We start from the raw sequence: 56,092 nt of genomic DNA on the forward strand, positions 1-56,092 counted from the left end.
CTTCCCACCCCCCCTCGACGCTCGGAGACACGATGACCGACCTTCGCCTGTTCACCTCGGAATCCGTCACGGAAGGTCATCCCGACAAGATCTGCGATCAGATCTCGGACGCCATCCTCGACGACCTGCTGCGCCAGGACCCGGGAGCGAAGGTCGCTGTGGAGACCATGGTCACCACAGGTCTCGTGCACGTGGCGGGGGAGGTGCGCACCGACTCGTACTCGGACATCACGGGAATCGTGCGCGGAGTGATCACCGACATCGGCTATCGCTCCAGCGACACCGGCTTCGATGGCGATTCGTGCGGCGTGTCGATCTCCGTCGGCGAGCAGTCCAGCGACATCCATGCCGGGGTGAGCACGGCTTTGGAGGCACGTGAGGGCTCGGGTGATGTCCGCGACGAACAGGGCGCGGGCGATCAGGGCATCATGTTCGGCTTCGCCACCAACGAGACGGCGCAGCTGATGCCCGCGGCGTCGTGGATCTCGCACCGCATGGCGGAGCGCCTGGCGGCCGTACGTCACGAAGGCGAACTCATCCCGTGGCTGCGCCCGGATGGCAAGACCCAGGTCACCCTCGGCTACGAGGGCTTCACGCCCAAGACCGTGGAGGCGGTCGTGCTCTCCACCCAGCACGGCCCCGAGATCTCGCAGGAGGCGCTCCGCGACCTCGTCAAGCAGCACGTGATCGACCCCGTGCTCGCCGACTCCGGCCTCGACATCTCCGACTACCAGCTCTACTTCAACCCGGCGGGTCCGTTCGTCATCGGCGGCCCGAAGGGTGACGCCGGCCTCACCGGTCGCAAGATCATCGTCGACACCTACGGTGGAGCGTCCCGCCACGGCGGCGGCGCCTTCAGCGGCAAGGACCCGTCGAAGGTCGACCGCTCGGCGGCGTACGCGATGCGCTGGGTGGCCAAGAACGCGGTGGCCGCGGGTCTCGCCGAGCGGCTTGAAGTACAGGTGGCCTACGCGATCGGCAAGGCGGCTCCGGTGGGCCTGTATGTCGAGACGTTCGGCACCGGCGCGGTGGCGGACGATGTGATCACGCGCGCGATCTCGCAGACGTTCGATCTGCGTCCCGCCGCCATCATCGAGGAGCTCGACCTGCTGCGTCCGATCTACCGCCGCACGGCCGCATATGGTCACTTCGGTCGCGAGCTGCCCGCCTTCACGTGGGAGCGTACCGACCGCGTGGACGGCCTGCGTCGCGCCGCAGGCCTCTGAGCGCAGCAGAGATGACCCGGAGCGCTCCGCGCCCGATCGCCCGGGTGCTGATCGATTCGCCGCTTCCCCAGTTGGATCGGCTGTTCGACTATGTCGTTCCGCCGGAGCTGGAGCTGTCCGCGCGGCCCGGCGTCCGTGTGCGAGTGCCGCTGCGCTCCGTGGGTCGGGTGGTCGACGGCTTCATCGTGGAACGGGCTGTGGAAGAGGCGGCCGAGCGCGCGCTGTCAGATCTCGAAGAGGTCGTCTCGGACGCCGTGGTGATGCCGGCGCGGTTGTACACGCTGGCAAGACGCGTGGCCGATCGCGCCGCGGGCTCTGTGAGCGACATCCTGCGGCTCGCGATTCCGAAGCGTCAGGTGCGCGTCGAGAAGGCCTGGCTCGCGCGGCCTGCGCAAGAGGCGGAGACCGCGGCGGAGGCGGAGACCGCGGAGGAGGCGGAGACCGCGGCGGAGGCGGCGACCGCGGCGGAAGAGACAGAGATCCCGGGGGATTCCTCCGGCGTTGCACGCGCTCGCGCGACAGCGACTCTGGCGGCCTTCCCGGGCCTTGCGGAAGCACTGGCTGAGCGCCAGCGGATCGTCGTCGATGCTCCGGCGCGTCCGGAGACGGTGGCGGACGGACAGTCCGTCTCCGCCGGGATGGTGCTGCTGGCCGCTTCGGCGGCCGAGGTGCTCGCCGCCGGGAGCAGCAGCATCCTCGTCGTTCCCGACTACCGCGATCAAGATGCGCTCGAGCTGGCGCTGGCGGAGTTCGTGCCCGCGGAGCTCGTGGTCCGTGTGGATGCTCGCCAGACGGGGCCGGAGCGTTACCGCGCGTTCCTGCGCACCCTGGACGATGCGCCCTGCATCGTGATCGGCAATCGCTCGGCCGTGTACGCGCCGGTTCACGCCGGCCTCGTCGCGATCTGGGATGACGGCGACGCTCTGCTGGATGAGCCGCTAGCTCCCTACGTGCACGCTCGAGACGCCGCGCTGGTGCGGCAGGAGCTCTTCGGCCATGCGCTGCTCTTCATCGGGCACACCCGATCCGCGGATACCGAACGGCTCGTCGGCCTGGGGTACCTGCGCGATATCGCCGCAGCACGCCGATATGCGCCGCGGGTGATCCTGTCCTCCACGACCCAGGGGGAGCGTCCCGGCACCCGCGTGCCGTCAGCCGCCTTTCGTGCTGCCCGCGACGCTCTGGAACACGGACCCGTGCTCGTGCAGGTCGCCCGCCCCGGATACGCGCCGGTGCTCGTGTGCGCAGACTGCCGAACGGCCGCGCGATGCACACACTGCTCCGGTCCGCTGTTCGCCGCGTCCCGCGGCGCCGCGCCCGTCTGTCGCTGGTGCGGTCGCACCGCGCACGGGTGGCGCTGCGGCAACTGCGACTCGGACCGTGTGCGTCTTGCCTCGTCCGGATCTGAGCGCACCGCCGACGACCTGGGTCGTGCCTTTGCCGACACGCGCGTGATCATCGCCGACGGGGATCATCCCGTGGAGCGAGTGGATTCCCGCCCGGCGCTGGTCGTGGCGACGCGGGGCGCCGAGCCACGCGCCGACGGCGGGTACGCCGCCGTGCTGCTGCTGGATGGCGATCGCATGCTGATGGCCGACGACCTGCGCATCACGGAGTCATGTCTGCGCTGGTGGTCCAACGCCGCCGCGCTCGCTGCACCCGGGGCTCCCGTCCACCTTGTCGGGGTGACAGGTGGCGTCGCACGGGCTCTCGCCACGTGGACGCAGTCGGCATTTGCACGGTCGGAGATCGCTGAGCGCGTGCCGCTGCACATGCCGCCCGCATCCCGAGTGGCCGTGATCGAAGGTGACCCCGCCGCCGTGGATGAAGCCCTGCGCGTCCTCCGCGATGATGTGCCCACGCTGGCTCCCGATGCCGTGGTCGGTCCCGTCCGTGCCGATGAAGACGATACGCCGCGCTCGCGCGCGCTGCTGCGTTTCGAGTACGGTGTCGGAACCGCCGTGGCCGCGTCGCTGCGCGGCAGCGTGGTCAGCGCGGCGCTTCGCGGCCGACGCGGTCGGAACCGCGCCATCCGTGCCACCACTCTCCGAGTGCGACTCGACGTCGCCGATCCCCAACTGTGAGGAGCGCCATGCGCATCGTCTTCGCCGGAACGCCTGAGGCGGCCGTGCCCGCCCTTCGTGCTCTGGCCGCATCCGAGCATGAGGTGGTGCTCGTCGTCACGCGTCCCGATGCACTGCTCGGCCGAAAGCGCGTCCTCACGCCGTCACCCGTGGCTGCGGCGGCGGACGACCTGGGACTTCCGGTGCTGAAAGCCGCCCGTCTGGACGCGGATGCCACGGCGGCCATCCTGGCGACGGGTGCCGATCTCGGCGTCATCGTCGCGTACGGCGCTCTGGTGCGCGAGCCGCTGCTGACGGGGCTCGGGGCCGGATGGGTGAACCTGCACTTCTCGCTGCTGCCGAAGTGGCGTGGCGCCGCGCCGGTGCAGCGCGCGCTGATGGCGGGTGAGACCGAGCTGGGCTGGGCGGTCTTCCAGCTCGTCACCGAGCTCGACGCGGGAGCCGTGTATCGCCAGGAGCCGTACACACCCGAGCCCGAGGCTACGGCGGCAGACGTGCTGCGCTCGCTCGCCGAGATCGGTGCGCACGCGCTACCGGAGATCGTCGCCGCGATCGGGGAGGGGGCATCGCCTGTCGCCCAGGAGGGCGATGCGACCTACGCACACAAGCTGACCCTGTCCGACGGCCTGTTGGATCCGACTGAGGGAGCGGACGCGGTCTTCGCGCGGTACCGCGGCGTCACCCCCGAGCCTGGAGCCCACGTCCGCGTGGACGGCGTGACTCTCAAGCTTCCTCGGCTGGCGCTCGTGGAGGCGGACATCGACCTGCCCGCCGGGGCGATCCGAATGGACGCGAAACGGGTGCTTCTGGGTACCGCGGATTGGCCCGTGCAACTGGTGCGTGTGCAGCCCGCAGGCAAGCAGGACATGGCGGCGGGGGACTGGTGGCGCGGTCTGCGCCTCGATGAACTCCGCGTCGATCCGATTCCCGTGGCGACCGACTCTCAGACCGAAGGAACCGCGCAATGACACGCATCTCACCCGCTCGACTCGTCGCATACGACGTCCTTCGCGCCGTCTCCGGCTCCGACGCGTATGCGAACCTGCTCCTGCCCACCGCGATCTCGCGGGCCGGGCTGTCCGGATCGGACGCGGGCCTTGCCACCGAGCTGACGTACGGCACCCTGCGCCGCCAGGGCACCTATGACGCGGTGATCGAGATGGCCGCTGACCGCTCGGCCGACCAGATCAAGCCGGAGGTGCTCGATGCGCTCCGCCTGGCCGTGCACCAGCTCTTCGCCACCCGCGTCGCGACGCATGCGGCCGTGAACGAGTCGGTGGAGCTCGCTCGCTCAGCCGGCGGACCCAAGGCCGCCGGGTTCGCCAACGCCGTCCTGCGGCGCATCTCCGCCGATGACGCCGACGCCTGGATCGCGCGGCTGGAGGATCAGTCGCGAAGCGACGACGAGCGCCTCTCCGTCACGAGCTCTCATCCGGTGTGGATTCTTCGCGCGATGCGTCGTGCGTTGAAGGCGGAGGGTCGTGAAGGCGAGCTTCCCGACCTGCTGGCGGCCGACAACGACTCTCCCTCCGTCACACTTTCCGCACTGCCGGGTCTCGCAGAGATTCCGGCGGATGCCGAATCGACGCCCTATTCGCCGATCGGATTCCGTCACGCGGGCGGAGCGCCCGATCCCGTGGTGCGCGGTTCCGGAGGACGACTGCGCGTCCAGGACGAGGGGTCGCAGCTGGTCGCGCTGGCGCTGGCGGGCCTCGACGTGTCCGGCGCAGGGGAGCGCTGGCTGGATCTCTGTGCCGGTCCCGGGGGAAAGACGGCGCTGCTTGCGGCGCGGGCGCTCGAGCTCGGCGCGTCGCTGGACGCGAACGAGATCTCCCCGGCGCGTGCGGGCCTCGTCCGCCAGGCGATCGCGGGCGTTCCGCTCGATGTGGTCGTGCATGAGGAAGACGGGCGACGCTACGCCGCCGCACACGCCGAGGCCTACGACCGGATTCTCGTGGATGCGCCGTGCACGGGCCTGGGTGCTCTGCGGCGCCGTCCGGAGGCGCGCTGGCGCAAGTCGCCCGCGGACGTGGGGGATCTCGTCCCGCTGCAGACCGAGTTGCTGGACGGCGCTCTTCGCGCCCTGAAGCCGGGCGGTGTGGTCGCCTATGTCACGTGCTCGCCGCACCTCGCGGAGACCGCCGGTGTCGTCGCCGACGTGCAGCGGACATGGGGTGACGCTGTCGAGGAGCTGGACGCCCGCGCCGCGCTGCAGCAGGTTTCGAACGCTCCGCTGGATCTGCCCGCACCCGCCGACGGCTCCGGTCATGCGCAGCTGTGGCCGCACCGTCACGGCACGGACGGCATGTTCCTGGCGCTGCTGCGGCGTCGCGCATGAGCGCTGGACATAATGGGACGGTGACCGACACGCGCATCAACCCCAGCATCCTGGCCGCTGACTTCGTCAACATGCAGGCGGAGCTCGCGCGCATCGCGACCGCGGACTTCGTGCACGTCGACGTCATGGACAACCATTTCGTCCCCAATCTCACCTTCGGCACCCAGATGGTGGAGCGCATTCAGGCGACGAGCCCTGTGCCGCTGGACGTGCATCTCATGATCAGTGACGCCGATCGGTGGGCTCCCGCGTACGCCGAGCTGGGTGCCGCGAGCGTCACATTCCATCTGGAGGCGGCCGGTGCGCCTGTCACCCTCGCACGACGGCTGCGCGACATCGGCTCACGCGCCGGCGTGGCGGTCAAGCCGACCACACCGGTCGAGCCGCTGTTCGACGTGCTCGACGAGTTCGACCAGATCCTGGTGATGACGGTCGATCCGGGTTTCGGCGGCCAGGCGTTCATGGCCGATCAGATGGCGAAACTGGCGAGACTCGCCGACGAGGCGCGCCGCCGCGGATCGCAGGTCTGGCTTCAGGTGGACGGCGGGATCTCCGCGTCCACGATCGAACAAGCCGCCGCCGCGGGTGCCGACACGTTCGTGGCGGGCTCCGCGGTGTTCGGTGCGGATGACCCGGCGGGGGCCATCGCCGCGCTCCGCACCGCCGCGGGGCGTCACACGCACTCCCGCACCCGGTAGCCTGGGAGGGTGAAGAGTTTCGACGACCTGTTCGGTGAACTGACCGCGAAGGCCGAGGCGGGGGAGCCCGGTTCGCGCACGGTGGAGCTTCTGAACGGCGGCGTCCATACCATCGGCAAGAAGATCGTCGAGGAAGCAGCGGAGGCCTGGATGGCCGCCGAATATGAATCCGACGATGACACCGCGCTCGAGATCTCGCAGCTGCTGTACCACGCGCAGGTCCTGATGATCGCCAAGGGGCTCACCCTGGCCGATGTCTACCGCCACCTCTGAACCTCCCCATCTGAAAGCGATTCATGCTTCGCATCGCCGTGCCCAATAAGGGCGCACTGTCCGAGACCGCATCCGCCATGCTCGCCGAGGCCGGCTACGCCGGTCGTCGCGACCCCAAGATCCTCCACCTCATCGACCCCGATAACGAGGTCGAGTTCTTCTTCCTGCGTCCGCGCGATATCGCCACCTACGTCGGATCGGGTGCGCTCGATGTCGGCATCACAGGTCGCGACCTGCTGCTGGATTCCGGCAGTGAGGCGACCGAGATCCAGGAGCTCGGCTTCGCGCGCTCCACTTTCCGCTTCGCCGCACGTCCCGGCCGCTTCACCACGCTGGAGGACCTGAACGGTGTGCGCATCGCCAGCGCCTATGCCGGCCTCGTGCGCTCCTACCTCGCGGAGAAGGGCATCGACGTCACGGTCGTCCCGCTGGACGGCGCTGTCGAATCTGCCGTCGAACTCGGCGTTGCCGATGCGATCGCGGACGTCGTCGAGACCGGAACCACACTGCGAGCCGCGGGCCTGGAGATCTTCGGTCCGGTCATGCTGGAATCCGAGGCGGTCCTCATCTCCTCGGCCGCCGGCGCCGAAGGCGTGGACACGCTGCTGCGGCGCCTGCGCGGCGTGATGATCGCGCGCCGGTACGTGCTGGTCGACTACGATCTGCCCGCCAACCTGGTTGACGAGGCCGTGGCGATCGCACCCGGACGCGAATCCCCGACGATCTCCCCGCTGCAGGATCCCGCCTGGGTGGCCGTGCGCGTCATGGTGCCGCGAAAGGGCATGAACCTCGTGATGGACAAGCTCTACGCGATCGGCGCTCGCGCCATCCTGGTGAGCGCGATCGAGGCGGCGCGACTCTGATGACCGTCACCACACGCGTCATTCCGTGTCTGGACGTCGCTGACGGCAAGGTCGTCAAGGGCGTCAACTTCGAGAATCTCCGCGAGATGGGCGACCCGGTCGAGCTGGCCGCACGCTACTTCGAGCAGGGCGCCGACGAGATCACGTTCCTCGATGTGACGGCGACCGTCGACGAGCGGGCCACCACGTACGACGTGGTGCGCCGCACCGCCGAGCAGGTCTTCATTCCTCTCACGGTCGGCGGCGGCATCCGATCCGCGGAGGACGTGGCTCGTCTGCAGGGAGTGGGTGCCGACAAGATCGGTGTGAATTCCGCGGCGATCGCGCGTCCCGAGTTGCTGAGCGAGATCGCCGACCGTTTCGGTTCGCAGGTGCTGGTCCTGTCACTCGATGTGAAGCGCTCCGCCGCCACCGCGTCAGGTTTCGTCGTCACCACCCACGGCGGCCGCACAGAGACGACGCTGGACGCGCTCGCCTGGGCGCGCGAGGCCATCGAACGCGGTGCGGGCGAGCTGCTCGTCAACTCCATCGATGCTGACGGCACCCGTGAGGGCTTCGACCTCGAGCTGGTTCGCCTGATGCGTGAGCTGTCCTCCGTGCCGGTGATCGCGTCCGGCGGCGCCGGTGCCGTGGAGCACTTCGCGCCCGCCGTGCACGCCGGTGCGGACGCTCTTCTGGCGGCCAGCGTCTTCCACACGGGCGCGATGACCGTCGGCGACGTCAAGGACGCCCTGCGCTCCGAGGGAGTGCTGGTTCGATGAGTGAGCTGTATCCCCAGGTCGCCTTCAACGCGGACGGCCTGGTGCCGGTCATCGTGCAGCAGTACGACTCCCGCGAGGTGCTGATGCTGGCCTGGATGAATGAGACCTCGCTGCAGCTCACGCTGAGCGAGGGTCGCGCCGTCTACTGGTCGCGGTCGCGCAAGGAGCTGTGGCGCAAGGGCGACACTTCCGGGCACACCCAGGCCGTGCACGCCGTGTCCTACGACTGCGACGGCGACACGCTGCTCATGCTCGTCGACCAGACCGGTGCGGCCTGTCACACCGGCTCGCGCACCTGCTTCGACGACCGCTTCCTGCCGCTGACGGCCGGGGCATCGTCGTGATCGAGCGCGCGCGCTCGACCTCTGTACTCGCCATCGTTCTCGGCGGTGCCCTCGGTCTGATCGCCGCCACCCAGACGTGGCTGAACGTGATCGTCGACGATGGCGCGAACCAGGCGCTGGAGGTGACCGGTTCTGCGGCGCTTCCGCTACTGACTCCGCTCAGCCTCGCCGCGATGGCGCTCGGTGTGGTGCTCTCGCTGGCCGGGCGCGTGCTTCGATACGTGTTCGGCGTGATCGCGGTGGTCATCGGAGCAGCACTGCTCGTGCAGACCATTCCGGTCCTCACCGGGGTGCCGCTGTCCGCGGTCGCTCCGGCCATCACGAAGGCGACCGGCATCTCCGGCGACGATGCGGTCTCCGCCCTCGTCGGCTCCGTGTCGCTCACGACCTGGCCCATCGTGGCGATCGTTGCGTGGATCCTGCTCGTCGTGGCAGGCGGATTCGTGCTTCTCACCGCGTCGCGCTGGCGGACGGGAACGTCGCGGTACCGCACCGGAGTCGCGCAGCATCACGGTGACGGACCGCTGGACGCGGTCGACAGCTGGGATGAGCTGAGCCGCGGCGACGACCCCACGTCCTGATTCGCCGCCCCGCTGCGGATTCCTGTTCGCCGGAGCGGAATCGATAGACTGAACCGACCACTCGTTTTCCTGGAGGAGATTTCCATGAGCAACCCCATCGCTGACCCCGGCCACGGACACTCGCCCGCGGCGTGGACCGCAGTGGTGATCATGCTCCTGGCCTTCACCTTGGGAACCATCTTCTTCGCGATGGCCATGCCCGTCGGCGTGTGGGCATCGGCGGGTCTTCTGGTGATCGGACTGATCGTCGGCTGGGCGATGGCCAAGGCCGGTTACGGCGTGAAGGGCCCGAAGTACGTCGCGAAGCAGCACTGATGGTGCTCGCCGACCTGACGGCCGGCTCCGTGGCGGACGCCCGCACGCGTGAGCTGGTCCGCCCGCTCGACCGGGTGCGTCAGGACGCCGCAGACCGTGCGCCGGCCCTCGATGTGCTGACGGTCCTCGCTCCCGCCGACCGGGTGAAGATCATCGCCGAAGTGAAGCGTGCTTCACCGTCGCGCGGACACCTCGCCGAGATCCCCGATCCCGCGCACCAGGCCGCGCTCTACGAGCAGGGTGGCGCGTCCACGATCAGCGTGCTGACCGAGGAACGGAAGTTCCGCGGCAGCCTGGCCGACCTCGAGGCGGTGCGCACACGCGTCACCCTTCCCGTGCTGCGCAAGGACTTCATCGCCACCGACTACCAGGTGTATGAGGCTCGCGCCGCAGGTGCCGACCTCGTGCTGCTGATCGTGGCGGCCCTGGACGACGAGACGCTGCGCCACCTGTACGAGCTGATCCTCTCCCTCGGCATGACGCCGCTGGTGGAGACGCACTCGGCCGAGGAGGTGGAGCGCGCTCTCGCCCTCGGTGCGAAGCTCGTCGGAGTCAACGCGCGCAATCTGTCGACCTTCGAACTTGATCGCGATCTGTTCGGCTCGCTGGTGCATATGTTCCCGGCCGACGTCATCAAGATCGCCGAATCCGCCGTTCTCTCTCCGGAGGACGTGCGCCACTACCGTTCCGCGGGCGCCGACGTGGTGCTCATCGGAGAGGCGCTCGTCACCGGTGACCCGGTGGCGACCCTCACTCAGTACCTTCAAGCCGGCTCGTTCACCGCGTCGGCAGATGGGAGCCAGACGCCGTGAGTCTGCGCGATCAGCACGGTCCGTTCTTCGGAGACTTCGGGGGTCGGTTCATGCCGGAATCCCTGATCGCCGCAATCGATGAGCTCACCGCTGTGTGGGAGTCCGCGATGACGGATGAGACCTTCTGGGCCCAATACCGCGAGTTGCTGACCAACTACGCGGGTCGTCCGTCGCCGATCACCGAGGTGCCGCGTTTCGCGGAGCACGCCGGCGGCGCGCGGATCTTCCTCAAGCGTGAGGACCTCAACCACACCGGATCCCACAAGATCAACAACGTCATCGGCCAGGCGCTGCTCACGCAGCGACTCGGCAAGACGCGCGTGATCGCGGAGACGGGTGCCGGCCAGCACGGTGTCGCGACGGCGACAGCGGCCGCCCTGTTCGGGTTCGACTGCACCATCTACATGGGCGAGGTCGACACCGAGCGCCAGGCGCTGAACGTCGCACGCATGCGCCTGCTGGGAGCCGAGGTCATTCCGGTGACGACCGGATCGCGCACCCTCAAGGACGCGATCAACGAGGCATACCGTGACTGGGTCGCCAGCGTCGAGAACACGAACTACATCTTCGGCACGGCAGCGGGTCCGCACCCGTTCCCCGCACTCGTCCGTGATTTCCAGAAGGTGATCTCCGAGGAGGCCCGCGACCAGCTGCTCACGCAGGTGGGACGACTTCCCGACGCCGTAGTTGCTGCGGTCGGCGGCGGCTCCAACGCGATCGGCATGTTCGACGCGTTCCTTGATGACGAGTCGGTCAAGCTCTACGGTGTCGAGGCAGCCGGTGACGGCGTCGACACGGACAAGCACGCCGCGTCCATCGAGCGCGGCCGTCCCGGCGTCCTTCACGGCGCCCGCACCTTCGTGCTGCAGGACGAGGACGGACAGACGGTGGAGTCCCACTCCATCTCCGCAGGACTCGACTACCCCGGCGTCGGCCCGGAGCACTCGTGGCTGGCATCCATCGGACGTGCCGAGTACATTCCGGCGACCGATGACGAGGCCATGCAGGCGCTGCGCCTGCTCAGCCGCACCGAGGGCATCATCCCCGCCATCGAGTCCGCGCACGCTCTTGCCGGAGCCATCCGGCTCGGCAAGGAGATGGGGCCTGACGCACTGATCGCGGTGTGCCTGTCCGGGCGCGGCGACAAGGACATGGATACGGCGGCGCGGTACTTCGGGCTGTATGACGACGCTGCGGGGGAGCAGGAATGAGCCGCGTCGAAGACGCCATCGCACGTGCCGAGGCCGAGGGGCGCGGTGCGCTCATCGGCTACCTCCCGGTCGGCTTCCCCGATATCGAGACGAGCGTTGAAGCTGCGGTCGCCCTCGCCGAGAACGGCGCGGACATCCTCGAGCTCGGTCCGCCGTACTCGGACCCCGTCATGGACGGCATCGTCATCCAGGAAGCCACCCAGCAGGTGCTGGCGGCCGGCTTCCGGCTGCGGCAGCTGTTCCCGATCATTCGGGCCATCGCCGACCGCGTCGACGTTCCGATCCTCGTGATGACGTACTGGAATCCCGTGCTGCAGTACGGCGTCGACCGGTACGCCGACGATCTGCTGGCCGCCGGTGGTGCCGGTCTCATCACCCCCGACATCACGCCGGAGGCTGCGGGCGAGTGGATTGCCGCGTCGGAGCGCACCGGCCTGGACCGCGTCTTCCTGGCGGCTCCCACCAGCACCGACGAGCGACTTCGGATGGTCATCGAGAAGTCCACCGGCTTCGTCTACACGGTCTCCACGATGGGAACCACGGGGGAGCGCGCCTCGCTGGACTCGGCCGCTCGCACGCTGGTCGCGCGACTGCGTGAGCAGGGCGCTCGTCGCGCCTGTGTCGGCATCGGAATCTCCAACGCGGATCACGTTGCCGGGGTGCTGGAATACGCCGACGGCGCGATCGTGGGCACGGCACTGGTGCGGGCGCTTCGTGACGGCGGAGTCGACGGTCTTGCCGCGGAAGCGCGCGCGCTTTCTGCCGGAACCCACCGCTGACTGACGGGCGAGCACTCTCGGGCATCGTAGAATCGTAACCATGCTGCTTTCCGCCCTGGCCCTGCCCGCGAGCATTCCGAGCCCGGAGATCAATGGCATCCCCACCCCCTGGGGTGTGCCGATCAAGTTCTACGCGTTGTTCATCATCCTGGGCATCATCATCGCGACGTTCGCGGCCAACCGCACGCTGACCAAGCGCGGCGCGGAGCCGTGGGTCATCGTGGACGTGCTGCTGATCACCGTCCCGATCTCGATCATCTTCGCGCGGTTCTTCCACGTCTTCACCCACTTCGGGTTCTACTTCACCGCCGATCGCGAGTGGTGGAACCCGTTCGTGAGAGACGCGATCTGGAACATCTGGGACGGCGGCATCGCCATCTACGGCGCGCTCATCGGCGGCGCCATCGGCGCGTGGCTCGGCTGCAAGTGGACCGGACTGCGGTTCTGGACCTTCGCGGATGCGATCGCGCCGTGGATGCTGCTCGCGCAGGCCATCGGCCGCCTCGGCAACTACTTCAACCACGAGCTGTTCGGTCTTCCCACTGACCTGCCGTGGGGCCTGGAGATCCCGCGTCCGAACTCGGCGATTCCGGTCGGCCTGAGCGAGGACACGCTGTTTCACCCCACATTCTTGTACGAGATCATCTGGAACGTCATCGGCGTCGTGGTTCTGCTCGTGCTGCGCAAGAAGATCGCCATGCAGTGGGGTCGCCTGTTCGCGGTCTACCTGATCTGGTACTCGGCTGGGCGTGTCGTCTGGGAGTCGATCCGCATTGATCCGAGCGACATCATCCTCGGTCTGCGCACGAACGTGTGGTCGGCCATCGTGGGCATCGTGATCGGTCTGATCATCCTGATCGTCCAGTCGCGTCACAAGGGACAGGAACCCTCGCCGTACGCTGTCGGCCGTGGTCCGCAGAATGCTGTAGGCTCGTCCGCAGCCACCCCGGAATACGTCGACGTGAGCGAGCCACCCGCCCAGTCCACTGACGATTCCGAAGCCGCCACGAGCGGAACGCCCGCCGCAACCACGCAGGTTGCCGGCGCCTAATACCCTCCTCGCGGGCCGACGTCGTCCCACGAACCCCTTGAGAGAAACCGGGGACGACGCCATGTCATCGACCCTTCCTGCCGGCCTAGCCGGCTTCCCAGCCCAGCAGGGCCTGTACAACCCGCGCTTCGAGAAGGACGCCTGTGGCCTCGCCATGGTCGCGACCCTTCGCGGCGAGGCGGGCCACGACATCGTGAGCCTCGCTCTGGAGGCGCTGCGCAACCTCGAGCACCGTGGTGCCATCGGTTCCGACGCGGGAACCGGTGACGGCGCGGGCATCCTCACGCAGATGCCGGACGAGTTCTTCCGTGCTGTCGTCGACTTCGAGCTGCCCGCTGTGGGCGAGTACGTCGCCGGTGCCGCGTTCCTGCCACTGGAGGAGGAGCCGCGCCTGGCTCAGAAGTCCGCCATCGAGGACATCGCCCGTTCCGAGGGGCTCGAGGTGTTGGGCTGGCGTGTCGTTCCGACGGCTCCCGAGAACCTCGGCAAGCTCGCCTTCAACGCTCGCCCGCAGGTGGAGCAGCTGTTCCTGTCGCGCCCGGCCATCGGTGGCGCTCCGGCCATGAGCAGCCTGGGACTCGACCGTCTCGCCTACCGTCTTCGCACACGCGCCCGCACCGAGCAGGGCGCGTATTTTGTTTCCCTCAGCTCACGGACCATCGGCTACAAGGGCATGGTCACCACGCTGCAGCTCGAGCCGTTCTACCCGGATCTGCAGGACGAGCGCTTCGCGTCGAAGCTGGCCGTGGTGCACTCCCGTTACTCGACGAACACGTTCCCGTCGTGGCCGCTCGCGCAGCCGCTGCGCATGCTCGCCCACAATGGCGAGATCAACACGGTGGGCGGTAACCGCAACTGGATGCGCGCTCGTCAGTCCCAGCTCGAGTCCGAGCTGCTGGGCGACATGACGCCTCTGCTTCCGGTGTGCACCGACGGCGTGAGCGACTCGGCCTCCTTCGACGAGGTGCTCGAGCTGCTCACCCTGACGGGTCGGAGCCTCCCGCATGCCATCATGATGATGGTCCCGGAGGCGTACGAGAAGCAGTCCGACATCGACCCGAAGCTCCGCGCCTTCTACGAGTACCACGCCATGCAGATGGAGCCGTGGGACGGACCGGCCGCGCTGCTGTTCACCGATGGCACGCAGGTCGGGGCGACGCTGGACCGCAACGGCCTTCGCCCCGGACGGTGGACGGAGACGCGCGACGGCCTGGTCGTGATCGGCTCGGAGACGGGCGTACTGGAGTTCGAGCCGGAGCGCATCAAGCGTCGCGGCCGCCTCCAGCCCGGACGCATGTTCCTCGTCGACACCGAGCAGCGTCGCATCATCAGCGACGACGAGGTCAAGACGGAGCTTGCCAACCTGGAGCCGTGGGAGGAGTGGCTGACCGGTGCCGTGCGCCTGGCCGACCTGCCCGACCGCGAGCACATCGTCCACCCCGTTGCCTCGATCACCCGTCGTCAGCGCACCTTCGGCTACACCGAGGAAGAGGTCACCAAGATCCTCGCCCCGATGGGTCGCACCGGCGCGGAGCCGCTGGGCGCGATGGGATCGGACACCCCGATCGCGGTGCTGAGTGACCGCCCGCGCCCGCTGTTCGACTACTTCACGCAGCAGTTCGCCCAGGTCACCAACCCGCCGCTGGACTCGATTCGCGAGTCGGTGGTGACAAGCCTGCGCATCGGCATCGGTCCGGAGCGGAACCTCCTCTCCTGGGGCCCGGAGCACGCGCAGAGCGTGACGCTCGACTTCCCGGTGATCGACAACGACGAGCTGGCCAAGATCCAGCACATCGCCAAGGCGCTGCCGGGTCGCTCGTCCGCGACCATTCGCGGTCTCTACCACTTCGATGCCGGTCCCGGCACGCTCGCGAAGCGCATCGAGGATATCTACAACGAGGTCGATGCGGCGATCGCGTCGGGAGCCGAGTTTCTGATCCTGTCCGACCGTGACAGCGACAAGGACCTCGTGCCGATCCCGTCGCTGCTGCTCACCAGCGCCGTTCACCACCACCTGATCCGTCGCGAGACGCGCATGCGTGTCGGGCTGATCGTGGAGGCCGGCGACGTTCGCGAGGTCCACCACGTCGCGACCCTCATCGGCTACGGCGCGTCTGCCGTCAACCCGTACCTGGCGATGGAGACCGTGGAGCACCTGGTGCGCACCGGCTTCATCGACGGCGTGACCGAGCACGAGGCGGTTCACAACCTGATTCACGCGCTCGGCAAGGGCGTGCTGAAGATCATGTCGAAGATGGGCATCTCCACCGTCCGCTCCTACGCCGGCGCTCAGGTGTTCGAGGCGATCGGCCTGTCGCAGCAGTTGATCGACGCGTACTTCGTCGGTACCGAATCCAAGCTCGGTGGTGTCGACATCGCCGTGATCGAGGCCGAAAACCAGCAGCGCCACGACTTCGCGTATCCCAAGGACGAAGCAGCGCGCGTGCACGAGCGGCTGTGGACCGGTGGCGAGTACCAGTGGCGCCGCAGCGGCCCGCCCCACCTGTTCAACCCGGACACGGTTTTCCGTCTGCAGCACTCCACGCGTACTCGTCGCTACGACATCTTCCGTGAGTACACGAAGGCGGTCGACGACCAGGCCGCCGAGCTGAAGACGTTGCGTGGCATGTTCGGCCTGCGCTTCGGCGCCCGCACTCCCGTCCCGCTGTCCGAGGTGGAGCCGGTCTCCTCGATCGTGAAGCGATTCTCGACCGGAGCGATGAGCTACGGGTCGATCTCCCGCGAGGCCCACGAGACGCTGGCCATCGCCATGAACAGCATCGGTGGCAAGTCCAACACCGGTGAGGGTGGCGAGGACGTCGAGCGACTGCTCGACCCGAAGCGTCGCAGCGCCATCAAGCAGGTCGCGAGCGGCCGCTTCGGCGTGACGAGCCTCTACCTGACCGAGGCAGACGACATCCAGATCAAGCTGGCGCAGGGCGCCAAGCCCGGCGAGGGTGGACAGCTGCCGCCCGAGAAGGTCTACCCGTGGGTGGCCCGCACGCGTGGCGGCACCCCCGGCGTGGGTCTGATCTCCCCGCCGCCGCACCACGACATCTACTCGATCGAAGACCTCAAGCAGCTGATCTTCGACCTGAAGCGGGCAAACCCGTCGGCGCGGATCCACACCAAGCTGGTGTCGCAGTCCGGCATCGGCGCGGTGGCGGCCGGTGTGGCCAAGGCGCTGTCGGACGTGGTCCTGGTGTCCGGGCACGACGGCGGCACGGGTGCCAGCCCGGTGAACTCGCTGAAGCACGCGGGAACGCCGTGGGAGCTCGGTCTTGCGGAGACGCAGCAGACCCTCATGATCAACGACATGCGCGACCGTGTGGTCGTCCAGGTCGACGGTCAGCTGAAGACCGGGCGCGACGTCATCATCGGCATGCTGCTCGGCGCCGAGGAGTTCGGCTTCGCCACGGCACCGCTGGTGGTCAGCGGCTGCATCATGATGCGCGTGTGCCACCTGGACACCTGCCCCGTCGGCGTCGCCACCCAGAACCCGGTGCTGCGCGAGCGCTTCACCGGCAAGGCCGAGTACGTCGTCAACTTCATGGAGTTCATCGCCGAAGAGGTGCGCGAGTACCTCGCCAAACTCGGCTTCCGCTCCATCGATGAGGCGGTCGGGCACGCCGAGCTCCTCGACGTGGAGAACGCCGTTCGCCACTGGAAGACGCAGGGCCTCAACCTCACGCCGATCCTGACCGGACCGGAGCTGCCCGCGGACGCACCGCGCAAGCACGGCCGCGAGCAGAACCACGAGCTGGAAAAGCACTTCGACGTCGAGCTCATCAACCGCTCGCGTTCCGTGATCGCGGACGGCGGGACGATCACGATCGATCTGCCGATCCGCAACACGGAGCGTGCGGTCGGAACGATGCTCGGACACCAGGTGACGAAGGCGCGCGGACAGTATGGTCTGCCGGCGGATTCGATCACGGTGAACCTGCAGGGTTCGGCCGGCCAGTCGCTGGGCGCATTCCTCCCGTCGGGCATCACGCTCAACCTCTCCGGCGACGCCAACGACTATGTCGGCAAGGGGCTGTCGGGCGGCATCGTCACGGTGCAGCCGCCGGCGGCGGTGCGCTTCGATGCCTCCCGCAACGTCATTGCGGGCAACGTCATCGGCTACGGCGCGACGTCTGGCGAGCTCTACCTCCGCGGCGTCGTGGGGGAGCGGTTCCTGGTTCGCAACTCCGGCGCGACCGCTGTCGTCGAGAGCGTGGGCGACCACGCCCTGGAGTACATGACCGGCGGTCTCGCCGTGATCCTCGGCACCACCGGACGCAACTTCGGCGCAGGCATGAGCGGTGGCACGGCTTATGTGTATCGCCTGCGTCGCGAGCTGGTGAACCAGGACGCCCTGCGCAGCGGTGAGCTGCGCGTCGAGTCGCTGGGTGCCGCGGACGAGGAGATCCTCCGCGACCTGCTCACCCAGCACGTCGAGCGGACCGGGTCCACCCGCGCCGCCTCGCTGCTGGCCAACTTCCACGACGAGGCGCCGCAGTTCGCCCGCGTGCTGCCGCGCGACTACGCGGCCGTTCTCAAGACCCGCCAGGACGCGGAGGCCGCGGGGCTCGACCCCGACGGCGACGTCGTCTGGCACCAGATTCTGGAGGTGACCCGTGGCTGACCCCCAGGGATTCCTGAAGACCACGCAGCGCGAGCTGCCCAGCCGTCGCCCGGTCCCGGTGCGCATCATGGACTGGCGTGAGGTGTACGAGCCCGGTGACACCGCGGTCGTGCGTCGTCAGGCCGGTCGGTGCATGGATTGCGGCGTGCCGTTCTGTCACCAGGGCTGCCCGCTCGGCAACCTCATCCCGGAGTGGAACGACCTGACCTGGCGTGGCGAGGGCCGTGCGGCGATCGATCGCCTGCACGCCACGAACAACTTCCCGGAGTTCACCGGTCGGCTGTGCCCGGCTCCCTGCGAGAGCGCGTGCGTGCTGGGAATCAACCAGCCTGCCGTGACGATCAAGTCCATCGAGCAGACCATCATCGACGAAGCGTTCGGCAACGGCTGGGTGCAGCCGCAGCCGCCGGGGCGCATCACGGGCAAGACCGTGGCCGTCGTGGGTTCCGGCCCCGCGGGTCTCGCCGCCGCGCAGCAGCTGACACGTGCCGGCCACACCGTGGCCGTGTTCGAGCGCGACGATCGCATCGGCGGACTTCTGCGCTACGGCATCCCGGACTTCAAGATGGAGAAGCACCACCTCGAGACGCGCCTGCGCCAGATGCAGGACGAGGGCACGCGCTTCCGTGCCGGCGTCGAGATCGGTCGTGACATCACGTGGTCGGACCTGCAGGACCGCTACGACGCGATCGTGGTCGCGACCGGCTCCACGGTGCCGCGTGACCTGTCGATCCCGGGCCGCGACCTCGCGGGCGTTCACTTCGCCATGGACTACCTCGTGCAGTCCAACAAGGCGGTCGCTGGTGACACGGTGGCGAACCAGATCAGTGCTGAGGGCAAGCATGTCGTGGTGATCGGCGGTGGCGACACCGGTGCCGACTGCATCGGCACCGCGCACCGTCAGGGTGCGCTGAGCGTCACGAACCTCGCGATCGGCCGCCAGCCCGGTGCAGAGCGTCCGGACCACCAGCCGTGGCCGATGGATCCCACGGTCTTTGAGATCTCCTCCGCGCACGAAGAGGGTGGCGAGCGGGTCTTCCTCGCCTCCACCGTCGAGTTCCTGTCGAACGATGCGGGAGAGGTGCGCGCGCTGCGTGTCGCCGAGACCGAATTCGTCGACGGCCGTCGCGTGCCCAAGAATGGAACCGAGCGGGAGATCCCCGCCGACCTCGTGCTGATCGCGATGGGCTTCACCGGGCCCGAGCGGTCCGGCATCGACGCGCAGCTGAACGCGGTCTTCACGGAGCGAGGCGCTCTCGCCCGTGAGGATGACTACAGCACCACGACACCCGGGGTGTTCGTGGCTGGCGACGCCGGTCGGGGTCAGTCCCTGATCGTCTGGGCCATCGCTGAAGGACGCGCCGCGGCAGCAGCCGTGGACGCGTACCTGATGGGAACGTCCACGCTCGCCGCGCCCGTTCGGGCCCACGAGGTCGCCATCGGCCTGCCATCCGCGTAGGCTGGCACGGGCCCTCGGCCCGAAAAACCCCCACCCAGACAACCGGAGCACATACGGATGAGACGCGCGAAAATCGTCGCAACCCTGGGACCTGCAACATCCACCTATGAGAGTGTCCGCGCCATTATTGACGCGGGCGTTGACGTCGCCCGGCTGAACCTCAGCCACGGTGACTACTCGGTGCACGACGCGAACTACGCGAACGTGCGCCGGGCGTCCGACGACGCTGGTCGCGCCGTCGCCATCCTGGTGGACCTGCAGGGTCCGAAGATCCGCCTCGCGAAGTTCGCAGACGGACCCCATTACCTCGAAGTCGGGGACATCTTCAAGATCACGACCGAAGACGTTCCCGGCACCAAGGAGATCGTCGGCACCACGTTCAAGGGCCTGCCCCAGGACGTCAAGGCGGGCGATCATCTGCTGATCGATGACGGCAAGGTCCGTGTGGAGGTTGTGGAGTCCGACGGGACGACCGTGACCACCCGTGTGCTCGTTGCCGGCAACGTATCCAACAACAAGGGCATCAACCTTCCCGGCGTGGCTGTGAACGTCCCCGCGCTCAGCGAGAAGGACGAGCAGGACCTGCGTTGGGCTCTGAAGACGGGCGCGGACCTCATCGCGCTGTCGTTCGTGCGCAACGCCGCCGACATCGAGCGCGTGCACGAGATCATGCGCGAGGAGGGCAAGTTCCTGCCCACCATCGCGAAGATCGAGAAGCCGCAGGCTGTTGACGCGCTCGAAGAGATCGTCGATGCCTTCGACGGCATCATGGTCGCCCGTGGTGACCTCGGTGTCGAGCTTCCGCTCGAGGCCGTGCCGATCGTGCAGAAGCGCGCCGTTGAGCTGGCTCGCCGCATGGCGAAGCCGGTCATCGTGGCGACGCAGATGCTCGAGTCCATGATCTCCAGCCCCGTTCCGACGCGTGCCGAGACCTCCGACGTCGCCAACGCCGTTCTCGACGGTGCCGACGCGGTCATGCTCTCGGGCGAGACCAGCGTGGGCGACTACCCGGTGATCGTGGTCCAGACGATGGCTCGCATCATCGAGTCGACCGAGGATCACGGCCTGGAGCGCATCGCGCCGATCGGCACGAAGCCCCGCACCCAGGGCGGTGCCATCACCTTGGCTGCCGCCGAGGTGGCGGACTTCGTGGAGGCCAAGTTCCTCTGCGTGTTCACGCAGTCGGGCGACTCGGCTCGTCGGATGTCGCGCCTGCGCTCGAAGATCCCGATGCTGGCGTACACGCCGGACCCGGCGATCCGTCGCCGTCTGTCGCTGACGTGGGGCATCCGCACCACGCTGGTCGACTTCGTGTCGCACACCGACGCGATGTTCGCTCAGGTGGACGAGCACCTGCTGTCTTCCGGTCTCGCTGAGCCCGGCGACAAGGTCGTGGTGATCTCCGGTTCCCCTCCCGGAATCGTGGGCTCCACCAACGACCTGCGCGTGCACAAGGTCGGTGACGCCGTCCACGGTGCCGCCCCCGCCTACGAGGCGTAAGAAGCCCCGCACGACAAACGAATGGCCGGTTCCTCTGGGACCGGCCATTCGCGTTGTGTCAGAGCTTCGTGTCTGCATCCGTCACCCCACGGGAGAGGTGTTGGGGTGCGTGCGACGGGGTTAGAGGAACAGCAGGACAGCGAAGAGGGCGAACAGCGCGGCGTGGACCGCGCCGTGCGTAGCCGTCACGCGCTTGCCAAGGAACGTCACCGCGGTGGTCACGATCGTGGCGGCCACCAGCACCAGCATGATCGGCGACTCCGCCAGGATCACGGACTGGCCGGTCACGAGGCCGATCACGAGCACCGAGGGAATCGTCAGCCCGACGGTGGAGACGAAGGCCCCGAGGCAGAGGTTCACGACACGCTGGATCTCGCCGGCACGGGCGGCGCGCACCGCCGTGATGGTCTCAGGAGTGAAGACGATCAGTGCGATCACAACTCCCGCCAGCGCTGTCGGTGCGCCGACGGCGCTGAAGCCGATGTCGAGCAGCGTCGCCAGATGGTGGGACAGCAGCACGATGGGCACCATCGTCGCGACCAGCAGCGCGGTGCGCACACTGAGCTCACGCCCGTGCTCGCGCACCGTCTCGCCCAGCGACGCAGGCTGAGACGCCCCGGTCACGCCGACTTCGCGGTAGTCGTCCGCCTGCGCACCGGTCTGGCGCCACAGGAAGAAGCCGTAGAGCAGGATCGTGATCACGCTGACCGCGATGGCGGCGGCGGCCGGGTACGAGCCGCCCGGCAGCGCGGCCGGGATGATCAGGGCGGTAGCCGAGAGCACGGCGATCATTGCGACGTACACGCCCGACCCCGTGCGGTTCGGGCGCATCGCCCCGTGCCGTAGCCCACCCACGAGCAGACACACGCCCACCACGAGGTTCAGGATGATCATCATCACCGCAGTGACGGAGTCGCGCGCGATGGTCGCGTGCTCACCGGGGCCCAGCATCACGGCGGAGATCAGGATGACCTCGATCAGCACGATGCTGAGGGTGAGTACCAGCGTTCCGTAAGGGTCGCCGAGTCGGTGCGCCAGCGATTCGGCCTCATGCACAACGCCGAAGGCAGCGACAAGGATCACGGCGACGATGACGCCGAGTACGAGCCAGACGACCGGCAACGGCAGTTCGTGGGGGAGGAACGCGGTGGCGACCACCGCGGCCCACGGGAGCGCGAGCCGGAGGAGGGCTGCGGGGGAGAGGATCCGACGGATCTGCGAGACGGTCACGAATGTTCCGTGCTTCCGCGAGGTCGTCCTCGCACATCGTGCTCGACCGGGTCGTCCCGATCGCGATCTGGTGGGTTCACCATACCGCGGCATCATTGACATCGCCTGTGCAGAGCGAGAGCATGCACCATGGGCAACATCGTGACGGACATCGTGATCTGGGCAATTGTCGTGATCGCACTCATCGGCCTCGTCACCCTCGTGGTGCTGCGGTGGCGCGCTCGACCGCTGAAGGGCGACGCCGTTGATCCGCGATCCGATGCGGATCGTCCTGACCAGCGCGGCCGGCCGGGTGCCGAGTACCGCCCGATCGCCGACGCGAAGGCGAGCGGCGGGGGCGGTCTCGGAATCTGACTCAGTCGCCCAGCAGGTGATCCTGCTGGGTGAAGAGGGCCAGCTCGTGCTCTGCGGCCCGAATGAACGCCCGTTCCGCGCGCTCACGCTCAGTCGGACCGACGGCGGCGCAGGCGGCTCGCGCGTACGCCACGCCACGCCACGGCGCGGCGCGTGGCGGTGGCGGTGGCGAAGCCGGGATCCGCGTATGTCGACAGCCACGAGTCGTCGGGGCTGCGCATGGTTGTGGGCCGCGAGCCGATCGCCCAGCTCGTGCGCACCCCGTGTCGCCTGCCAGCCCAGCGTGCGTCGTGAGCGATGCGCGAAGCGGGGGAGTCGTGCGGTAATGTCGAGTGGTCCTCGACGCACTTGCCGGTGTGGCGGAATGGCAGACGCGGAGCACTCAAAATGCTTTGTCCGAAAGGGCGTGTGGGTTCGAGTCCCACCACCGGCACTCACGATTGAACGCAAGGCCCCTGGTGCACGGACCTGACCGCCCACATTCTGCTCGCGGGCCGCCTTCGAGCTGCGCGCCTGGCTCATCGTTGCGTGGCTGTCCGGGTGAATCACGGATGTATGCCATAGAATCGGCTGGTGACCGATCAGGACCAGACCGAAATTCCGGCCGCTCCCGCACCTCGCCGTGTGGTTGTTGCGGAAGACGAATCGCTCATCCGTCTCGACATCGTCGAGATTCTGCGCGACAACGGATTCGATGTCGTCGGTGAGGCCGGCGACGGTGAGACCGCCGTCGCCCTCGCGACCGAGCTGCGTCCGGATCTGGTGATCATGGACGTGAAGATGCCGCAGATGGATGGCATCACCGCCGCCGAGAAGCTGAGCAAGAACCACGTCGCCCCCGTGGTGCTGCTGACGGCGTTCAGCCAGAAGGAGCTCGTCGAGCGCGCCAGCGAGGCGGGTGCCCTCGCTTACGTCGTGAAGCCGTTCACGCCCAACGACCTGCTGCCCGCCATCGAGATCGCCCTGGCGCGCTACGAGCAGATCATCACGCTCGAGGCCGAGGTCGCCGACATGGTCGAGCGCTTCGAGACTCGCAAGCTCGTGGACCGCGCGAAGGGCCTGCTGAACGAGAAGATGGGCCTCTCCGAGCCCGAGGCGTTCCGCTGGATCCAGAAGGCGTCGATGGATCGTCGTCTCACCATGCAGGACGTGGCCAAGGCCATCATCGACCAGCTCGCGCCCAAGAAGGGCTGACCCCGACATCACGAAGGCCGCCCCCTCGGGGCGGCCTTCGTCGTCTTCGGTATCAGCGCGCGTCGCGCAGCATGTTGGTGATACGCAGGGTGGAGTTGCGTCGACCCCGATCGTCCGTGATGGCGATCTCGTGCACCGCGAGGGAACGACTGACGTGCACCGGCGTGCACACGCCCGTGACGAACCCCTCCGTGATGGATGCGGTGTGTGTGGCGTTGATGTCGATGCCGACGGCATAGCGGCCCGGTCCTGCCAGCAGGGTCGCATGCATCGAACCGAGCGATTCGCCCAGCACCACGTACGCACCGCCGTGCATCAACCCGAGCGGCTGCGTGTTGCCCAGCACCGGCATCGTGGCCACGACACGCTCGGCGGTGAACTCGACGAGCTCGATACCCATCTTCTCGGCGAGGGCTCCGAGACCCCGCCCGCGCGCCCATTCCAGGGGGCTGTTCTCGATCTCCGCGGCGCCTTCGCTCATGCTCTCCTCGCTCCATGTCGGTACCCCTCATTAGGCTGGAGGGGTGACGGACTCCGCAAAGCCTACCCTCCTGGTCGTCGACGGCCACTCGCTCGCTTTCCGCGCGTTCTTCGCGCTGCCAGTCGAGAACTTCACCACGAAAGACGGGCAGCACACCAACGCCGTCTACGGCTTCCTCTCCATGCTGGTGAACCTCATCAAGGCCGAGCAGCCGAGCCACATGGCCGTTGCGTTCGACCTGTCACGGCAATCGTTCCGCACGCGGGAGTATGCGGAGTACAAGGGCACCAGAGCGGAGACGCCGAAGGAGTTCTCGGGTCAGATCCCGCTCATCCAGGAAGCGCTGGATGCGATGGGCATCACGGTGATCACCAAGGAGGACTTCGAGGCCGATGACATCCTCGCGACTCTCTCGGTGCAGGGCCGCGAGCAGGGCTACGAGGTTCTCGTGGTCTCCGGCGACCGTGACTCCATCCAGCTCGTGAACGACGACGTCACGCTGCTGTACCCCTCCGTCCAGGGCGTGTCGCAGCTCAAGCGCTACGACCCGGTCACGGTAGTGGAGCGCTACGGCGTGCCACCCGAGCAGTATCCCGACATCGCCGCGCTGGTCGGTGAGACCAGCGACAACCTGCCGGGTGTGCCGAAGGTGGGCGAGAAGACGGCGGTCAAGTGGCTCACACAGTTCGGTTCGCTGGACGCGCTGCTGGAACGGGCGGATGAGATCACGGGCGTCGTCGGCGGCAACCTGCGCGATCACCTGGATGATGTCCGCCGCAATCGCAGGCTGAACCGCCTTGTCACGGATGTCGAGCTGCCCGTGGGCCCCGGAGATCTCGTGGTTCGCCCGCTCGACGGTCCGGCCGTGCGTGATGTGTTCGGCCGGCTCGAGTTTCGAACGCTCCTTCCGCGCGTCTTCGAAGCCGCCGGCGGAGACGCGGGTGATGTCGAGACCCACACCGCGGTCGACGTTCCCGCAGCTCGCGAAGTCAGTGTGGCCGAGGCCGTTGCCTGGGTTCGTGCTCGGGAAGACGCGCCGGTCGCGCTCACGATCACGGTGAACGGTTTGGCGCCGCTGCGGGTGGGCGTCGCAGATGCCAGTGAGTCCGTCGAGTTCGACTGGACGGACGATACCGATCTGGCCGCGTGGCTCGCCTCACCCGCGGAGAAGGTGCTGCACGATGCGAAGCCGCAGCTGAAGGCCGTTCGAGCCCTCGGCGGAGATGTCGCCGGCATCGTGTTCGACACCAATCTCGCCGGGTGGCTGGTGCGTCCGAGCTATCCCGACAAGTCGCTCGCGGATCTGGTGGAGCGCTACCTGGGGGAGAAGCTGCCGGAGGCAGACCCGCGCCAGCTCGTGCCGGAGACGGAGGGGGCCACCCCGGGACAGCTGTCCTGGTTCACCCTGCGCACCGCAGAGGCCATCCGCGAGCAGATGCCGGAGGGCATCGTCACAGTGCTCCAGGACATCGAGCTGCCCACTCTCGCCGCGCTGGCGGACATGGAGCTCTCCGGCGTCCAGGTCTCCCACGACAAGCTCTCCACGTTCTCGTCCGAGCTCGCGTCGCGGGCGGATGTGATCGCGCAGGATGCGTATGCCGCCATCGGGCGCGAGGTGAACCTCGGCTCGCCGAAGCAGCTGCAGGAGGTGCTGTTCGAGGAGCTCGAGCTGCCGAAGACCCGCAAGACGAAGACCGGCTATTCGACCGATGCCGCCTCGCTCGCCGACCTGCAGGAGAAGGCACCGCATCCGTTCCTCGAACTGCTGTCGCAGCACCGCGAGGCGACGAAGCTGCGACAGATCATCGAGTCGCTGGACGTGGCGATCAAGCCCGATCACCGCGTGCACACCACCTACGTCCAGACCGGGAGCCAGACGGGTCGGCTCTCGAGCACGGATCCCAACCTGCAGAACATCCCGGTGCGCACGGAGGAGAGTCGTCGCATCCGCGCCGCGTTCGAGGTGGGTACCGAGTACGAGACGCTCCTGACGGCGGACTACTCGCAGATCGAGATGCGCATCATGGCGCACCTGTCGGCTGATCCGGGGCTCATCGAGGCCTTCAACACTGGCGAGGACCTGCACCGTTACGTGGGCGCCCATGTCTTCGGTGTCGAGCCGGCCGATGTGACGAGCGCCATGCGCTCCAAGGTCAAGGCGATGTCGTACGGCCTGGTCTACGGTCTCTCGGCGTTCGGCCTGTCGAAGCAGCTTCGTATCGAGCAGTCGGAGGCGAAGCAGCTCATGCTGGACTACTTCGCTCGCTTCGGCGCGGTGCGCGACTACCTGCGCGAGTCGGTCGGCAAGGCGAAGGTCGATGGCTACACGGAGACGATCTTCGGTCGCCGGCGTCCGTTCCCCGACCTGTCGAGCCCTAATCGTGTGCTGCGCGAGAACGCAGAACGTGCAGCGTTGAATGCCCCGATCCAGGGCAGTGCGGCCGACATCATGAAGATCGCGCTGTTCCACATTCATCAGGACCTGCGTGCAGCGGATCTGCGTTCGCGCGTGCTCCTGCAGATCCACGACGAACTCGTGGTCGAGGTCGCTGCCGGCGAGTGGGACGCCACGGAGGCCATCGTCCGCGCGCGGATGGGAGATGCAGCGGAGCTGTCCGTGCCCCTTGATGTGCAGGTGGGCCGCGGCGCCAACTGGGACGAGGCCGCGCATTGAACTCGTCGCGTCGGGCTGAGCTGGTTGCGGTGGGTTGTGCCGGCTCGCGACGGGTCGCGCCGGCTCGTGTGGTTGTGCCGGCTCGCCGAGGGTTGTGTGAGGAGCTGAGGCGGGATCGGGTGGTCTCGTCCTAAACTGAACGGATGACTGACCCCCGAAACCCCACGCCCATCGATGGCGTAGCCGAGGCCTGGGTAGACACAGTCGCCGATCTGTACCCTTCGATCGCGACTTACATCGGCCGGACCGAGCACAACGCCCGTCTGGACGACCTCAGCCTGGCCGGACACGAGCGCGCTGCGGAGGCGACCCGCGCCGCACGCGATGCCCTCGCCGCACTCGAGCCTGTCGACACGATCGACCAGGTCACCCGGACCGATCTGCTCAGCTCACTGGACCTGGACCTGGAGATCCGTGACGCCGGCTGGCACCTGCGTGATGTGAACGTCATCGCCTCGCCGGTCCAGGGCGTTCGTGAGGTGTTCGATCTCATGTCCACCGACAGTGTCGAGGACTGGTCGGTGATCTCCACTCGTCTCGCCGCTGTGGCCGATGCGCTCAGCGGCTACGAGGAGACGCTTCGCGAAGGTCTGCGTCAGGGCATCGTCCCCGCGCGTCGTCAGGTGATCGAGGCGATCGGACAGATCGATCGCATCCAGGCGGATTCCGGCTTCTTCGCCGAGTTCGCCGGCAACGCTCAGCCCGCCGAGGGACAGCTTCCCGCATCGCTCGCGCGCGAGATCGCCGACAACGCGAATGCGGCGCGCGTCGCCTACCAGGATCTCGGCCAGTTCTTCTCCCGTGACCTGCTGGCGGGCGCGAGCGAGCAGGACGCCGTGGGCCGCGACCTCTACGCCCTGATGTCGCGCTCGTTCCTCGGCGCCACGATCGATCTCGACGAGACTTACGAGTGGGGCCGTGAAGAACTCGCCCGCATGGTGGCCGAGCAGACCGCCATCGCGAACGAGATCCTGCCGGGTGCATCGGTGGAGGAGGCTGTGGCCTTCCTCGAGCAGGACGAGTCACTGAAGCTGCACGGCACGGAGGCGCTCCAGGAGTGGATGCAGCGCACGAGCGACCAGGCGGTCGCCGAGCTCGGTCGCACGCACTTCGACATCCCGGAGGAGATCCGCAAGCTCGAGTGCATGATCGCCCCGACCCAGGAGGGCGGGATATACTACACCGGTCCCACTGATGACTTCTCGCGTCCGGGTCGGATGTGGTGGTCGGTGCCCGAGGGCGTCACCACCTTCGACACGTGGCGTGAACTCACCACCGTCTATCACGAGGGCGTTCCCGGGCACCACCTGCAGATCGCGCAGGCTACGTACAACCGTGCCGAGCTCAACTCCTGGCGTCGCCTGCTGGCCGGAACGTCTGGTCACGCGGAGGGCTGGGCTCTCTATGCCGAGCGTCTCATGGAGCAGCTCGGCTACCTCAACGCGCCGGCGGATCGCCTCGGCATGCTGGATGGCCAGCGGATGCGCGCCGCGCGTGTGGTGCTGGACATCGGAGTTCACCTCGGCAAGCCGCGCCTGGACGGCACCGGCACCTGGGACGCGGACTACGCGCTGGACTTCATGCGCGCCAACGTCAACATGCCCGACGAGTTCGTCAAGTTCGAGGTGAACCGCTACCTCGGCTGGCCGGGCCAGGCACCGTCCTACAAGGTGGGCCAGCGCATCTGGGAGCAGGTGCGTGACGAGGCCGCGGCACGTGCCGGCGATGCGTTCTCCATCAAGGAGTTCCACCGCACCGCGCTCAACATGGGTGGCGTCGGTCTCGACACCCTGCGAACGGCGATTCTCGGTTCCTGACTCTGGTCGGGTGAAGCGGGCGGGATCTGCGGATCCCGCCCGCTTCGTCATTCGGGGAATGCAGCGGGCGCGACAGCGTTGTATTCACGTGGATGAAAGGAGCCCCCGTGGCTGACATCGAACTCGGTCTGGACACCTTCGGCGACATCAGCCGGGATCTGGACGGCACCCTGCTCTCCGATGCGCAGACGCTGCGCAATGTGGTGGCGCAGGCGGACCTTGCCGACAAGGTCGGTGTCGACTTCTTCGGCGTGGGGGAGCACCACCGAAAGGAGTTCGCCGTCTCGGCGCCGGAGATCGTACTGGCGACGATTGCCGGACGAACGGAGCGGATCAAGCTCGGAACCGCGGTGACGGTGCTGAGCTCCGACGATCCGGTGCGGGTTTACGAGCGCTTCGCCACACTGGATGCACTCTCGAATGGTCGCAGCGAAGTCATCCTGGGTCGGGGGAGCTTCATCGAGTCGTTCCCGCTGTTCGGCTTCGACCTCGCCGACTACGAGACGCTCTTCGAGGAGAAGCTGGAGTTGTTCTCGCGGCTGCGCGCGGAGAAGCCTGTGTCGTGGAATGGCCGCACGCGTGCGGAGCTGGTGAACGCGGACGTGTTCCCGAAGACGACGAACGGCGTTCGCGCGTGGGTCGGTGTCGGCGGCTCTCCGGAATCCGTTGTGCGAACCGCGCGATACGGATACGGTCTGATGCTCGCGATCATCGGAGGAGCGCCCGAGCGCTTCCGTCCGCTGGTCGATCTGTTCCATCACGCGGTCACCGAGTTCGGCCACGCCCCGCTGCCGGTGGGCGTGCACTCGCCGGGTCATGTGGCGGCTACCGACGCGGAGGCTCAGGAGCAGACCTACGAGGGACTCGAGGCGATGAACAACACGATCGGTGCCGAGCGCGGATGGCCGCCGTACTCGCGCGAGCGGTTCCTGCAGGAGGTGGGCCCGGACGGGTTCCAGTACATCGGCTCGCCCGACACGGTGGCGCGCAAGATCGCGCACACCATCTCAGTTCTTGGTGCGCAGCGCTTCGACATGAAGTTCGCCTCCGGAACGACGCCGCACGAGCACCTGATGACCAGCATCGAGCTGTATGGCACCGAGGTCATCCCGCGTGTGCGTGCGCTGCTCGCGGACTGAGTAGCGCAACGTCATACGGGCGCCCGCAGCTTCATCCGCGCTGCGGGCGCCCGATACGATGAGCGAATGACCTCAGCCCCCCACGAGGACGACGTTGCGACGCGTCTCGATCGGCTTCCGTTCACCCCTAAGCTCGGTCGAGTCCTCACTGGATCCGGTCTCGGATGGGCGCTCGACGCCATGGATGTGGGGCTGATCTCCTTCATCATCGCCGCGCTCGGCGTGCAGTGGCAGCTCGGCAAGGAGGAGCTGGGACTGATCAGCTCGGTCGGTTTCGTCGGCATGGCCGTGGGCGCGAGCCTCGGAGGCCTCCTGGCCGACAAGTTCGGCCGACGACAGGTGTTCGCGGTCACGCTCCTCGTCTACGGACTTGCGACCGGAGCCAGCGCTCTCGTCGGCGGACTGGCGCTGCTTCTCGTGCTGCGCTTCATCGTGGGCCTCGGACTCGGCTCCGAACTCCCCGTCGCCTCCACGTACGTCAGCGAGTTCGCCCCTGCCCGCATTCGCGGGCGAGTGGTGGTCTTCCTGGAGGCATTCTGGGCCGTCGGCTGGCTTGCTGCGGCCGTGATCGGCGTGTTCGTGGTACCGAGCTCGCCCGATGGCTGGCGGTGGGCGTTCGCCCTGGGCGCGATCCCCGCGGCCTACGCGCTGATCGTCCGCTGGGGTCTGCCGGAATCCGCGCGCTGGTTGGAATCGCGCGGTCGGCACGCGGAGGCCGATCTGATCGTTCGCCAGTTCGAAGTCTCCGCGAAGGGTCGGACGGTTCCCGTCGCGGCACTTCCGGCTCCCGCGAAGCCGCGCGAGAGCATCCGCGGCCGCCTGCGCGCGCTGTTCGCCCCGGAGTTCCGCGGTCGTACGCTGTCACTCTGGATCGTCTGGTTCTGCGTCAACTTCTCGTACTACGGGGCCTTCATCTGGATTCCGTCACTGCTGGTGGCGCAGGGATACACGCTCGTGAAGTCGTTCGAGTTCACGCTCATCATCACCCTCGCGCAGCTCCCCGGTTATGCGGTCGCCGCGTGGCTGATCGAGGTGTGGGGCCGGCGGATCACGCTGTCGGTGTTCCTGGTCGGCTCAGCCGTCTCCGCGGTGCTGTACGGCACGGCCGGCGACCCGACCGGAATCATCATCGCCGGCATGCTGCTGTCGTTCTTCAACCTCGGCGCCTGGGGCGCGCTGTATGCGGTGTCGCCCGAGACATATCCGACGTCGTTGCGCGCCACCGGCTCCGGCTGGGCTGCGGGAGTCGGACGAATCGCGTCGATCGTGGCGCCCCTGGTGGTGCCGTGGGTGCTGGGCTGGGGGAGCGTGCCGATCCTGTTCGTCGTGTTCGCGGTGTTCTTCGCGATCGCGGCTCTCGCGGCGTGGGGGCTCAGCGACCTCCGTGGGCGCGCTCTCGACAACCGCTGACGGTCGTAGGCTGGTCGGGTGACTCAGATCCGCTTCGTGGCCATCGGCGATTCCTTCACGGAAGGCGTCGGTGATGAAGACACGAACGGTGTTCCGCGCGGGTGGGCAGATCTCGTGGCACGAGGCTGGGCGCGCTCGCGCGCTGCCGACATCGAATACGCCAACCTCGCCATTCGGGGAAAGCTGGCGTGGACGGTTGTGGAGGAGCAGCTCGAACCCGCCCTCGCGCTGAAGCCCACTCACCTGTCGTTCAACGGCGGCGGAAACGACATGCTCCGCCCCGCAACCGACGTGGAGCACATCGCCGATGCGTTCTCGCGCGTGCTGCGTCGATGCGATGAGGAGGGTGTCCGCCTCATCATCCTCTCCGGCGCGAACCCCTCCGCAGGGCTCCCGCTCTCATCACTGATTCAGCGACGCGGAGATCTCCTGTCCGACGCCGTGATCTCGCGTATCGCTCACCGACCCGATGTCGTCCGCGCGCTGAACTGGCCGGATCGTGAGCTCTCTCAGCCGGGCTACTGGTCTCAGGATCGGCTGCACATGAATGCCCGAGGCCACCATCGCGTCGCGGCGCGGGTGCTGCGCGCACTCGGCGAGCAGATTCCAGGCGGGTGGTGGTCGCTTCCTGTCGAAGACACCGCGCCCGCGCTCCGCAACGCCTCCTACTACCGCGAGCACGTGCTGCCGTGGGTGAAGCGACGCCTCACCCGCACCAGTTCCGGGGATGGCCGCGCACCGAAGTTCGGTGACTGGATCACGGTGAGTCCGTCCGCCTGACGGTATCGCCTCGGCGGAGATGACAAAGCGCCGGGCGGGAGGCGCCTCTCCTCCCACCCGGCGCCGCTCGCCTGTGTCTCAGCTGCCCTGGGGGCGGAACACGGCGACGAAGATGTTGAGGACGGTAAGCGCCATGAGGACGGGGAGCACCCACCCGGCGAGCTTCGTCTTCTTGCGGTTCATCAGCGCGATCGCCACGATGGCCAGCAGAATCACGACCTTGATCGCGAGCCAGATGTGGAAGTCCGCCCCCGGCCCCCACTTCATCTCGACGATGCCGACCATGATCAGACCGGTGGCGAGCATGGTCCAGGCACCGTGCATGATAGCCGGGAGGATCGTCGTCTCACCGGTCTTCATCTTCTTCATCTGCACGAGCATGCCGCCGAGGAGACTGGCGACGCCGATGATATGCAGCGCCAGCAGAATGTTCATGAGGATGTCCATGTCTGCAGTTTAACCGACACTGTGTCGGGAAAACAGTCGACTCAGGATTCGGCGGCGATGCCGATGCCGTCGAGCACCATCCGCGTCGCCATCTCCGTGACCTCGTCTGCGGGTCGTCCCGCCGTGGCGAGTTTCATCGCGCTTCCGAGTAGGCCGTGAATGAGCGGGGCGGCTGTGCGGGCCTGCCGGCCGACGAGCGTGCGCAGGATTGCCCCGAGTGGATCATCCAGCGCTGTGTGCAGGGCGACGATGTCTGCCTGAGACTTGGGGGAGAGGGACACACCACGCAGCACCGTGGCGAGGTCGTGCTTCCCGTCGGCAGCGAGGCGGATGGTCGCCGCGATGTACGCGCGTAGCTGTTCGCGGCCGGGTGAGGCTACGGCCACCGACTCCGCGAGCTCCTTCGTCCACAGTTCGAATGCCTCACGAGCGAGGGCGACCAGCAGGTCGTCTTTCGACGGGAAGTACTCGTAGAACGTCGATCGCGCGAGGCCGCCGCGGGATGTGACCGCGCTCGGCGTCACAGCATCGATTCCGTCGCTCAGCAGCAGCTCTTCGGCCGCGGCAAGCAACGCCGCGTGTTGCGCGGTGCGATGCTCGGCGACGGTCGCGGCGGATATCTTTGGCATAGATCGATTATGCCCGCGCCCGTAATTGCGCGGCTATCGTCCTGCTCCCGCGCGTGGCGCGGGAGCAGGACTGATACTCAGTCGCGACGATGACGCGGCTTACGATCGCCGTAACCGCGGTCACCACGGTCGTCACTTCGATCGCTGTTGCCGCTCCGGCTGCCGTCACGATCGTCGCGACGGTAGCCGCCGCGACGGTCATCCCCGTCGTCGTTGCGTCGACGTCCGGGAGCGCCGCGATCCGGCTTGATCTCGATGAGCCGACCGGAGATGCGGGTGTCGCGCAGCTTGTCGAGCACGTCGGAGGAGAGGTTCGCCGGCAGCTGGACGATGGAGAAGTCGGGGCGGATGTTGATCGCACCGAAGTCGTCACGGCGCAGGCCGCCCTCGTTCGCGAGCGCGCCGACGATCTGGCGAGGCTCGACGTGGTGGCGTCGTCCGACCTCGATGCGGTACGACGCGAAGTCGCCGGCGTCGCGGGAGCGACGCGGTTCGCGGGTCCCGCGGTCGCCGCTCTCGCGCGGAGTGCGCTGCTTGCCGCGCTCCAGCGTGGCAAGCTCATCCTGGAACGCACGGTCCTCGTTCTCATCCAGCAGCAGGGGCGTCTCACCCTGCGCCACGATGGCGAGAGCCGCGGCCACGTCCACCTCGGGGACGTCGTGGTTGCGGACGTAGTGCGCGATGATGTCGCGGAAGCGCTCGACACGACCGGCGTCTTCGAGCGCGGCGGTGATCGAGTCATCGAAGCGCTCCAGGCGCGTCGAGTTGATCTCCGCGAGGCCAGGCAGCTGCATCTGGGCGGGTGCCTGACGCGTGGCACGCTCGATGTGTGCCAGGAGGTAGCGCTCGCGCGGCGTCACGAAGCTGATCGCGTCACCTGAGCGACCTGCGCGGCCCGTGCGACCGATGCGGTGCACGTACGACTCGGTGTCGGTGGGAATGTCGTAGTTGATGACGTGGCTGATGCGCTCTACGTCCAGACCACGGGCGGCGACGTCGGTGGCCACGAGGATGTCGAGCTTGCCCGACTTCAGCTGGTTGACCGTCTTCTCACGCTGGATCTGGGTGACGTCACCGCTGATCGCGGCGGCCCGGTAGCCACGGGCACGCAGCTTCTCGGCGAGGCCCTCGGTCTCGCTCTTGGTGCGGACGAAGATGATCATCGCGTCGAAGTTCTCGATCTCGAGGATGCGCGTGAGGGCGTCCACCTTGCGCTGCCACGAGGTGATCAGGTAGCGCTGCGTGATGTTCGTGTTCGTGGTCGTCTTGCCGGCGATCGTGATCTCACGCGGCTCGTTCAGGTACTTCTGCGACATCCGGCGGATCTGCGGCGGCATCGTCGCGGAGAACAGCGCGACCTGCTTGGTGTCGGGGGTGTCGGCGAGGATCGTCTCGACGTCCTCGGCAAAGCCCATCTTGAGCATCTCGTCGGCCTCGTCGAGCACGAGGTAGCGCAGCTCCGACAGGTCCAGGGTCCCCTTGGCGAGGTGGTCCATGACGCGACCGGGGGTACCGACGACCACCTGCACGCCGCGGCGGAGGGCGGAGAGCTGAACGCCGTAGCCCTGACCGCCGTAGACGGCGAGAACGTGGACGCCCTTCATGCGCGCCGCGTAGCTCTCGAACGCCTCGGCCACCTGCAGCGCCAACTCGCGCGTGGGAGCCAGCACGAGGATCTGCGGCGTCTTCTGGGCCGGGTCGAGGTTCTGGAGGGCCGGGAGCGCGAAGGCGGCGGTCTTGCCCGTGCCGGTCTGGGCCATGCCGACGACGTCGTGGCCCTCCAACAGCACCGGGATGGTGGCGGCCTGGATCTGTGAGGGGCGCTCATAGCCAAGGTCGCGGATGGCATGCAGCACGGGGCCGTCGAGGCCGAGGTCGGCGAAGGTCGGAAGAATCTCGCCCTCGGTGTCGGGCGTGGATTCGGTCGTGGGGGTGTCAGACGTCACCAGCCGACTTTACCGGCTTTTCCAGGGAATTGCGGGGGAACGCGGATGGGCCGTCGCCCGCGGGTGCGTGACGACGGCCCATCCGATGTCTTTCAGGCGTCCAGGACCTCCGCGAGGAGTACCCGTCGACCCTGCTCGGCGGAGAGAACCGCGGCTTCCACCATCGCCAAGCTCACGATGTTCGCGTGCACCTCGGTGTCCGGGGTGCGTCCGGTGCGCACGGCATCGACGAAGTCCGCGAGCGCACCGGCGATCTCCTCGCCCTCGGCGCCTGAGACCGGGGCGGGTTCGGTGGGACCGGTCAGCTCGGGCTCGCCCTCGCCATCCCATGTCGCCGTGCCGTGCTGTCCGCTGACGAACCAGGAGCCGTTCCAGGTGGTCTCCTCGCCGGGCGCACACCAGCTGCCGTCATAGGTGTAGGTGCTGCCATCCGCGAACTCGAACACGACGACGGCGTTGCCTCCGTGCGCGAACCAGCTCCACGGCGGGTTCGACTCGACGCAGAACACGGAGACCGGATCGCGGCCGGTGAGGTATCGCACCGCATCGAACGCGTGGATGGCCATGTCCACGAGCAGGACGTGCCGCATCTCCTCGCGGAACCCGCCGAAGTGCGGAGCCTTGAAGAAGCGTGTGGACACTGCCCCGATCGGGCCCAGCGTGCGGATCTGTTCGCGGAATCGCGTCAGCGCCCGGTAATACCGCCGGGACTGACTGGTCATCAGCAGCCGACCCGTCTGCTTGGCCACTCGCGCCTGCTCGCGCGCATCGGCCACCGTCGGCGCGATTGGCTTCTCGCACAGCACGGGCAGCCCGGCTCGAAGCGCCGTGATGTTGACCGCGGAGTGTGCGACCGGCACCGTGACGTCGACCACGGCGTCCGGTGAGGTCCGCTCAATCGCCTCCTCCAGCGAGTCCGTGATCAGGGTGTTCGCGATGCCGTGATCTGCTGCCGCCTGCTCGGCGGCCGCGGTGTTGAGATCAACCAGGGCCACCAGCTCCACGTCCGCGTTCTCGGCGATCGTGCGCAGCCACGCGCGTCCCATCGCACCGGCACCGACCTGGATCACCCGGAGAGGTTGAGCACTCATCGTGTCATCGCTCCGCGGTAGCCCTGTCCGTTCCAGAAGTCCTCGCTCTCGTACCGCAGCAGCACGGGGATCTCGCGCTCGGGGCGGAGCGTCTGGGCCCACTGCACTCCGTTCGCGATCACCCGCCGCACGTGCTCGTGGAAGTACACGGGGTAGTCCTGGTCGCCCGGGGAGAAGTAGAAGATCTTCCCGTGGCCGCGTCGATAGGTCATTCCACTCCGGAAGACCTCTCCGCCCGAGAACGTGGACAGGAACACCAGCTCGTCCGGCGCCGGCACATCGAAGAACTCGCCGTACATCTCCTGCTCCGGGATGATGAACGGGTGCGGCACGCCCTGCGCGATCGGGTGGGTCGGATCGACGGTCCACACGATCTCGCGATCGTGCTTGGAGCGCCACCGCAGCGTGCAGGTGGTCCCCATCAGCTTCTGGAAGATCTTCGACCAGTGACCGGAGTGGAGGACCACGAGCCCCATGCCCTCCAGCACGTGGCGGTGCACGCGGTCCACCACCTCGTCAGCGACCTCGGAGTGAGCGGCGTGACCCCACCAGACCAGCACGTCCGTTCCGGCCAGGACTTCTTCCGTGAGGCCGTGCTCGGGGTCATCGAGGGTGACCGTGGTGACCGTGGCCGCGTCGCGGAGGTTCTCGCGGATGCCGTCGGCGACGGCGCCGTGTATCCCGTCGGGGTAGCGCTCGGCCACCTCCGGCTCGAGCTGTTCGTGACGGTTCTCTCCCCAGACGAGGACGCGGACGGGGCGGTTGTTGTCAGTCATGACGGGTGTTTTCTCTTTCACTTCACGGCACCGCCGGCGGCACCGGCGGCGACGAACTTCTGGGCGAGGACGAGGAGCAGGATGGCGGGGATGGAAGACAGGACGGCTGTCGCCATGACGGCACCCCAGTTGGCCACCTGCGTTCCGAGATAGGTGTAAATGCCGAGTGTGACCGGACGCACCTCCTCCGTCGTGGTCAGCGTGAGGGCGAACAGGAAATCACTCCACGAGAACAGGAAGGAGAACAGCGCCGCGGTGATCACGCCATTGCGGGCTACGGGCAGCACGATCGAGACGAATGCGCGCCACAGACCGGCGCCGTCTACGCGAGCCGCCTCCACGATCGATGTGGGGACCGCGGCCATCGCGGTGCGCAGGATGAGGATCGCGAAGGGGATCGCGGTGGTGGAATCGGCCAGGATCAGCCCGACGATGGAGTTCAGCATTCCGAGATCGTTGTACGCGGTGTAGAGCGCGTTGGCGATCACGATGTGCGGGATCATCTGCGAGACCAAGATCGCCAGCAGGACGCCATCCACCCAGCGCCCGCGGAACTGCGCGAGCGCGTAGGCCGCGGGGGCCGCGATCGCGAGACTCACGACCACCACTCCGAGTGAGATGACCAGGCTGGTGAGCAGGTTCACGCCCTGGTCACGAATGGCGATGGCGTAACCGTCGAGGCTCGGCTGGGTGGGGAAGAACTCGCTGTTGAGCGTGTTGCCGGACGGCTGGAACGACATGTTGATCATCCAGTAGACCGGGAACAGCATGACGGCGAGGATCACGACGCCGATGGCGGTGTAGATCCACGAGCGCGCGGATCGAGGCGCGCGGGTGCGACGACGCGCTGGCAGCACCACGCGGGACGTGGCGGCGGACATCACGGACATGACGACGCTCCTTACTCGTCCACCGGGCGACGCGAGGCCCGGAGGTAGATGACGGCGAAGACGAGCGAGATGACGATCAGGATGTTGCTGAACGCCGCTCCCACACCGAAATCGAAGTTGACGAACGTCTCCTGGTACGAGCGCACCGCGATGGTCTGGGTGGCGTTCGCCGGTCCGCCGTTGGTGAGACCGAGGATGATGTCCAGCACCTTGATGGTGTAGACGACCCCGAGCACCAGAACGACGCTCAGCACAGGGCGGAGGTTCGGCAGGGTGATGTGCCAGAAGGCCTTCCACTTCGTGGCGCCGTCCAGGGCGGCCGCTTCGTACAGCTCCTCGGGGATGTCCTGGAGCCCTCCGTAGAGGATCGTGACGTTGAACGGGATCCCGATCCAGATGTTGACCATGATCACGGCGATCAGAGCGAAGTGGGTGCTCGTCAGCCAGGGCACAGCTTCCAGCCCCACAGCAGAGAGTGCCTGGTTGAGGACTCCGCTGTCCTTGTCGAGGATCGATCGCCAGACGGCACTGGAGACGATCAGGGGGAGCAGCCACGGCAGCAGGAGCAGTGATCGCAGCAGCCCCGACAACGGGAAGCGGCGCTTGAAAAACGTCGCCAGCGCGAGTCCGATGATCAGCTGCCCGACGATGGATCCGGCCGTGAACAGCAGGGTGTTCCAGAGTGCCGGCCCGAAGAGCTGGCTCGACATCGCGGTCACATAGTTCGTGACGCCGACCCACGGAGCCTCGCCGGTGAAGAACGTCTTCTGGGTGTAGTCCTGGAAGCTCATCGTGATGTTCTTGATGACCGGATAACCGAAGAACAGCACGAGGTACAGCACCGCCGGAGCGATGAACAGCAGTTGCGCGAGGCGTTCACCCCGCAGTGCGCCGCGCTGGCGCGTTCGCACTGCGGGCAGTGTTGTGCTCGTCATCGGACGCTCAACCAGCCGCGGCCTGCGCGAAGGCGTCCTCGGCACTCGCCTGTCCGGTGAGGGCGAGCTGGATCGCGGTGTAGATCTGCGTTGCGGCCTCGGGCCACTCCTCACCCAGCTTGCCGGTACGAGAGCGGGCGTTTTCGACCTGGGTGGCGAAGGCCGTCATCGTCGGCATCTCGGCGACGTAGTCCGCGGCAAGACTCGTGCGCACGGGCACCGTGAAGCGCTGGGTACCGAGCTTCAGCTCCGTGTCGTCGGTGGTGAGGCATTCGACCAGCTTCGCCGCGTTCGCCTGCTTCGCCTTGTCTCCGGTCTGCGGGATGGTCCAGAGCTCGCCACCGAGCGGGGCGATCGGCGTCTGGCCGGCGGTGTTGACTGGCACCTGCACGCTGCCCCACTCCAGATCGCTCTCCGCATCCAGCGACGGGATCTGCCAGGGGCCGTTGACCATCATCGCGGCCTTGCCCGCCACGAACTGGTCTTTCACGTCCCCCTGCGACCAGTTGATGACGCTGTCGGAGGCCGAACCGGCATCCACCAGGTCCACCCAGAGTTGAAGGGCCTCGGCCACCTCGGGCGAAGTGAGGTCCGTCTCATCTCCGCCATTGGTCCACATGAAGGGAAGGAACTGCCACGATCCCTCATAGGTCGCGATGGCCGAGAACGCGACACCGTACTGGTCGCCGGACGTGAGGGCGGCGGCTGCCGTCTTCAGCTCTTCCCAGGTGGTGGGAGGAGTGATGCCCTTCTCGTCGAGCAACTTCTTGTTGTAGAAGAGGCCGAGGGTGTTCGCCGTGGGCGCCAGTCCGTAGAGCTCGCCCTCGTAGGTTCCGGCATCGACCATGCCCTGAGCGGAACCCGCAGCGTCCAGCCCCAGATCGCTGAAGGGTGTGAGACCACCGGTGGCCGCGATCTGCTGTACGTCGGGGTTGTCGAGCATCAGCACGTCGGGCAGGGTCTTGCTGGACGCCTGCTGCAGCACCTTCTGAATCAGGTCCTTGCCCGGCACCGTGGTGCGCTTGACCGTGATGTCGAGGGAGGCGGCGCACTCGTCGATGACGTCGCCGATCATCGTCTTGTCCGGCTCGTTGTTGTAGTAGTCCATCACCGTGATGGTGTCGGCGTCTCCGCCGCTGCTGGACGTGCCGCCGCTACAGCTCGCCAGGGCGAGCGGGAAGGCGAGAATCGCGGCGGATGCGATTGCTGTGGACTTCTTCATCACGGGCTCCTTTGCCGATATGGATGGTGCGGTAAACCGGTTAACTCCGATCACTGGTAACGAGTGTGGCGATTTGCTCCGACAAAGTCAACCCCCCAGTTAATCGCTTAAACGCCGTCGGCAGAAGTAGGGCATGATGGGGGAGCGGCCCACCCGACCGCACATGTAGGCAGGAGAGATCCATGGCGACCAACGCGGTGACCATGCGTGACGTCGCACGCCTGGCCGGAGTGTCGGTCGCAACCGTGTCCTTCGTCATCAACGGCTCCAAGCCCGTGACCGAGGAGACACGTCAACGGGTGGAGCGCGCGATGGCCGAAGCCGGGTATCGCCGCAACGTCATCGCGCGGGCTCTTGCCTCCAAGCGCACACGAGTGATCGGACTGCTCTACCCGACGGCGCAGCGCGCGGTTCAAGGATCCGCCTTCCAGTTCTTCACCAGTGCGGCTGCCCAGGCGCAGGTGCAGGGATACACGCTCGTCGTGTCGCCCACGGTGGGTTCAGATGCCGAGCTCGGTGAGCTGACCGGGGCCGGTCTCATCGAGGGACTGGTGGTGATGGAGGTCCACGCGGATGACGCGCGCGTGGCGTACCTGCGGGCGCAGGGCGTGCCGTTCGCTCTCGTCGGACGCACAGCCGACGTCACGGGAATCGCGTATGTCGATATCGACTTCGACGAGACGGTTACTGATGCCCTCGCCCGACTGCAGGCGCTCGGGCATCGGGACGTGCTGCTGCTGGACACCGTGACCGATCCCGAGGATGTCGGCGGCTACGCCCCACCGCTCCGAGTGCGAAGCGCGTTCGGGAGGATCGGTGCGGAACGGGGGATGCGCACCGCGGCGTTCGGCGCGGCCCGCACCGCGGACGCTGGGTTCGCTGCGGCCGGGCGACTGGTGGCGCAGCACCCCCGGGTGACCGCCGTGCTCGTGCATGACGAGCTTCTGGCGGCGGGATTCGTCGCGGGCCTGCGCGCGCTGGGTGTGCGCGTTCCTGAGGATCTCTCCGTCGGCCTGATCGACTCGACGCCGGAGATCGCCTCCATGATCGACCCCCGCCTGGATGTCTGGGCTGTCCCCGGCGAGGAGCTCGGACGTGAAGGCGTGGCGGCGTTGATCGATGTCCTCGAGCGGGGGAGCGTCGCGCCGAGCGCACAGAACCTCGTGGCGTGCCGGCATGTGGCGGGGGCCTCGCTCGCAGCTCCGCGCGTGGGCGTGCTGCACCAGCCCGGGGCTCGCTGACTCGGCGGCGCCGGGGAGTGTGGCGTGACATGGGCAAGCGGAAGTCACCGGAGCAGATCGCGGACGAGCAGCGTCGGTATGCGCTCGCGAGCGGCGCTCACACGATGGCGGAGTTCGAGATTCTCCTCGCGGATCCGAACCAGGCCGTCAGGGCAGTCGCCGCCGCAAACCCTGATGCCGACGATGCCGTGCTGGCTCGGTTTGCGCGAGATCGATTCTGGGGCGCTCGCATCGAGGTGGCCTCGCACCCGAACGCGTCGCGGAGCACTCTGCTGAGTCTGCTGGAAGCTGATCCGCGTAAGCGCGGTGCGGTTCACCATGCTGCTCGGGAGCGCCTGGAGTCCGAGGGGGTCAGGTTCGATGAGGCTGGGCTTCCCGTCGACGACTCCTGAGCGCCGGCGGAGTGCGCGATGAGCAACCGGAATTCGCCCGAGCGGGCGGCCAAAGCGCAGCGCCAGGAGCATGGCTCCTCGCCGAGGGTTGAGGATCCTCGCGCCGCCCGGATCCTCATCACGGGGATGTCGGGGACCGGCAAGAGCACCGTGCTCACGCAGCTAGCTGAACGCGGCCATCACACTGTCGACACGGATTACGACGGTTGGGTGCTCTCCGATGGGAAGTGGGACGAGGCGCGTATGGCCCGTCTGCTCGCGTCCGCTCGTGCGGTCGTCGTGTCGGGAACGGTCGAGAATCAGGGACGATTCTACGATCGCTTCGATGCTGTGGTGCTGCTGAGCGCTCCGGTGGAGGTCCTGATCGATCGGGTGATGCGCAGGTCCAACAATCCGTATGGACGATCCGCGAGCGATCAGGCCGCGATCCGTCGGCACGTCGCGGAGATCGAGCCCCTCCTTCGCGCCGGTGCTGATCTTGAACTCGATGCGCGGCTCCCGGTCGAAGCGCTCGTGGCGGTCGTCGAGGAGCTCCTCCGCAGCCCGGAAATCAGGCCGGGGTGAGCTCACCCAGAAGGGTGACGACCCGGGTGATTCTGAACCCACCGTCGTGATCACATTTCTCTGCGCACGGACACCTGAATCCGGCGGTCCAGCTCGTCCAACTCGGCAAACGTCTCGGATGCGTCCCGCACCCGATCCTTCTTTCGTCCGGTGATCTCCTCGATGAGTTTCGGCCATCGCCACTCACCTGTCGTCTGCTGCGGCGGCGACGCGTGCGATTTCGTCCAGGAACGTGCGCACGACCGGTGTTTCGTTGTCCGCTCGCCAGACGACGCCGACCTCCCACCTGACGTACTCGCCGCTCAGGTGATGCATCGTCACGCGTGCGGGCGCGATGTTCCGAGAACTCTCCGGGACGACTGCCGCTCCGACACCGGCCGCGACCAGCGCGAGCACTGTCTGCAGGTCGTCCGCCTCCTGAATAGCCTTCGACGCGGAGCCGATACGCACCAGGTATCGATTCACCTGCGCGGTGAGGCCTGGTCCGCGCGCCGGGCGCAACGCGACGCGTGGGTGCTCGTGGAGCCAATGCGCTGGATCCGAGCTCACGGGCGGAGCGTCCCATGACGGCGGGCACGCGATGACCAGCCGGTCCGATAGCACCGGTGCGGCACGGAGGTCGTCGGGTGCGGGCAGCCGCACGAATCCAACGTCGAGCTCGCCGCTGCGAACGTCCTCCACCTGCCTCGCAGAGGACATGTCCTCCAGCCGCACCGTCACGCCCGGCAGTGCCGCGCGGAACGCGGCGACTGCCCGGGGTGCGATGGCGATGCTCGACAGCCCGAATGCCACCGTCAGATGCCCTGCATCGCCGCGCGCCATCCGTCGCATCCGCTCGTCCAGCCGATCTGCGAGAGCGACCAGGGTGCGCGCATCCTCGAGGAGAGCTGAACCCGCCGAAGTCAGCGCAGCGCCCTGGCGACCCCGCCGAAACAGCGGGGCGCCAACAAGGGACTCCAGCTGCTGAATCTGCTTGGTGAATGCCGGTTGGGTGATCGACAACTCCGCTGCGGCTTCGCTGAACGTCGACCGATCGGCCGCGACGACGAGCGCCCGCAGCAATCTCAGTTCCATTCCCTCAGGCTATACAACATAAACCATCATTCAATAGACGCTATGAGTCGCGCCGCCTTGACTGGAGACATCGACGAAGAAAGGTGGCGCACATGAGCCATTCCCGATCGGACTTTCGCGTGTCCGTTGTCCAATTCGAAGCTCGGCCCTCGGATAAGTCCGCCAATGTGGCGACCGTGCGGCGCCTCGCGGCCGAAGCCGCTCGCGATGGCGCGGAACTGGTGGCCTTTCCTGAGATGTGCCTACTCGGCTATTGGCACCTGACCAAGGTGACGACGCAACGCCTGCGGGAACTCGCCGAACCCGCCGATGGTCCGCTGGTTCAGGCGCTCCGCGATCTTGCCACCGAACTCGGCGTCGGAATCGGAGCGGGCTTTCTGGAGTCGGCGGGGGAGAGCCTCTACAACTCCTATGCCGTGTGCTTTCCGGACGGCACCGTTCACGTGCATCGGAAACTGCACGCGTTCGAGCACGAGGCGATTTCCAGTGGGGATCGATACACGGTGTTCGACACGCCCTGGGGCGTGCGGATGGCGATCCTCATCTGCTGGGACAACAACCTCGTCGAGAACGTCCGCGCCGTGACGCTGATGGGTGCGAAGGTGCTCATCGCGCCGCACCAGACGGGCGGCACCAGCTCACGCAGCCCGCACGGCATGAAGGTTATCCCGTCTGAGCTCTGGCACAACCGCGCGATTGATCCCGACGCTCTTCTCGCCGCGGTGAACGGACCGTGGGGTCTGGGATGGCTGATGCGCTGGCTGCCGTCGCGCGCGCACGACAACGGGATCTTCCTGCTTTTCAGCAACGGCATCGGTCCCGACGATGATGAGATTCGCACCGGAAACGCGATGATCATCGATCCCTATGGCCGCATCGTCGCCGAGACGCCGGTTGCCGATGAGGCGGTGGTCACCGCCGACCTCGACTTAGATCTGCTTCCCCTGTCCACCGGCCGTCGCTGGCTCCTGGGCCGACGCCCCGAGCTTTACGGGGTGTTGACGCAGCGGTCCGGTCTGGAACGCGATGCGCGGGAGGCCCGCCACTCCGACATCCCGGTGCCTGACGACTTTCAGATCACGGGCTAGGCGTCCCGGCTGCGCGATCCGCGCTCGCGATTGGCCGATGTGCGTGGGTGTGAGACTGGCGCGCCCCGCCGGGGGGAGAGCCGGTTTCCGGTAGCGTGTGCGCATGCCAGGTGCTGACGCCAAACGCGGGGACATCTACAACGTCCACCCCGACGCAACCCTCGAAGGGGACGCCCACCCGACGCCGCGACCTATGGTCTGCGTAGCGGAACTGCCGTCCAATGAGTACATTTGGAAAGCGATGTCGAGGACGACGTCTGTCGGCAACGGCGAGGACCTCATCAGCCCCGCAGACACGTCGCTTGGGCTCACCGAAGGCGGTTGGTGGACGTACCGCTACCTGCGCTCCGTGAAGAAGCGGTGGACAGGCGACCTGACGTGGTGCGCCTACAAGGCAACGCTGACCGAGCCTCTGCTCGGCTCGGTCATGGCGCACTACATGTCCCGCAACGACCCGTGACTCTGATACGTTGAACGACTCTCACTACCCGAATCGAAAGCGCTCCCGCATGTTCACGCTTGACACCCCGCCATTCGGTGTCGCCCCCGAGGCCTGGCACAGCCAGAGTGCGACGTCTCCGGAAGCTGGGGACCTCTGGCTCATCTCCACTGATGGCGAAGCACTGGGCCTCGCCGTTCTCGCCAGCGTGCACACGACGTTCGTCCTCTGCTGGCCGGTGACCACCGCCGACTCGCCCGTCTTCGAGGACGTCCTTGAGGTCGCGTCCACGCCGCTGGGCGCACCGCTACTCGCCTGGCCGGCACGTGAGACCGGGATCGGCCTTCACATGCTTCACCGAAATTACGGTTCGATGCTAACGTCGCGGACAATGCGCATTGTCGAGGCCCTTATCGACGACGGAGGGGCCGAGTACCCCCTGCCGCTGGCCCCTCGCACCGTCGGGGGCGAGGAAGCACACGCGATGAGCGACGAGATGGTAGAGCGTTGGGAGCGAATCTGCCTCGACACATGGCCGAAGCTGTCCGCCGGCATCTCTCCGCTGAACGCTGACGTTCTCCGAGCTCGGAGCGTGCAGGTCGGAGACTTAGCCGGCATTCTCCAAATCGATACCGCACCCGCCATAAGCCTCATCCGGGGCGAGATCGCTCCGACAGATGAGCAGGTGGCAGTTCTGGCCGCAGCCCTCCGTGTAGAGCCCGATGCCTTGCTAAATCCGGGGACCGACGCGGGCGCGCTGATGCTGATAGAACCATCGTTCAAAGAGTCGATACTCGACCTCGCCAAGTCACGGAACGTCTCAGAGGCTCACGCGCGCAACATAGTCCGCAGCGAATACGGTCTCGCCGCTCGCTCCGACGGGGACGCGCACGCGCGGATGCAGGCAACCATCGACAGACTTCGAACAGCGCGCTAATCGTGGGCGTGGTGGAGCTTGAACAGTTCCGGCTCATGGTCGAACGGAACGACTACCGCGGCATCGCGGATGAGCTCATACGCCTGGAAGCGGAACGTGGTGTCATCGACATCACCGCTCTCGGGGAAGATCCCGAGTCTGCGGTTGTCAACAACCTCGAGGTGGAGCTTGAATACGCCACCGACTTCGCTCCGACTTGCTCGGTCTACGGATACTACCGATACCGAGACGGCAAGCCCTCAGTCATCGTCGTTCATCCGTCACTATCGACTGGGCGAGACAACTTCACCATCGTCCATGAGTATGGTCACCATGTACAACGGCACCATGCTGACTGGGCGGACATCCGCTATTCCTTCCCCGCGGCCCGAGGGGACAAGGTCGAGGAGAAAGTCGCTGACGCTTTCGCAGCCGCCGTGCTCATCCCGGAAGGCGTTGTCTTCGACCACGCTGGGCTGAGTGCGCGGGCTCTCGCGAGCGTGTACGCAAAGGTCCGAGCGTCACGGTCAGCGGTCGCAAGCCGCATGATGGAGCTCACGTCCACCGGCCGCGCCGGAACCGTCGTCGTGTGTGACTTCGAAGGTCGGGTCATCTTCGCCCGCGCAACCGACGACGAGGTCTTTGCTCCCGCTCGCGGCATTGTTCAACCGGACCTCGCACGCCTCTTCGGCCAGGCAGCCAATGCCAGCGGCAGTCTCACTGCACCCCTCCAGACGGGGCTTCGGGCGATGTCTGGGTGGGCGCAGACAGACCTAACGGCGGAGCTCGTCGTTGACCACACCGGCGGGTACGCGTTCGCCGTCATCACGCCGACCCAGGTATACGGACGACAGCAGGAGTGGATCCGCCGCTGGCATGAATGCTCAAATCCCGCCTGCGGGGAGGTGTTCATCGTTGACGAGACCGTGGAAATCCACGACGCATGCGGCGACCCGAAATGCGCAGAGTGCGCCTGGTGCTCGTGCGAACGCATAGAGACGTTCTGCAAGATGTGTTTCATGGCGCTCTCCGTCGCCGAACAGTCCGGCGAAGTCGAGCACGAATGCGTCTGACTTGGTCAGCGCGGCAGACCTTCAAGTATGGACGGTTCGCTATGGGCGGTGCGTCGACGCCGCGGGGAAGGATCCCGAACTGAGCGGAGACGCCAACGGCGGTCAACGCGCCGGTCGATGTCGCAGCGGTGATCGTGGTCCGGCGTCCACCACGGGGGAGCGCACGCAATGAGGAGACCACCCAATTCGAACGAAAGAGAAACCGTACAAAGGCAGAGAAGACTGGCGCTCGTCCCGATCCGCATGTCGCAGAGCACCATCTGACATAATGTGCATTATCGGCAATTGCGGATCAGCTCATCGATCGTCTCGCGTCGCCGCTGCCAGCGCCGCATCGAAGCCGACCGCCAGGGACTCCGCCACGCTGTCGGCGTCGCCCAGGTAGCCGTTCACCATGGCGCCGTCTCGCAGCATCATGAGTGTTCGTGCGACCTGCTCGGCATCGTCTGCGCCGGCCTCGGCGGCGATGCTGGCGAACTCGCTCAGCATCCAGGCGCGATGCTCGTTCACTGTGGTGCGCACGGGATCGTCGATGTCGGCGAACTCCGCGGCCGCATTGATGAAGGCGCACCCTCGAAATCCCGGGTTGCAGCTCGCCGTGCCGATGCCGGCCGCGATCGCGCGCAAGGATGCGACAGGTTCGCCCGGGACGCGCGCGCTCTCAAACCATCCGCGCTCCATGGCGGCCTGCTGGACGAGATACGCGACGGTCAGGTCGCTCTTCGTGTGGAAATGGCGATAGAAGGTGACCTTCGTGATGCCCACTTCTTCGATGATGCGATCGGCGCTCGTCGCTCGGATTCCCTGCGCATAGAACAGCCGACTGCTCGCCTCGAGGATCCGGTCGCGCGTGGCGCTGGCGGACCGGCGGGGCGCCGCCTCCGTTGATGTCGCTGCGTGCATGTGCACCTCCGAGTTTTCGGTACCAGTTGCGCTGGTGTACGAAGTAGTCTACCTTCAACTATGTAGACGAACTAGTACCTCTACTAGGTCTCACAAACGCTATAAGACAGGAAGATCATGACCACGACAGAGAGCGCGACGACACTCGGATATAGCCGGTCGCTGCGCAGCCTTTACTTCGTCCGCTTCGCCTTCGCGATCATCTGGGTGGGCGTGATGGTCGCTGTGGCGCTCTCCGTCGCCCAGCCGTCCATCGCGCTGACGGCATTCCTCATCATCTACCCGCTCTTCGATGCGGGCGCCGTGCTGTGGCAGCTGCGAGCTAACCCGGACCATCAGCGTTCGCGGGTCTCCGAAGTGGCCAGCATCGGTGTGAGCGTGGCCGTCGCCATCGCGATCGGAATTGCGTCATCGTTCTCCCTCTCTGCCGCCCTCGCCGTGTGGGGCGCGTGGGCCATCGTCGCCGGTATCCCCCAGCTGATCACCGCGATCCGCAATCGCCGCTCGGGTGGTCAGGTCCCCCAGATGCTCTCCGGAGGAATCTCTGTCTTCGCCGGCGCGGCGTTCCTCTTCCAGGGCCTGCAAGGAAGCACGGCAATCGTCGGGGTTGCGGGATACGCCGCCGTTGGCGCCATCTTCTTCCTGGTGTCGGCGATCCGACTCAGCGTGAAGCTTCGTCACGACGCGTGAGTTGCCGGACGCGCCAAGCGTGGCTCTGCGTCTCCCCCTGTGCGCGGCCAGCGGCTGCGGGGGGTGAGCCCGCTAGCAGCCGCCACTCTCTTTGATGAACACGTCGCGTGTAACCGCAACGTACTCGTGCCGTGCGGTGTCCCAATCGGCGACCTCATCAGGTTCAAGGTTCTGTAAGAGTTGCACGGGCACCGGTCCCTGGCCCCAGAGCTGCCCCTTGTCGGACCAGAAGCCGTCGTACGTTCCGCCGCCGTACAGCGACAGCCGCGCCGTCGCCGGAAGCTCATCAACACGCACGCCAAATTCGACGACCTGTGCGGCGGGTGCCGCGACGTCGCCGGTCCACTTCGGAGTCTGCTCAACACCCGTGCGGGAGCCGGTGTTGACGAACACCTGTGTGATGTGCCCTTCGCAGGCGACGACGAGCGCAGCAAGGTTGCCGTCAGGACCCCGAGTCAGTCCCGCGGTCCCCAGCACTTCAGGCGAACAGCCGGTAAGTGCAACGGCGAGAAGCAGCCCGACTATCGATGCCGAGGTGCGCAGTCGGCGGTGATTGGCGCTGGTGGTCCCCATGCCCACAGTGTGCTCCTGGCCCATGCTTCTGTCCTGCGCTGTGATCCGATCGAGACCTGAGCGTCATCCTTACACCGGATTCCTCGCAGGCCGCCCTATGTGGGCCCACTGGCCGGCGCATTCGACCTTCGCATCGCCATCTCGGGGTTGCCGTGTTGACGACCGTGATGGTCGTGCTTGTTCCGGCCGTGATCGGTGCCCCTCCGACGAACAGGCCTGACTCGGGCATCGATCCTCTTGCCCGAGCGCACGGCGTCGTCCAGGCTGAGAGAGTGCAGCGTCCACTTCTCACCCTGTCGCGCAGCCTCGTGGTGGTCGCCGCGGCGCTGATCATGACTGGATGCACCAGCGAGCCGTCCGCGGGTTCGGCGACTCATGAAGCCGCGCAATCCGCCGCGGCAGACATCTCCCGCGGGCTCTACCGCCACGGCACAGACCTGATGGATGACTACGTGCGCTGGGCTGACGAGGACACGCGCAAGAGTCATGACGTCGAGCTCGTCGGCTACGAGGTCTATCCCGATGCTGTGCACGGCGAGCCGCTGGGCGTCCTGCAGTACCGAGTCAGTGTGCGCGGTGTGCTGACGGGGGACACGTATGTCGCGTGTTTCGAGTCGACCGTCGACTACTGGGGCGTGTCCACGCCTGATCGGCGCGGCTGGAGCATTGATGAACAGGTCGCACCTGAGATCGAGTGCCCGTCTCACGCGACGCGGATCACCCCACCCGTCGACACGCGTGCTGTGGTGGTCATTCCGGATGGTACGGAGGAGCTCGTCGTCGAGATCCTGACCGCTGCGCCCGACGCTGTCACCACTCAGGACATCGCGGCCGAGGTAGCGGAGCGCATGACGCAGCCCACCGGCGAACGCGAAGTGGCGTTCGAACCTCGGGCGCTGGTCGCTGACGGGGAGATCGGATTCGCGATGGGTGATGCGGCGGACTGTCTCCTCGTGAAGCGGACCGAGGAGGGCGTTGCGGTGCTTGACGTGCCCAAGATCCTTCTTCAGCCCGGCGAGCTCGGCTGCTCCCCCGCCACCGCGCTGCGCCCTGAGGACGAACTGCGCTCACCCCACTGATGGGCAGGACAGCACCCCAGGAGACGCGCCGGTTCGCTATGTTGGACCGTATTCGCGGGTGATCCAGCCCGCGACAAGGGGGAAACATCATGAAGTTCAAGCAACGCATCGCCGGAGTTCTGGTCGTCACGGGCATCCTGGTCGGCGGCAGTATCGTCGCTGCCGCGCCCGCTCAGGCCGCGGTGCTCCGTAGTCCGCTGTACGCGACGAAGAGTCAGTGCGTCACAGCGAGCTGGGTGAGCGCGCGCAACTTCATCCGGCAGGGCTACATCCTCTATGGCGGCTCTGAATGCGCGAAGGTGACGGTGAACGGCAAGACCGGCTGGCGTTACGAGACGCTGTATCGCCGACCGTAGCCAAGCCAGAGGAACGCGTCCTGCGTGGCGCGTCCCTCTGCCCGTGCCTCAGCGCGCGAGCGCCGAGTCGATTGCGTCGGTGAGATCGGTGAGCTGCATCAGCTCCAGCCGCTTGCCGTCGAGGACGAATGTCGGCGTTCCACGGACTCCCGCGAGCTTTCCGTCGTTCATGTCCTCTTCGATCCGCGCTCGGGTCGCGGGGTCCTCGATGGCCGCGTCATACGCGGCGAGGTCGAGGCCGAGCTCTTCGGCATAGCCGCGGAACGTGTCGGCCGCAGACACCTGCTGCTCGCCCCACTCGGCCTGGGTGTCGAACATCTTGTCGTGCATCTCGAGGAATCGATCCTGCTGCGCCGCCGCCTCGACGGCAAGCGCCGCGTTCATCGAATTGAAATGACCGGCCAGCGGAAAGTACCGCACAACATAGTTGAGGCGCCCGTCGTAGTGCTCCCGCAGTTCCGCGATCACGGGGTGGAAGGCTGCGCAGGCTTCGCACTCGAAATCGAGATACTCCACCAGCGTCGGGGCGTCCTCCCCCGCTCGATCGACAACGTGCGAGTTCGCGCGTGTGCCAGTCAGCGCGCCATTCGTCTCGGCCGCTGTCGGAGCCGAGGGGCGATTGAGAAGGACGATGAAGACCGCGGCGATGGCCAGAAGAACAACCACGGCGATCGAGATGAGGGTTGCTTTGGTGGACGTCTTCATGGGTCGGCTCCTGGGGGTCGACGGTGGGGACGGGATCGGCGATGATCCGACGCTAGCGACCCTATGAGTCGTCTCTGAGCAAGCGCTCGATGAGCCGTCCGGGGGTCTCTCACGGGCTTCTGATCGAGGGGCGGATAGGCTTCAGGCTGGCGAAGAGGAGACTACGAAGTGCCACAGACCATCGGGTTCGACCGCGACGAATACCTGCGGATGCAGTCGGAGCACATCAATGCACGACGCGCCCAGTTCGGCGGGAAGCTCTATCTCGAATTCGGCGGAAAGCTGTTCGACGATTTCCACGCGTCACGCGTGCTGCCCGGCTTCACCCCGGACAACAAGATCGAGATGCTGATGACGATCGCCGACGAGGTGGAGATCGTCATCGCCGTCTCGGCGAAGGACCTGGCCTCCAGCAAGGTTCGCGCAGATCTCGGGATCTCCTATGAAGCTGACGTGCTTCGTCTCATTGACGAGTTTCGTGCGAAGGGCCTGTTCGTCGGCAGCGTGGTCATCACGCAGATCGGGGATGGCGACCGAGCATCGACCGCTTTCAAGCGCAAGCTCGAGCGGCTCGGGCTCAAGGTGTATCGCCACCATCTCATCAAGGGGTATCCCAACGATGTGCGCATGATCCTGAGCGATCAGGGCTTCGGACGAAACGACTACATCGAGACCACGCGTGATGTCGTCGTGGTCACCGGTCCCGGACCCGGCTCCGGCAAGATGGCCACCTGCCTGTCGCAGATGTTCCACGACCACGCCCGAGGCATCAACTCCGGCTACGCGAAGTACGAGACGTTCCCGATCTGGAACCTCCCCCTGAACCACCCGGTGAACATCGCGTACGAGGCCGCGACGGCCGATCTCGACGATGTGAACATGATCGACCCGTTCCACCTCGCGGCCTACGGCGAACAGGCCGTGAACTACAACCGCGATGTGGAGGTCTTCCCCGTTCTCAACCGGCTGTTCGAGGAGCTCACCGGTTCCTCGCCCTACCGCTCCCCCACGGACATGGGGGTGAACATGGCGGGGCACTGCATCAGCCATGACGAGGTCTGCCGCGAGGCCAGCCGGCAGGAGGTGCTGCGCCGACACTTCAAGGCTCTCGTCACGGAGCGCCGCGAAGGACTCGACCCGGATGCCTCTGATCGGATCGCGCTGCTCATGGGGCAGCTCGAGATCACGCAGACAGATCGCCCGGTAGTGCAGCCCACCCGGGATCTCGCGAAGAGCTCGCGGGGTCCCGCAGCAGCCATCGAGCTGCCGAACGGCACGATCGTCACCGGCCGCACCTCTGCGTTGCTCGGTGCCAGCTCCGCCGTGTTGCTGAATGCCCTCAAGGCGCTCGCCAACTTGGATGACTCGGAGGCGCTGCTTGCTCCGGAGACGATCGAACCCATCCAGACGCTCAAGACGAGCCACCTCGGAAGCCGGAACCCCCGCCTCCACACCGACGAAGTGCTGATCGCACTGGCCGTCGGCGCGACGACGAACGCCGCAGCGCGGGCGGCGCTGGACCAGCTCCCGCAGCTGCACGGTTGCGAAGCCCACACCTCGGTGATCCTGGGCTCCGTGGACGAGGGAATCTTCCGCAGCCTGGGCGTGCATGTCACGAGTGAGCCGGAGTATCAGACACAGAACCTGTATCGGAAGCGCTGAAATAACCACGGCTAGCCCCGTACCTGTGTTTCCGCTGGGAGTGTAACGTTCGTCCTATCCCCCGGAAAGGACGCAATATGTCTGACAACACTCTCTCCGACGCCGTGCAGTCGACAGCCAAGCGAGTCCGCCTGTGGCTTGGCATCGGCGGTGCGCTCGCGCTCATCACCGGCTTCATCATGCTGGTCTGGCCAGGCAGCGCCGTCGTCGCGATGACGATGGTGCTCGCCTTCTACACGCTGCTCACCGGCATCGTGTACGCGGTGATCGGCCTCACGGCACCGCTCGGCGGCGTCTGGTCACGCATCGGTCACGTGCTGGTCGGCGTGCTGTTCGCGGTCGCCGCGATCGTGGCGTTCATGAACCCTTCGACCACGTCCGTGATCGTGGGCGTGATCGTGGTGACGTTCATCGGCATCGCCTGGATCTTCGAGGGCGCGGCGGCACTTGCGTCCCTGAGCCTCTCCCCCGCAAAGGGATGGACGATCTTCTACGCGATCGTGTCGATCCTCGGCGGCATCGCCCTGCTGTTCTCCCCGCTCATCGGACTCCAGGTGATCGTGCTGTGGATCGCGATCACGCTGATCGTCATGGGCATCGTGCAGCTGGTTCGCGCGTTCACTCTCGGTCGCAGCTGAATCCACGCACGAGAAAGGCGCTGTCACCATACGGTGGCAGCGCCTTTCTCGTGTCCCGACTACTCCGCGACGAAGCCGCTGACGTCGCCTGTCAGACGCGTGTGGTCGGCGGGAACCGGCTCGACTGCCGCGCGAGCCACCTCCGCCGCGAACTCGGCCACGTTGAGCAGCTTGCCCGCGGACTCGCGGCGTGCCTCGATGGCACCCGGGTTCGCGCGCTCCAGAAGGGTCGCGGTGATGGTTCCCTCGATCATGTCGCCCGACACCACCACGAAGGAGAATCCGCGCTCCTCGATGGTGGGGATGAGCTCGCGCAGGGCATCCTCGCCGGCGCGCTTTGACAGGGCCACGCCCTCGTACTCCGGCATCGTGGGCGTCGTGCGGATGAAGTGCGCCTGGTGGCTGGTGACGAAGACGATGCGCCCGCCGGGGTTCAGCACGTCCAGGGCAGCCGTCAGGGCGTTGACCTGCGCGTCACGGTTGAGCGTGAGGGCGTAGTCCTCGGCCATGCCACCCTCCATGCCACCGGAGGCGTTCAGCACGAGGATGTCGATTCCGCCGAAGACGTCCTTGGCCGCGCCCAGCATGTCGGCGACGGCGGCGCCATCGGTGAGATCGGCACCGGCAACCAGTGTTCCGACTCCGAGCTCTGCCAGCTCGTTCGCGAGCTTCTGGGCGCGCGGCGCCTTGTTGCGGTAGTTGATGACGACGTTCGCACCAGCCTCGGCGAAGTAGCGCACGGTGTCGGCACCGATACCGCGGGACGACCCGGTGACCAGGGCGGTCTTCCCGTCGAGAGAGCCGGGGGCGAGGATCTGGGACACGAGTACTCCTTGAACGTGTGCGGGGGCGCAATCGCGCGTGAACACCACGCTATCAAGTGGCCGCGTCCCCCTCCCCCAGCGCGGGCATCTGATAGCTTCCTAAAGGAGAGGGGGTTCTCCCATGGACATCACCACACTGCTCCAGTTCGTCTGGGTCGCCTGGCTCGTGCTCATCGTTCTCTTCCTCGTCATCGAGATGTTCACGCTCGAGTTCACGTTCCTGATGCTGGGCATCGCCGGCCTGCTCGGACTCATCACGGCCCTGTTCGGCGGTCCACTCTGGCTTCAGCTCGTGCTCGCCGCGGTAGCGGGCCTGCTGCTCATCTTCCTGCTCAAGCCTCCGCTGCTGCGGCGCCTGCGACGTGGTGCTGATGAGACCAAGAGCAACGTCGAGGCGCTGATCGGGATGGCGGGCATCGTCGTGCAGACCACCACCGCCACCGAGGGCCGGGTGAAGCTGAGCAACGGCGACATCTGGACCGCTCGCACACACGGGCTGCCACTTGCCCCCGAGACACCCGTGACGGTGACCGTCATCCGCGGTGCCCTCGCGGAGGTCGTGCCCGCCCGTGTCGAGGGCACCTACGCCTGACAGGCACCCTCGACTCACCCGCCCCGAACAGCGCCTCGTCGTCTCCGATGAGGCAGAACCCCGAGGAAAGGAGGGCGCACTCATGAACGACATCTCCGTCGGCACGATCGTCGGCATCATCGTCGGCATCGTGCTGGTCATCGTGGTCATCGTGATCATCGCCCGATCCGTCCGGATCATCCCGCAGGCATCCGCAGGCGTCGTGGAGCGGCTGGGTCGCTACCACAAGACGCTCAGTCCCGGTCTGAACATCCTGGTGCCGGTCATCGACCGGCTCCGGCCACTCATCGATGTTCGCGAGCAGGTGGTCTCGTTCCCGCCGCAGCCCGTGATTACCGAGGACAACCTCGTTGTCTCGATCGACACCGTCGTCTACTTCCAGGTGACGGATGCTCGTGCCGCAACCTACGAGATCGCCAACTACTTGGGCGCCGTCGAGCAGCTGACCACCACCACGCTGCGAAACGTGGTCGGTGGCCTCAACCTGGAAGAGGCGCTCACGAGCCGGGACCAGATCAACGACCAGCTGCGTGCTGTGCTTGACGAGGCAACCGGCAAGTGGGGCATCCGTGTGTCGCGCGTGGAGCTGAAGGCGATCGACCCGCCCCTCTCCATCCAGGACTCGATGGAGAAGCAGATGCGCGCAGAGCGTGATCGTCGTGCTGCCATCCTCACCGCCGAGGGAACGAAGCAGTCGGCGATTCTTGAAGCCGAAGGTGCGCGTCAGGCCGAGATCCTTCGCGCTGAGGGTGACAAGCAGGCAGCCGTGCTCCGCGCACAGGGTGAGGCCGAGGCTATTGGGACCGTGTTCAACGCGATCCACGAGGGCCAGCCGGACGACAAGCTGCTTGCCTACCAGTACCTGCAGATTCTCCCGAAGATCTCCGAGGGCACGGCGAACAAGCTTTGGATCATCCCGAGCGAGCTCACCGAAGCAGTGAAGGGCATCGCCTCCGGGTTCACCGGCGGCGCATCGCCGTCGTCGTGGACTCCCCCGAAGCCGAAGAGTCCGCCGCCCACGACGCCTGCTCCCGCCACGCGGGCCGAAGCGGCCGCGAAGTCCGCGGCGGATGCCCCCGTGATTCCGCCGTCCGCGGTGCCGCCGTCGTCCGCCGTCATTGATGGTGTCGTGCAGGACCCGGTGATCCCGGAGCCCCTGGTGATCCCGCCGGCGGATGAGCCGCCCGCGATCGACTTCGGTTCGGGCCAGAACCCGCCCGCATGACGCATCCGTACCTGCAGTTCGCGCCCCACCCGCGCGTTCTCGCCCACCGAGGCCTCGTCACACCAGACGAGGCCTCGGCCGGTGTTGCGGAGAACACCCTTGCAGCGGTAGCCGCTGC

Annotated in this window: 56 protein-coding genes and 1 tRNA gene (1 of these 57 cut by a window edge); 41 read left to right on the forward strand and 16 right to left on the reverse strand. The window is 66.9% G+C overall.

The genetic code is table 11. The features are described from left to right. Positions 1-32: 32 nt before the first annotated feature. The 18 genes from metK (at position 33) to pyk (ending at position 20,925) form a co-directional block, all read left to right on the forward strand. The gene (gene metK, locus ACI3KU_RS11975) at positions 33-1,226 is read left to right on the forward strand and encodes a methionine adenosyltransferase (RefSeq protein ID WP_404922527.1); all 1,194 of its coding nucleotides are present in this window, start codon (positions 33-35) and stop codon (positions 1,224-1,226) included. An 11-nt stretch (positions 1,227-1,237) separates the two neighbouring features. Next, positions 1,238-3,310 (forward strand): primosomal protein N', encoded by a 2,073-nt coding sequence (locus ACI3KU_RS11980; RefSeq protein ID WP_404922528.1) that lies wholly within the window; start codon positions 1,238-1,240, stop codon positions 3,308-3,310. Positions 3,311-3,318: 8 nt separating this feature from the next. Then, on the forward strand, positions 3,319-4,278 hold the full coding sequence (locus tag ACI3KU_RS11985; protein WP_404922529.1) for a methionyl-tRNA formyltransferase: 960 nt from the start codon (positions 3,319-3,321) through the stop codon (positions 4,276-4,278). Further along, positions 4,275-5,648, forward strand: coding sequence for an RsmB/NOP family class I SAM-dependent RNA methyltransferase (locus tag ACI3KU_RS11990; protein ID WP_404922530.1), 1,374 nt, complete (start codon positions 4,275-4,277; stop codon positions 5,646-5,648). The genes ACI3KU_RS11985 and ACI3KU_RS11990 overlap by 4 nt, the downstream gene beginning before the upstream one ends. Then, positions 5,645-6,346 (forward strand): ribulose-phosphate 3-epimerase, encoded by a 702-nt coding sequence (rpe, locus tag ACI3KU_RS11995; protein WP_404922531.1) that lies wholly within the window; start codon positions 5,645-5,647, stop codon positions 6,344-6,346. Before ACI3KU_RS11990 ends, rpe begins: the two co-directional genes overlap by 4 nt. A 9-nt stretch (positions 6,347-6,355) precedes the next feature. Continuing rightward, the gene (locus ACI3KU_RS12000) at positions 6,356-6,619 is read left to right on the forward strand and encodes a phosphoribosyl-ATP diphosphatase (protein WP_404922532.1); all 264 of its coding nucleotides are present in this window, start codon (positions 6,356-6,358) and stop codon (positions 6,617-6,619) included. A gap of 23 nt (positions 6,620-6,642) precedes the next feature. Then, a complete protein-coding gene (hisG, locus tag ACI3KU_RS12005) occupies positions 6,643-7,482 on the forward strand; it encodes an ATP phosphoribosyltransferase (protein WP_404922533.1) in 840 nt (279 codons plus the stop codon). Further along, complete coding sequence (gene hisF, locus ACI3KU_RS12010) at positions 7,482-8,243, forward strand: imidazole glycerol phosphate synthase subunit HisF (RefSeq protein ID WP_404922534.1); 762 nt, start codon at positions 7,482-7,484, stop codon at positions 8,241-8,243. The genes hisG and hisF overlap by 1 nt, the downstream gene beginning before the upstream one ends. Continuing rightward, a complete protein-coding gene (gene hisI, locus ACI3KU_RS12015; protein WP_404922535.1) occupies positions 8,240-8,587 on the forward strand; it encodes a phosphoribosyl-AMP cyclohydrolase in 348 nt (115 codons plus the stop codon). The genes hisF and hisI overlap by 4 nt, the downstream gene beginning before the upstream one ends. Continuing rightward, positions 8,584-9,168: a Trp biosynthesis-associated membrane protein gene (locus ACI3KU_RS12020; protein WP_404922536.1), complete on the forward strand. Its 585-nt coding sequence runs from the start codon at positions 8,584-8,586 to the stop codon at positions 9,166-9,168. Before hisI ends, ACI3KU_RS12020 begins: the two co-directional genes overlap by 4 nt. An 84-nt stretch (positions 9,169-9,252) precedes the next feature. Next, complete coding sequence (locus ACI3KU_RS12025) at positions 9,253-9,483, forward strand: DUF6704 family protein (protein ID WP_404922537.1); 231 nt, start codon at positions 9,253-9,255, stop codon at positions 9,481-9,483. 2 nt (positions 9,484-9,485) lie between these two features. Then, positions 9,486-10,295 (forward strand): indole-3-glycerol phosphate synthase TrpC, encoded by an 810-nt coding sequence (trpC, locus tag ACI3KU_RS12030; RefSeq protein ID WP_404922593.1) that lies wholly within the window; start codon positions 9,486-9,488, stop codon positions 10,293-10,295. Beyond that, on the forward strand, positions 10,292-11,506 hold the full coding sequence (trpB, locus tag ACI3KU_RS12035) for a tryptophan synthase subunit beta (protein ID WP_404922538.1): 1,215 nt from the start codon (positions 10,292-10,294) through the stop codon (positions 11,504-11,506). The genes trpC and trpB overlap by 4 nt, the downstream gene beginning before the upstream one ends. Next, on the forward strand, positions 11,503-12,285 hold the full coding sequence (gene trpA, locus ACI3KU_RS12040) for a tryptophan synthase subunit alpha (protein WP_404922539.1): 783 nt from the start codon (positions 11,503-11,505) through the stop codon (positions 12,283-12,285). Before trpB ends, trpA begins: the two co-directional genes overlap by 4 nt. A 40-nt stretch (positions 12,286-12,325) precedes the next feature. Beyond that, positions 12,326-13,336 (forward strand): prolipoprotein diacylglyceryl transferase, encoded by a 1,011-nt coding sequence (gene lgt, locus ACI3KU_RS12045; RefSeq protein WP_404922540.1) that lies wholly within the window; start codon positions 12,326-12,328, stop codon positions 13,334-13,336. Between the two features lie 61 nt (positions 13,337-13,397). Then, the gene (gene gltB / locus ACI3KU_RS12050) at positions 13,398-17,966 is read left to right on the forward strand and encodes a glutamate synthase large subunit (RefSeq protein WP_404922541.1); all 4,569 of its coding nucleotides are present in this window, start codon (positions 13,398-13,400) and stop codon (positions 17,964-17,966) included. Continuing rightward, entirely contained in the window at positions 17,959-19,425 is a 1,467-nt protein-coding gene (locus tag ACI3KU_RS12055) for a glutamate synthase subunit beta (protein WP_404922542.1), read from the forward strand. Before gltB ends, ACI3KU_RS12055 begins: the two co-directional genes overlap by 8 nt. A 57-nt stretch (positions 19,426-19,482) precedes the next feature. Beyond that, positions 19,483-20,925, forward strand: a complete 1,443-nt coding sequence (gene pyk, locus ACI3KU_RS12060) for a pyruvate kinase (RefSeq protein WP_404922543.1) — start codon at positions 19,483-19,485, stop codon at positions 20,923-20,925. 120 nt (positions 20,926-21,045) lie between these two features. Here pyk and ACI3KU_RS12065 read toward each other — a convergent pair whose 3' ends face one another. Then, positions 21,046-22,155 (reverse strand): calcium:proton antiporter, encoded by a 1,110-nt coding sequence (locus tag ACI3KU_RS12065; RefSeq protein WP_404922544.1) that lies wholly within the window; start codon positions 22,153-22,155, stop codon positions 21,046-21,048. 129 nt (positions 22,156-22,284) lie between these two features. On the opposite strand from ACI3KU_RS12065, the gene ACI3KU_RS12070 reads away from it, so the two are divergent. After that, positions 22,285-22,509 (forward strand): hypothetical protein, encoded by a 225-nt coding sequence (locus ACI3KU_RS12070; protein ID WP_404922545.1) that lies wholly within the window; start codon positions 22,285-22,287, stop codon positions 22,507-22,509. 1 nt (position 22,510) lies between these two features. On the opposite strand, the gene ACI3KU_RS12075 is transcribed toward ACI3KU_RS12070, so the two are convergent. Further along, a complete protein-coding gene (locus tag ACI3KU_RS12075; protein WP_404922546.1) occupies positions 22,511-22,642 on the reverse strand; it encodes a hypothetical protein in 132 nt (43 codons plus the stop codon). Positions 22,643-22,859: 217 nt separating this feature from the next. Here ACI3KU_RS12075 and ACI3KU_RS12080 point away from each other — a divergent pair. After that, a tRNA-Leu gene (locus ACI3KU_RS12080) sits at positions 22,860-22,942 on the forward strand. Positions 22,943-23,082: 140 nt separating this feature from the next. Next, positions 23,083-23,703: an ANTAR domain-containing response regulator gene (locus ACI3KU_RS12085; RefSeq protein ID WP_231090173.1), complete on the forward strand. Its 621-nt coding sequence runs from the start codon at positions 23,083-23,085 to the stop codon at positions 23,701-23,703. Between the two features lie 52 nt (positions 23,704-23,755). Here the strand turns inward: ACI3KU_RS12085 and ACI3KU_RS12090 are convergent, their stop codons facing one another. After that, positions 23,756-24,184 carry a hotdog fold thioesterase gene (locus ACI3KU_RS12090; RefSeq protein ID WP_404922547.1) on the reverse strand — a complete coding sequence of 143 codons (429 nt, stop codon included), beginning with the start codon at positions 24,182-24,184 and terminating at the stop codon, positions 23,756-23,758. A gap of 43 nt (positions 24,185-24,227) precedes the next feature. Here ACI3KU_RS12090 and polA point away from each other — a divergent pair, with 43 nt between their 5' ends. The 5 genes from polA to ACI3KU_RS12115 all read left to right on the forward strand — a co-directional run bounded on the left by polA (position 24,228) and on the right by ACI3KU_RS12115 (position 32,004). Beyond that, entirely contained in the window at positions 24,228-26,858 is a 2,631-nt protein-coding gene (gene polA / locus ACI3KU_RS12095) for a DNA polymerase I (protein WP_404922548.1), read from the forward strand. A 143-nt stretch (positions 26,859-27,001) separates the two neighbouring features. After that, entirely contained in the window at positions 27,002-28,675 is a 1,674-nt protein-coding gene (locus ACI3KU_RS12100; RefSeq protein WP_404922549.1) for a DUF885 domain-containing protein, read from the forward strand. A gap of 92 nt (positions 28,676-28,767) precedes the next feature. Next, on the forward strand, positions 28,768-29,814 hold the full coding sequence (locus ACI3KU_RS12105; RefSeq protein WP_404922550.1) for an LLM class flavin-dependent oxidoreductase: 1,047 nt from the start codon (positions 28,768-28,770) through the stop codon (positions 29,812-29,814). 66 nt (positions 29,815-29,880) lie between these two features. Further along, positions 29,881-31,224: an MFS transporter gene (locus ACI3KU_RS12110; RefSeq protein ID WP_404922551.1), complete on the forward strand. Its 1,344-nt coding sequence runs from the start codon at positions 29,881-29,883 to the stop codon at positions 31,222-31,224. An 18-nt stretch (positions 31,225-31,242) separates the two neighbouring features. Then, positions 31,243-32,004: an SGNH/GDSL hydrolase family protein gene (locus ACI3KU_RS12115; protein ID WP_404922552.1), complete on the forward strand. Its 762-nt coding sequence runs from the start codon at positions 31,243-31,245 to the stop codon at positions 32,002-32,004. A gap of 78 nt (positions 32,005-32,082) precedes the next feature. On the opposite strand, the gene ACI3KU_RS12120 is transcribed toward ACI3KU_RS12115, so the two are convergent. The 8 genes from ACI3KU_RS12120 to ACI3KU_RS12155 form a co-directional block, all read right to left on the reverse strand. Beyond that, positions 32,083-32,451, reverse strand: a complete 369-nt coding sequence (locus ACI3KU_RS12120; RefSeq protein ID WP_404922553.1) for a hypothetical protein — start codon at positions 32,449-32,451, stop codon at positions 32,083-32,085. Positions 32,452-32,492: 41 nt separating this feature from the next. Beyond that, entirely contained in the window at positions 32,493-33,080 is a 588-nt protein-coding gene (locus tag ACI3KU_RS12125; protein ID WP_404922554.1) for a TetR/AcrR family transcriptional regulator, read from the reverse strand. Positions 33,081-33,157: 77 nt separating this feature from the next. Beyond that, positions 33,158-35,026 (reverse strand): DEAD/DEAH box helicase, encoded by a 1,869-nt coding sequence (locus ACI3KU_RS12130; RefSeq protein ID WP_404922555.1) that lies wholly within the window; start codon positions 35,024-35,026, stop codon positions 33,158-33,160. Between the two features lie 92 nt (positions 35,027-35,118). Beyond that, the gene (locus tag ACI3KU_RS12135) at positions 35,119-36,117 is read right to left on the reverse strand and encodes a Gfo/Idh/MocA family protein (RefSeq protein ID WP_404922556.1); all 999 of its coding nucleotides are present in this window, start codon (positions 36,115-36,117) and stop codon (positions 35,119-35,121) included. After that, complete coding sequence (locus ACI3KU_RS12140; RefSeq protein ID WP_404922557.1) at positions 36,114-36,893, reverse strand: ThuA domain-containing protein; 780 nt, start codon at positions 36,891-36,893, stop codon at positions 36,114-36,116. The genes ACI3KU_RS12135 and ACI3KU_RS12140 overlap by 4 nt, the downstream gene beginning before the upstream one ends. Positions 36,894-36,910: 17 nt before the next feature. After that, positions 36,911-37,774, reverse strand: a complete 864-nt coding sequence (locus ACI3KU_RS12145; protein WP_404922594.1) for a carbohydrate ABC transporter permease — start codon at positions 37,772-37,774, stop codon at positions 36,911-36,913. 20 nt (positions 37,775-37,794) lie between these two features. Further along, positions 37,795-38,718 carry a carbohydrate ABC transporter permease gene (locus ACI3KU_RS12150; protein WP_404922558.1) on the reverse strand — a complete coding sequence of 308 codons (924 nt, stop codon included), beginning with the start codon at positions 38,716-38,718 and terminating at the stop codon, positions 37,795-37,797. A 7-nt stretch (positions 38,719-38,725) separates the two neighbouring features. Then, positions 38,726-39,940 carry an extracellular solute-binding protein gene (locus tag ACI3KU_RS12155; RefSeq protein ID WP_404922559.1) on the reverse strand — a complete coding sequence of 405 codons (1,215 nt, stop codon included), beginning with the start codon at positions 39,938-39,940 and terminating at the stop codon, positions 38,726-38,728. A gap of 182 nt (positions 39,941-40,122) precedes the next feature. Between ACI3KU_RS12155 and ACI3KU_RS12160 the strand changes: the two genes are divergently transcribed. Genes ACI3KU_RS12160 through ACI3KU_RS12170 form a run of 3 tightly spaced genes read left to right on the forward strand, consistent with a single transcriptional unit; the run spans position 40,123 to position 42,137 of the window. Continuing rightward, positions 40,123-41,181: a LacI family DNA-binding transcriptional regulator gene (locus ACI3KU_RS12160; RefSeq protein WP_404922560.1), complete on the forward strand. Its 1,059-nt coding sequence runs from the start codon at positions 40,123-40,125 to the stop codon at positions 41,179-41,181. Between the two features lie 29 nt (positions 41,182-41,210). Beyond that, positions 41,211-41,573 (forward strand): hypothetical protein, encoded by a 363-nt coding sequence (locus ACI3KU_RS12165; protein ID WP_404922561.1) that lies wholly within the window; start codon positions 41,211-41,213, stop codon positions 41,571-41,573. A gap of 18 nt (positions 41,574-41,591) precedes the next feature. Further along, on the forward strand, positions 41,592-42,137 hold the full coding sequence (locus tag ACI3KU_RS12170; RefSeq protein ID WP_404922562.1) for an AAA family ATPase: 546 nt from the start codon (positions 41,592-41,594) through the stop codon (positions 42,135-42,137). Positions 42,138-42,320: 183 nt separating this feature from the next. Here the strand turns inward: ACI3KU_RS12170 and ACI3KU_RS12175 are convergent, their stop codons facing one another. After that, a complete protein-coding gene (locus ACI3KU_RS12175; protein WP_404922563.1) occupies positions 42,321-43,211 on the reverse strand; it encodes a LysR family transcriptional regulator in 891 nt (296 codons plus the stop codon). Positions 43,212-43,303: 92 nt separating this feature from the next. On the opposite strand from ACI3KU_RS12175, the gene ACI3KU_RS12180 reads away from it, so the two are divergent. The 4 genes from ACI3KU_RS12180 to ACI3KU_RS12195 all read left to right on the forward strand — a co-directional run bounded on the left by ACI3KU_RS12180 (position 43,304) and on the right by ACI3KU_RS12195 (position 46,727). After that, a complete protein-coding gene (locus tag ACI3KU_RS12180; RefSeq protein WP_404922564.1) occupies positions 43,304-44,299 on the forward strand; it encodes a nitrilase family protein in 996 nt (331 codons plus the stop codon). 241 nt (positions 44,300-44,540) lie between these two features. Next, entirely contained in the window at positions 44,541-44,759 is a 219-nt protein-coding gene (locus tag ACI3KU_RS12185) for a hypothetical protein (protein ID WP_404922565.1), read from the forward strand. A 49-nt stretch (positions 44,760-44,808) separates the two neighbouring features. Next, positions 44,809-45,675 carry a hypothetical protein gene (locus tag ACI3KU_RS12190; RefSeq protein WP_404922566.1) on the forward strand — a complete coding sequence of 289 codons (867 nt, stop codon included), beginning with the start codon at positions 44,809-44,811 and terminating at the stop codon, positions 45,673-45,675. Between the two features lie 8 nt (positions 45,676-45,683). After that, a complete protein-coding gene (locus ACI3KU_RS12195; protein ID WP_404922567.1) occupies positions 45,684-46,727 on the forward strand; it encodes an ImmA/IrrE family metallo-endopeptidase in 1,044 nt (347 codons plus the stop codon). Positions 46,728-47,024: 297 nt separating this feature from the next. Here the strand turns inward: ACI3KU_RS12195 and ACI3KU_RS12200 are convergent, their stop codons facing one another. Then, positions 47,025-47,630, reverse strand: a complete 606-nt coding sequence (locus ACI3KU_RS12200) for a TetR/AcrR family transcriptional regulator (protein ID WP_404922568.1) — start codon at positions 47,628-47,630, stop codon at positions 47,025-47,027. A 117-nt stretch (positions 47,631-47,747) separates the two neighbouring features. Between ACI3KU_RS12200 and ACI3KU_RS12205 the strand changes: the two genes are divergently transcribed. Beyond that, on the forward strand, positions 47,748-48,320 hold the full coding sequence (locus tag ACI3KU_RS12205; protein ID WP_404922569.1) for a DUF308 domain-containing protein: 573 nt from the start codon (positions 47,748-47,750) through the stop codon (positions 48,318-48,320). Between the two features lie 72 nt (positions 48,321-48,392). Here the strand turns inward: ACI3KU_RS12205 and ACI3KU_RS12210 are convergent, their stop codons facing one another. After that, the gene (locus ACI3KU_RS12210) at positions 48,393-48,893 is read right to left on the reverse strand and encodes a hypothetical protein (protein WP_404922570.1); all 501 of its coding nucleotides are present in this window, start codon (positions 48,891-48,893) and stop codon (positions 48,393-48,395) included. A 272-nt stretch (positions 48,894-49,165) separates the two neighbouring features. Here ACI3KU_RS12210 and ACI3KU_RS12215 point away from each other — a divergent pair, with 272 nt between their 5' ends. After that, positions 49,166-49,972, forward strand: coding sequence for a hypothetical protein (locus tag ACI3KU_RS12215; protein WP_404922571.1), 807 nt, complete (start codon positions 49,166-49,168; stop codon positions 49,970-49,972). 89 nt (positions 49,973-50,061) lie between these two features. After that, the gene (locus ACI3KU_RS12220) at positions 50,062-50,328 is read left to right on the forward strand and encodes a hypothetical protein (protein WP_404922572.1); all 267 of its coding nucleotides are present in this window, start codon (positions 50,062-50,064) and stop codon (positions 50,326-50,328) included. Positions 50,329-50,376: 48 nt separating this feature from the next. Here ACI3KU_RS12220 and ACI3KU_RS12225 read toward each other — a convergent pair whose 3' ends face one another. Continuing rightward, positions 50,377-51,033: a DsbA family protein gene (locus ACI3KU_RS12225; protein ID WP_404922573.1), complete on the reverse strand. Its 657-nt coding sequence runs from the start codon at positions 51,031-51,033 to the stop codon at positions 50,377-50,379. Positions 51,034-51,201: 168 nt separating this feature from the next. Between ACI3KU_RS12225 and ACI3KU_RS12230 the strand changes: the two genes are divergently transcribed. Next, positions 51,202-52,695 (forward strand): DUF1846 domain-containing protein, encoded by a 1,494-nt coding sequence (locus ACI3KU_RS12230; protein ID WP_404922574.1) that lies wholly within the window; start codon positions 51,202-51,204, stop codon positions 52,693-52,695. 77 nt (positions 52,696-52,772) lie between these two features. Continuing rightward, complete coding sequence (locus ACI3KU_RS12235) at positions 52,773-53,333, forward strand: HdeD family acid-resistance protein (RefSeq protein WP_404922575.1); 561 nt, start codon at positions 52,773-52,775, stop codon at positions 53,331-53,333. 59 nt (positions 53,334-53,392) lie between these two features. On the opposite strand, the gene ACI3KU_RS12240 is transcribed toward ACI3KU_RS12235, so the two are convergent. Then, the gene (locus ACI3KU_RS12240) at positions 53,393-54,157 is read right to left on the reverse strand and encodes an SDR family oxidoreductase (RefSeq protein WP_404922576.1); all 765 of its coding nucleotides are present in this window, start codon (positions 54,155-54,157) and stop codon (positions 53,393-53,395) included. Between the two features lie 121 nt (positions 54,158-54,278). On the opposite strand from ACI3KU_RS12240, the gene ACI3KU_RS12245 reads away from it, so the two are divergent. From ACI3KU_RS12245 to ACI3KU_RS12255, 3 genes are all read left to right on the forward strand, one after another. Next, positions 54,279-54,749, forward strand: coding sequence for an NfeD family protein (locus ACI3KU_RS12245; RefSeq protein ID WP_404922577.1), 471 nt, complete (start codon positions 54,279-54,281; stop codon positions 54,747-54,749). Positions 54,750-54,831: 82 nt separating this feature from the next. After that, positions 54,832-55,974, forward strand: a complete 1,143-nt coding sequence (locus ACI3KU_RS12250; RefSeq protein WP_404922578.1) for an SPFH domain-containing protein — start codon at positions 54,832-54,834, stop codon at positions 55,972-55,974. Beyond that, positions 55,971-56,092 carry the 5' portion of a glycerophosphodiester phosphodiesterase family protein gene (locus ACI3KU_RS12255; protein WP_404922579.1) on the forward strand. The gene runs 649 nt beyond the window's last position, so the window shows 122 of its 771 coding nt (coding positions 1-122); the start codon lies at positions 55,971-55,973; its stop codon lies off the right edge, out of view. Before ACI3KU_RS12250 ends, ACI3KU_RS12255 begins: the two co-directional genes overlap by 4 nt.

This window comes from Microbacterium sp. ZW T5_56 (genome assembly GCF_044987425.1).
In the GTDB taxonomy this organism is placed as follows: Bacteria; Actinomycetota; Actinomycetes; order Actinomycetales; family Microbacteriaceae; genus Microbacterium.

What these genes read in the sequence shown, in the direction of transcription:
- ACI3KU_RS12225 (WP_404922573.1), bottom strand. Translation starts at nt 51,033, where the DNA reads ATGAAGACGTCCACCAAAGCAACCCTCATCTCGATCGCCGTGGTTGTT.
- ACI3KU_RS12155 (WP_404922559.1), bottom strand. Translation starts at nt 39,940, where the DNA reads ATGAAGAAGTCCACAGCAATCGCATCCGCCGCGATTCTCGCCTTCCCG.
- trpA (WP_404922539.1), top strand. Translation starts at nt 11,503, where the DNA reads ATGAGCCGCGTCGAAGACGCCATCGCACGTGCCGAGGCCGAGGGGCGC.
- ACI3KU_RS12145 (WP_404922594.1), bottom strand. Translation starts at nt 37,774, where the DNA reads ATGTCCGCCGCCACGTCCCGCGTGGTGCTGCCAGCGCGTCGTCGCACC.
- ACI3KU_RS12100 (WP_404922549.1), top strand. Translation starts at nt 27,002, where the DNA reads ATGACTGACCCCCGAAACCCCACGCCCATCGATGGCGTAGCCGAGGCC.
- ACI3KU_RS12170 (WP_404922562.1), top strand. Translation starts at nt 41,592, where the DNA reads ATGAGCAACCGGAATTCGCCCGAGCGGGCGGCCAAAGCGCAGCGCCAG.
- ACI3KU_RS12140 (WP_404922557.1), bottom strand. Translation starts at nt 36,893, where the DNA reads ATGACTGACAACAACCGCCCCGTCCGCGTCCTCGTCTGGGGAGAGAAC.
- ACI3KU_RS12105 (WP_404922550.1), top strand. Translation starts at nt 28,768, where the DNA reads ATGAAAGGAGCCCCCGTGGCTGACATCGAACTCGGTCTGGACACCTTC.
- ACI3KU_RS12180 (WP_404922564.1), top strand. Translation starts at nt 43,304, where the DNA reads ATGAGCCATTCCCGATCGGACTTTCGCGTGTCCGTTGTCCAATTCGAA.
- ACI3KU_RS12205 (WP_404922569.1), top strand. Translation starts at nt 47,748, where the DNA reads ATGACCACGACAGAGAGCGCGACGACACTCGGATATAGCCGGTCGCTG.
- ACI3KU_RS11990 (WP_404922530.1), top strand. Translation starts at nt 4,275, where the DNA reads ATGACACGCATCTCACCCGCTCGACTCGTCGCATACGACGTCCTTCGC.
- ACI3KU_RS11980 (WP_404922528.1), top strand. Translation starts at nt 1,238, where the DNA reads ATGACCCGGAGCGCTCCGCGCCCGATCGCCCGGGTGCTGATCGATTCG.
- ACI3KU_RS12185 (WP_404922565.1), top strand. Translation starts at nt 44,541, where the DNA reads ATGTCGAGGACGACGTCTGTCGGCAACGGCGAGGACCTCATCAGCCCC.
- hisG (WP_404922533.1), top strand. Translation starts at nt 6,643, where the DNA reads ATGCTTCGCATCGCCGTGCCCAATAAGGGCGCACTGTCCGAGACCGCA.
- metK (WP_404922527.1), top strand. Translation starts at nt 33, where the DNA reads ATGACCGACCTTCGCCTGTTCACCTCGGAATCCGTCACGGAAGGTCAT.
- ACI3KU_RS12025 (WP_404922537.1), top strand. Translation starts at nt 9,253, where the DNA reads ATGAGCAACCCCATCGCTGACCCCGGCCACGGACACTCGCCCGCGGCG.
- gltB (WP_404922541.1), top strand. Translation starts at nt 13,398, where the DNA reads ATGTCATCGACCCTTCCTGCCGGCCTAGCCGGCTTCCCAGCCCAGCAG.
- ACI3KU_RS12160 (WP_404922560.1), top strand. Translation starts at nt 40,123, where the DNA reads ATGGCGACCAACGCGGTGACCATGCGTGACGTCGCACGCCTGGCCGGA.
- ACI3KU_RS12210 (WP_404922570.1), bottom strand. Translation starts at nt 48,893, where the DNA reads ATGGGGACCACCAGCGCCAATCACCGCCGACTGCGCACCTCGGCATCG.
- ACI3KU_RS12135 (WP_404922556.1), bottom strand. Translation starts at nt 36,117, where the DNA reads ATGAGTGCTCAACCTCTCCGGGTGATCCAGGTCGGTGCCGGTGCGATG.
- ACI3KU_RS12200 (WP_404922568.1), bottom strand. Translation starts at nt 47,630, where the DNA reads ATGCACGCAGCGACATCAACGGAGGCGGCGCCCCGCCGGTCCGCCAGC.
- ACI3KU_RS12070 (WP_404922545.1), top strand. Translation starts at nt 22,285, where the DNA reads ATGGGCAACATCGTGACGGACATCGTGATCTGGGCAATTGTCGTGATC.
- rpe (WP_404922531.1), top strand. Translation starts at nt 5,645, where the DNA reads ATGAGCGCTGGACATAATGGGACGGTGACCGACACGCGCATCAACCCC.
- lgt (WP_404922540.1), top strand. Translation starts at nt 12,326, where the DNA reads ATGCTGCTTTCCGCCCTGGCCCTGCCCGCGAGCATTCCGAGCCCGGAG.
- pyk (WP_404922543.1), top strand. Translation starts at nt 19,483, where the DNA reads ATGAGACGCGCGAAAATCGTCGCAACCCTGGGACCTGCAACATCCACC.
- ACI3KU_RS11985 (WP_404922529.1), top strand. Translation starts at nt 3,319, where the DNA reads ATGCGCATCGTCTTCGCCGGAACGCCTGAGGCGGCCGTGCCCGCCCTT.
- hisF (WP_404922534.1), top strand. Translation starts at nt 7,482, where the DNA reads ATGACCGTCACCACACGCGTCATTCCGTGTCTGGACGTCGCTGACGGC.
- ACI3KU_RS12165 (WP_404922561.1), top strand. Translation starts at nt 41,211, where the DNA reads ATGGGCAAGCGGAAGTCACCGGAGCAGATCGCGGACGAGCAGCGTCGG.
- ACI3KU_RS12250 (WP_404922578.1), top strand. Translation starts at nt 54,832, where the DNA reads ATGAACGACATCTCCGTCGGCACGATCGTCGGCATCATCGTCGGCATC.
- ACI3KU_RS12220 (WP_404922572.1), top strand. Translation starts at nt 50,062, where the DNA reads ATGAAGTTCAAGCAACGCATCGCCGGAGTTCTGGTCGTCACGGGCATC.
- ACI3KU_RS12175 (WP_404922563.1), bottom strand. Translation starts at nt 43,211, where the DNA reads ATGGAACTGAGATTGCTGCGGGCGCTCGTCGTCGCGGCCGATCGGTCG.
- ACI3KU_RS12150 (WP_404922558.1), bottom strand. Translation starts at nt 38,718, where the DNA reads ATGACGAGCACAACACTGCCCGCAGTGCGAACGCGCCAGCGCGGCGCA.
- ACI3KU_RS12110 (WP_404922551.1), top strand. Translation starts at nt 29,881, where the DNA reads ATGACCTCAGCCCCCCACGAGGACGACGTTGCGACGCGTCTCGATCGG.
- ACI3KU_RS12245 (WP_404922577.1), top strand. Translation starts at nt 54,279, where the DNA reads ATGGACATCACCACACTGCTCCAGTTCGTCTGGGTCGCCTGGCTCGTG.
- ACI3KU_RS12120 (WP_404922553.1), bottom strand. Translation starts at nt 32,451, where the DNA reads ATGGACATCCTCATGAACATTCTGCTGGCGCTGCATATCATCGGCGTC.
- ACI3KU_RS12125 (WP_404922554.1), bottom strand. Translation starts at nt 33,080, where the DNA reads ATGCCAAAGATATCCGCCGCGACCGTCGCCGAGCATCGCACCGCGCAA.
- ACI3KU_RS12235 (WP_404922575.1), top strand. Translation starts at nt 52,773, where the DNA reads ATGTCTGACAACACTCTCTCCGACGCCGTGCAGTCGACAGCCAAGCGA.
- ACI3KU_RS12190 (WP_404922566.1), top strand. Translation starts at nt 44,809, where the DNA reads ATGTTCACGCTTGACACCCCGCCATTCGGTGTCGCCCCCGAGGCCTGG.
- hisI (WP_404922535.1), top strand. Translation starts at nt 8,240, where the DNA reads ATGAGTGAGCTGTATCCCCAGGTCGCCTTCAACGCGGACGGCCTGGTG.
- ACI3KU_RS12090 (WP_404922547.1), bottom strand. Translation starts at nt 24,184, where the DNA reads ATGAGCGAAGGCGCCGCGGAGATCGAGAACAGCCCCCTGGAATGGGCG.